This is a genomic window from Pseudorhodobacter wandonensis (assembly GCF_001202035.1).
Taxonomy (GTDB): Bacteria; Pseudomonadota; Alphaproteobacteria; order Rhodobacterales; family Rhodobacteraceae; genus Pseudorhodobacter; species Pseudorhodobacter wandonensis.
Genome location: NZ_LGHT01000042.1, coordinates 56756 through 112054 on the forward strand (window position 1 = coordinate 56756; position 55299 = coordinate 112054).

57 protein-coding genes and 1 riboswitch (1 of these 58 running past the window's edge) are annotated in these 55299 nt (G+C 58.5%); of the genes, 34 read left to right on the top strand and 23 right to left on the bottom strand.

Annotated elements, in window-relative coordinates; genetic code table 11:
* The 3 genes in view from ubiA to AKU79_RS14500 are tightly spaced (at most 57 nt apart) and all read left to right on the top strand, a layout consistent with a single transcriptional unit that may run on beyond the window.
* Nucleotides 1-7, top strand: the 3' end of a protein-coding gene (ubiA, locus tag AKU79_RS14490; protein ID WP_050524303.1) for a 4-hydroxybenzoate octaprenyltransferase. 986 nt of this gene lie to the left of the window's left edge; only the last 7 of its 993 coding nucleotides appear in the window; its start codon lies off the left edge, out of view; the stop codon is at nt 5-7.
* Nucleotides 8-64: 57 nt separating this feature from the next.
* Entirely contained in the window at nt 65-2257 is a 2193-nt protein-coding gene (locus AKU79_RS14495) for an OmpA family protein (RefSeq protein WP_082224055.1), read from the top strand.
* Between the two features lie 54 nt (nt 2258-2311).
* A complete protein-coding gene (locus AKU79_RS14500; RefSeq protein ID WP_050524304.1) occupies nt 2312-2644 on the top strand; it encodes a hypothetical protein in 333 nt (110 codons plus the stop codon).
* A gap of 60 nt (nt 2645-2704) precedes the next feature.
* Here AKU79_RS14500 and AKU79_RS14505 read toward each other — a convergent pair whose 3' ends face one another.
* Nucleotides 2705-3517 (bottom strand): protein-disulfide reductase DsbD domain-containing protein, encoded by an 813-nt coding sequence (locus tag AKU79_RS14505; RefSeq protein ID WP_231580201.1) that lies wholly within the window; start codon nt 3515-3517, stop codon nt 2705-2707.
* Between the two features lie 138 nt (nt 3518-3655).
* Between AKU79_RS14505 and AKU79_RS14510 the strand changes: the two genes are divergently transcribed.
* Nucleotides 3656-4210, top strand: a complete 555-nt coding sequence (locus tag AKU79_RS14510) for a YqgE/AlgH family protein (RefSeq protein WP_050524305.1) — start codon at nt 3656-3658, stop codon at nt 4208-4210.
* Nucleotides 4211-4229: 19 nt separating this feature from the next.
* Here the strand turns inward: AKU79_RS14510 and AKU79_RS14515 are convergent, their stop codons facing one another.
* A complete protein-coding gene (locus AKU79_RS14515; protein WP_082224056.1) occupies nt 4230-5879 on the bottom strand; it encodes a D-alanyl-D-alanine carboxypeptidase family protein in 1650 nt (549 codons plus the stop codon).
* A gap of 283 nt (nt 5880-6162) precedes the next feature.
* Nucleotides 6163-6876, bottom strand: coding sequence for an HAD family hydrolase (locus AKU79_RS14520; RefSeq protein ID WP_050524307.1), 714 nt, complete (start codon nt 6874-6876; stop codon nt 6163-6165).
* 143 nt (nt 6877-7019) lie between these two features.
* Here AKU79_RS14520 and clpS point away from each other — a divergent pair, with 143 nt between their 5' ends.
* The 3 genes from clpS (at nt 7020) to AKU79_RS14535 (ending at nt 9266) form a co-directional block, all read left to right on the top strand.
* Entirely contained in the window at nt 7020-7361 is a 342-nt protein-coding gene (clpS, locus tag AKU79_RS14525) for an ATP-dependent Clp protease adapter ClpS (RefSeq protein WP_050524308.1), read from the top strand.
* Between the two features lie 66 nt (nt 7362-7427).
* Nucleotides 7428-8420, top strand: coding sequence for a class I SAM-dependent methyltransferase (locus AKU79_RS14530; RefSeq protein ID WP_050524309.1), 993 nt, complete (start codon nt 7428-7430; stop codon nt 8418-8420).
* 36 nt (nt 8421-8456) lie between these two features.
* Entirely contained in the window at nt 8457-9266 is an 810-nt protein-coding gene (locus AKU79_RS14535; protein ID WP_050524310.1) for an SDR family NAD(P)-dependent oxidoreductase, read from the top strand.
* Between the two features lie 3 nt (nt 9267-9269).
* Here the strand turns inward: AKU79_RS14535 and AKU79_RS14540 are convergent, their stop codons facing one another.
* Entirely contained in the window at nt 9270-9668 is a 399-nt protein-coding gene (locus AKU79_RS14540) for a hypothetical protein (RefSeq protein ID WP_050524311.1), read from the bottom strand.
* A 92-nt stretch (nt 9669-9760) separates the two neighbouring features.
* Here AKU79_RS14540 and AKU79_RS14545 point away from each other — a divergent pair, with 92 nt between their 5' ends.
* Nucleotides 9761-10009: a DUF167 domain-containing protein gene (locus AKU79_RS14545; protein ID WP_050524312.1), complete on the top strand. Its 249-nt coding sequence runs from the start codon at nt 9761-9763 to the stop codon at nt 10007-10009.
* Here the strand turns inward: AKU79_RS14545 and AKU79_RS14550 are convergent.
* Nucleotides 10006-10260: a hypothetical protein gene (locus AKU79_RS14550; RefSeq protein WP_050524313.1), complete on the bottom strand. Its 255-nt coding sequence runs from the start codon at nt 10258-10260 to the stop codon at nt 10006-10008. The two genes, AKU79_RS14545 and AKU79_RS14550, sit on opposite strands and share 4 nt — an antisense overlap.
* A 123-nt stretch (nt 10261-10383) precedes the next feature.
* On the opposite strand from AKU79_RS14550, the gene AKU79_RS14555 reads away from it, so the two are divergent.
* The 3 genes from AKU79_RS14555 to AKU79_RS14565 all read left to right on the top strand — a co-directional run bounded on the left by AKU79_RS14555 (nt 10384) and on the right by AKU79_RS14565 (nt 12828).
* Nucleotides 10384-11100 (top strand): M48 family metallopeptidase, encoded by a 717-nt coding sequence (locus AKU79_RS14555; protein ID WP_050524314.1) that lies wholly within the window; start codon nt 10384-10386, stop codon nt 11098-11100.
* Between the two features lie 66 nt (nt 11101-11166).
* Nucleotides 11167-12408 carry a DUF2254 domain-containing protein gene (locus AKU79_RS14560; RefSeq protein ID WP_050524315.1) on the top strand — a complete coding sequence of 414 codons (1242 nt, stop codon included), beginning with the start codon at nt 11167-11169 and terminating at the stop codon, nt 12406-12408.
* Between the two features lie 45 nt (nt 12409-12453).
* Nucleotides 12454-12828: a YigZ family protein gene (locus tag AKU79_RS14565; protein WP_050524316.1), complete on the top strand. Its 375-nt coding sequence runs from the start codon at nt 12454-12456 to the stop codon at nt 12826-12828.
* A 114-nt stretch (nt 12829-12942) separates the two neighbouring features.
* Here AKU79_RS14565 and plsY read toward each other — a convergent pair whose 3' ends face one another.
* From plsY to AKU79_RS14590, 5 genes are all read right to left on the bottom strand, one after another.
* The gene (plsY, locus tag AKU79_RS14570; protein WP_050524317.1) at nt 12943-13551 is read right to left on the bottom strand and encodes a glycerol-3-phosphate 1-O-acyltransferase PlsY; all 609 of its coding nucleotides are present in this window, start codon (nt 13549-13551) and stop codon (nt 12943-12945) included.
* Nucleotides 13544-14827 carry a dihydroorotase gene (pyrC, locus tag AKU79_RS14575; protein ID WP_050524318.1) on the bottom strand — a complete coding sequence of 428 codons (1284 nt, stop codon included), beginning with the start codon at nt 14825-14827 and terminating at the stop codon, nt 13544-13546. The genes plsY and pyrC overlap by 8 nt, the downstream gene beginning before the upstream one ends.
* Before the next feature lie 118 nt (nt 14828-14945).
* A complete protein-coding gene (locus AKU79_RS14580; protein WP_050524319.1) occupies nt 14946-15407 on the bottom strand; it encodes a hypothetical protein in 462 nt (153 codons plus the stop codon).
* The gene (locus AKU79_RS14585) at nt 15400-16029 is read right to left on the bottom strand and encodes a hypothetical protein (protein ID WP_050524320.1); all 630 of its coding nucleotides are present in this window, start codon (nt 16027-16029) and stop codon (nt 15400-15402) included. Before AKU79_RS14585 ends, AKU79_RS14580 begins: the two co-directional genes overlap by 8 nt.
* A 1-nt stretch (nt 16030) precedes the next feature.
* Entirely contained in the window at nt 16031-16993 is a 963-nt protein-coding gene (locus AKU79_RS14590) for an aspartate carbamoyltransferase catalytic subunit (RefSeq protein ID WP_050524321.1), read from the bottom strand.
* Nucleotides 16994-17214: 221 nt separating this feature from the next.
* Between AKU79_RS14590 and AKU79_RS14595 the strand changes: the two genes are divergently transcribed.
* From AKU79_RS14595 to AKU79_RS14615, 5 genes are all read left to right on the top strand, one after another.
* Nucleotides 17215-18009 (top strand): uracil-DNA glycosylase, encoded by a 795-nt coding sequence (locus AKU79_RS14595; protein ID WP_050524322.1) that lies wholly within the window; start codon nt 17215-17217, stop codon nt 18007-18009.
* Between the two features lie 2 nt (nt 18010-18011).
* Nucleotides 18012-18635: a LysE family translocator gene (locus AKU79_RS14600; RefSeq protein WP_197087355.1), complete on the top strand. Its 624-nt coding sequence runs from the start codon at nt 18012-18014 to the stop codon at nt 18633-18635.
* Between the two features lie 4 nt (nt 18636-18639).
* Complete coding sequence (gene moaB, locus AKU79_RS14605; RefSeq protein WP_050524324.1) at nt 18640-19182, top strand: molybdenum cofactor biosynthesis protein B; 543 nt, start codon at nt 18640-18642, stop codon at nt 19180-19182.
* Nucleotides 19183-19310: 128 nt separating this feature from the next.
* Nucleotides 19311-20777, top strand: a complete 1467-nt coding sequence (locus AKU79_RS14610; protein ID WP_050524325.1) for an efflux RND transporter periplasmic adaptor subunit — start codon at nt 19311-19313, stop codon at nt 20775-20777.
* A gap of 3 nt (nt 20778-20780) precedes the next feature.
* On the top strand, nt 20781-24188 hold the full coding sequence (locus AKU79_RS14615) for an efflux RND transporter permease subunit (RefSeq protein ID WP_050524326.1): 3408 nt from the start codon (nt 20781-20783) through the stop codon (nt 24186-24188).
* Nucleotides 24189-24232: 44 nt separating this feature from the next.
* Here the strand turns inward: AKU79_RS14615 and AKU79_RS14620 are convergent, their stop codons facing one another.
* Nucleotides 24233-25009 carry an alpha/beta hydrolase gene (locus tag AKU79_RS14620; protein ID WP_050524327.1) on the bottom strand — a complete coding sequence of 259 codons (777 nt, stop codon included), beginning with the start codon at nt 25007-25009 and terminating at the stop codon, nt 24233-24235.
* A 92-nt stretch (nt 25010-25101) separates the two neighbouring features.
* Here AKU79_RS14620 and AKU79_RS14625 point away from each other — a divergent pair, with 92 nt between their 5' ends.
* Nucleotides 25102-26580, top strand: a complete 1479-nt coding sequence (locus AKU79_RS14625; protein WP_050524328.1) for an NAD-dependent succinate-semialdehyde dehydrogenase — start codon at nt 25102-25104, stop codon at nt 26578-26580.
* A 1029-nt stretch (nt 26581-27609) separates the two neighbouring features.
* Here the strand turns inward: AKU79_RS14625 and AKU79_RS14630 are convergent.
* Nucleotides 27610-27807, bottom strand: a complete 198-nt coding sequence (locus AKU79_RS14630; protein WP_050524329.1) for a CsbD family protein — start codon at nt 27805-27807, stop codon at nt 27610-27612.
* 158 nt (nt 27808-27965) lie between these two features.
* Between AKU79_RS14630 and AKU79_RS14635 the strand changes: the two genes are divergently transcribed.
* Nucleotides 27966-28463, top strand: coding sequence for a Dps family protein (locus AKU79_RS14635; protein WP_050524330.1), 498 nt, complete (start codon nt 27966-27968; stop codon nt 28461-28463).
* 83 nt (nt 28464-28546) lie between these two features.
* On the opposite strand, the gene AKU79_RS14640 is transcribed toward AKU79_RS14635, so the two are convergent.
* Together AKU79_RS14640 and AKU79_RS14645 are read right to left on the bottom strand one after the other, a co-directional pair.
* On the bottom strand, nt 28547-28879 hold the full coding sequence (locus tag AKU79_RS14640) for a phage holin family protein (RefSeq protein WP_050524331.1): 333 nt from the start codon (nt 28877-28879) through the stop codon (nt 28547-28549).
* A complete protein-coding gene (locus tag AKU79_RS14645) occupies nt 28879-29202 on the bottom strand; it encodes a DUF883 family protein (protein ID WP_050524332.1) in 324 nt (107 codons plus the stop codon). Before AKU79_RS14645 ends, AKU79_RS14640 begins: the two co-directional genes overlap by 1 nt.
* A 129-nt stretch (nt 29203-29331) precedes the next feature.
* Here AKU79_RS14645 and AKU79_RS14650 point away from each other — a divergent pair, with 129 nt between their 5' ends.
* Nucleotides 29332-30438 (top strand): AI-2E family transporter, encoded by a 1107-nt coding sequence (locus tag AKU79_RS14650; RefSeq protein WP_156209780.1) that lies wholly within the window; start codon nt 29332-29334, stop codon nt 30436-30438.
* Between the two features lie 202 nt (nt 30439-30640).
* Here AKU79_RS14650 and AKU79_RS14655 read toward each other — a convergent pair whose 3' ends face one another.
* Nucleotides 30641-31369 (bottom strand): Crp/Fnr family transcriptional regulator, encoded by a 729-nt coding sequence (locus tag AKU79_RS14655; protein WP_050524334.1) that lies wholly within the window; start codon nt 31367-31369, stop codon nt 30641-30643.
* Nucleotides 31370-31454: 85 nt separating this feature from the next.
* On the opposite strand from AKU79_RS14655, the gene AKU79_RS14660 reads away from it, so the two are divergent.
* Entirely contained in the window at nt 31455-31862 is a 408-nt protein-coding gene (locus AKU79_RS14660; protein WP_050524335.1) for a hypothetical protein, read from the top strand.
* Nucleotides 31863-31883: 21 nt separating this feature from the next.
* Here AKU79_RS14660 and AKU79_RS14665 read toward each other — a convergent pair whose 3' ends face one another.
* The gene (locus AKU79_RS14665; RefSeq protein WP_050524336.1) at nt 31884-32690 is read right to left on the bottom strand and encodes a response regulator; all 807 of its coding nucleotides are present in this window, start codon (nt 32688-32690) and stop codon (nt 31884-31886) included.
* Nucleotides 32691-32734: 44 nt separating this feature from the next.
* Between AKU79_RS14665 and AKU79_RS14670 the strand changes: the two genes are divergently transcribed.
* From AKU79_RS14670 to AKU79_RS14690, 6 genes are all read left to right on the top strand, one after another.
* Complete coding sequence (locus AKU79_RS14670) at nt 32735-32956, top strand: NepR family anti-sigma factor (RefSeq protein WP_050524337.1); 222 nt, start codon at nt 32735-32737, stop codon at nt 32954-32956.
* Nucleotides 32953-33531 (top strand): RNA polymerase sigma factor, encoded by a 579-nt coding sequence (locus tag AKU79_RS14675; RefSeq protein ID WP_050524338.1) that lies wholly within the window; start codon nt 32953-32955, stop codon nt 33529-33531. The genes AKU79_RS14670 and AKU79_RS14675 overlap by 4 nt, the downstream gene beginning before the upstream one ends.
* Complete coding sequence (locus tag AKU79_RS14680) at nt 33531-35315, top strand: histidine kinase dimerization/phosphoacceptor domain -containing protein (RefSeq protein ID WP_050524339.1); 1785 nt, start codon at nt 33531-33533, stop codon at nt 35313-35315. Before AKU79_RS14675 ends, AKU79_RS14680 begins: the two co-directional genes overlap by 1 nt.
* Nucleotides 35312-36916 carry a phospholipase D family protein gene (locus AKU79_RS14685; RefSeq protein ID WP_050524340.1) on the top strand — a complete coding sequence of 535 codons (1605 nt, stop codon included), beginning with the start codon at nt 35312-35314 and terminating at the stop codon, nt 36914-36916. The genes AKU79_RS14680 and AKU79_RS14685 overlap by 4 nt, the downstream gene beginning before the upstream one ends.
* Nucleotides 36917-37008: 92 nt before the next feature.
* Nucleotides 37009-37182: a DUF1328 domain-containing protein gene (locus AKU79_RS19030; protein ID WP_082224057.1), complete on the top strand. Its 174-nt coding sequence runs from the start codon at nt 37009-37011 to the stop codon at nt 37180-37182.
* Nucleotides 37183-37363: 181 nt separating this feature from the next.
* A complete protein-coding gene (locus tag AKU79_RS14690; RefSeq protein WP_050524341.1) occupies nt 37364-38146 on the top strand; it encodes a PRC-barrel domain-containing protein in 783 nt (260 codons plus the stop codon).
* A 320-nt stretch (nt 38147-38466) separates the two neighbouring features.
* Here the strand turns inward: AKU79_RS14690 and AKU79_RS14695 are convergent, their stop codons facing one another.
* Genes AKU79_RS14695 through AKU79_RS14710 form a run of 4 tightly spaced genes read right to left on the bottom strand, consistent with a single transcriptional unit; the run spans nt 38467 to nt 41665 of the window.
* A complete protein-coding gene (locus AKU79_RS14695; protein WP_050524342.1) occupies nt 38467-39522 on the bottom strand; it encodes a FecCD family ABC transporter permease in 1056 nt (351 codons plus the stop codon).
* A gap of 6 nt (nt 39523-39528) precedes the next feature.
* Nucleotides 39529-40464, bottom strand: coding sequence for an ABC transporter substrate-binding protein (locus tag AKU79_RS14700; protein WP_050524343.1), 936 nt, complete (start codon nt 40462-40464; stop codon nt 39529-39531).
* Between the two features lie 14 nt (nt 40465-40478).
* A complete protein-coding gene (locus tag AKU79_RS14705) occupies nt 40479-41261 on the bottom strand; it encodes an ABC transporter ATP-binding protein (protein WP_050524344.1) in 783 nt (260 codons plus the stop codon).
* On the bottom strand, nt 41258-41665 hold the full coding sequence (locus AKU79_RS14710; RefSeq protein ID WP_050524345.1) for a DUF1636 family protein: 408 nt from the start codon (nt 41663-41665) through the stop codon (nt 41258-41260). Before AKU79_RS14710 ends, AKU79_RS14705 begins: the two co-directional genes overlap by 4 nt.
* Before the next feature lie 119 nt (nt 41666-41784).
* A riboswitch (cobalamin riboswitch) is annotated at nt 41785-42000 on the bottom strand.
* A gap of 283 nt (nt 42001-42283) precedes the next feature.
* Here AKU79_RS14710 and AKU79_RS14715 point away from each other — a divergent pair.
* Nucleotides 42284-42880 carry a peptidoglycan-binding domain-containing protein gene (locus AKU79_RS14715; RefSeq protein ID WP_050524346.1) on the top strand — a complete coding sequence of 199 codons (597 nt, stop codon included), beginning with the start codon at nt 42284-42286 and terminating at the stop codon, nt 42878-42880.
* Between the two features lie 74 nt (nt 42881-42954).
* Here AKU79_RS14715 and AKU79_RS14720 read toward each other — a convergent pair whose 3' ends face one another.
* Complete coding sequence (locus AKU79_RS14720) at nt 42955-43161, bottom strand: cold-shock protein (RefSeq protein ID WP_050524347.1); 207 nt, start codon at nt 43159-43161, stop codon at nt 42955-42957.
* Nucleotides 43162-43394: 233 nt separating this feature from the next.
* Here AKU79_RS14720 and AKU79_RS14725 point away from each other — a divergent pair, with 233 nt between their 5' ends.
* Nucleotides 43395-43850: a tellurite resistance TerB family protein gene (locus AKU79_RS14725; RefSeq protein ID WP_050524348.1), complete on the top strand. Its 456-nt coding sequence runs from the start codon at nt 43395-43397 to the stop codon at nt 43848-43850.
* A 245-nt stretch (nt 43851-44095) separates the two neighbouring features.
* Here AKU79_RS14725 and AKU79_RS14730 read toward each other — a convergent pair whose 3' ends face one another.
* Both AKU79_RS14730 and AKU79_RS14735 read right to left on the bottom strand, forming a co-directional pair.
* The gene (locus tag AKU79_RS14730) at nt 44096-46189 is read right to left on the bottom strand and encodes a caspase family protein (RefSeq protein ID WP_156209782.1); all 2094 of its coding nucleotides are present in this window, start codon (nt 46187-46189) and stop codon (nt 44096-44098) included.
* A gap of 15 nt (nt 46190-46204) precedes the next feature.
* On the bottom strand, nt 46205-46831 hold the full coding sequence (locus tag AKU79_RS14735; protein WP_156209785.1) for a hypothetical protein: 627 nt from the start codon (nt 46829-46831) through the stop codon (nt 46205-46207).
* Nucleotides 46832-47077: 246 nt separating this feature from the next.
* Between AKU79_RS14735 and AKU79_RS14740 the strand changes: the two genes are divergently transcribed.
* The 6 genes from AKU79_RS14740 to AKU79_RS14765 all read left to right on the top strand — a co-directional run bounded on the left by AKU79_RS14740 (nt 47078) and on the right by AKU79_RS14765 (nt 55086).
* Nucleotides 47078-48331 carry a trypsin-like peptidase domain-containing protein gene (locus AKU79_RS14740; RefSeq protein ID WP_197087351.1) on the top strand — a complete coding sequence of 418 codons (1254 nt, stop codon included), beginning with the start codon at nt 47078-47080 and terminating at the stop codon, nt 48329-48331.
* A gap of 25 nt (nt 48332-48356) precedes the next feature.
* Nucleotides 48357-49064, top strand: a complete 708-nt coding sequence (locus tag AKU79_RS14745) for a response regulator transcription factor (protein ID WP_050524352.1) — start codon at nt 48357-48359, stop codon at nt 49062-49064.
* Nucleotides 49064-50410: a sensor histidine kinase gene (locus AKU79_RS14750; protein WP_050524353.1), complete on the top strand. Its 1347-nt coding sequence runs from the start codon at nt 49064-49066 to the stop codon at nt 50408-50410. The genes AKU79_RS14745 and AKU79_RS14750 overlap by 1 nt, the downstream gene beginning before the upstream one ends.
* Nucleotides 50322-51887, top strand: a complete 1566-nt coding sequence (locus tag AKU79_RS14755) for a patatin-like phospholipase family protein (RefSeq protein WP_197087352.1) — start codon at nt 50322-50324, stop codon at nt 51885-51887. Before AKU79_RS14750 ends, AKU79_RS14755 begins: the two co-directional genes overlap by 89 nt.
* A gap of 70 nt (nt 51888-51957) precedes the next feature.
* The gene (locus AKU79_RS14760; protein WP_197087353.1) at nt 51958-53937 is read left to right on the top strand and encodes a caspase family protein; all 1980 of its coding nucleotides are present in this window, start codon (nt 51958-51960) and stop codon (nt 53935-53937) included.
* An 81-nt stretch (nt 53938-54018) separates the two neighbouring features.
* Nucleotides 54019-55086, top strand: coding sequence for a serine protease (locus AKU79_RS14765; RefSeq protein ID WP_050524356.1), 1068 nt, complete (start codon nt 54019-54021; stop codon nt 55084-55086).
* Nucleotides 55087-55299: the final 213 nt, after the last annotated feature.

Sequence of the window (55299 nt, forward strand, 5' to 3'; positions counted from 1 at the left end):
GCTTTGATTGCTCCTCTCGTCTCAACGGCCTAAGCATCAATACGCAATGTCAAATAGTGGTCTAATGCAGCTTCGCAAAACAGTTCTTACCGCATCAGCAATTCTCGTCGCGGGCGCGTTGGCGTCTATGGGGGCGTGGTGGTCGGCACTGGCCATTGAAAAGCGCTCGGCCGCAGCCGTCACATCGCAATTGCTTAGCAATGGCATCACCTGGGCCACAGTCGAGGCGAACGGATTGCAACTGCGCCTGAACGGCACCGCCCCGAATGAGGCGGCGCGTTTTCGCGTGGTCAATATGGCGGGCAGCGTGGTTCAGGCCAGCCGTGTGCGTGACCAGCTGGAAGTGACCGCCATGCGCGAAGTTGAGGCGCCGCGTTTTTCGCTGGAAATTTTGCGCAATGATGACGGGATTTCCCTGATCGGCCTTGTGCCGGGCAAAGAGGTTGACCCCGCGCTTTCCGAAAGCGTGGCCAACCTGACCAATGGCCTGCCGATTTCCGACATGCTGGAAAGCGCTGATTACCCGGCGCCGGAAGGCTGGGCTGCGGCGCTGAAATTCGGCCTTGCCGCCCTGCGCATCCTGCCGCGATCAAAAATCTCGATCTCGGCGGAACTGGTTGAAATCACAGCGATTTCACAAAACCCCGAAGAAAAGCGCAAACTTGAGAGCGATCTTGCACGGCTGGCACCTAACAGCCTGCATGTAAGGATGAACATTTCGGCCCCACGCCCCGTGCTGACACCGTTTACCTTGCGCTTTGTGATCGATGAGAATGGTGCCCGTTTCGATGCCTGTTCCGCCGATACCGACAAATCACGCGACCGAATTTTATCGGCAGGTGTGACGGCAGGCGTTGCCGGTAAAACCAATTGCGTCGTCGGGCTGGGTGTACCAACGCCACGTTGGGCCGAGGCTGCAGAAGCCGGTATCCGCGCTGTGGCAGCACTTGGCAAAGGCACGATCACGTTTTCGGATGCCGATGTTTCGCTTTTGGCCTCGGTCGATACCACGCAGGCCGATTTTGACCGTGTTGTCGGCGATTTGCAGGCGCAGCTGCCGCCGGTATTTTCGCTGGATTCGACGCTGCCGCCCAAACCGACGGCCACCAATGCCGGCCCCGCCGAATTTACTGCCACGCTTGACGAATCGGGTAAAGTGCAGCTGCGCGGCCGTTTGTCGGATGAGACATTGCGCATCGCCGCCGACAGCTATGCCCGGTCACAATTCGGCGCCAATAGCGTGTATACCGCGACCCGGCTTGATGCCGAGCTGCCCGATGGTTGGGCGGTACGGGTGCTGACCGGGCTCGAATCACTGGCGCTGTTACACCATGGCACGCTGTTGGTTCGCGCCGATACGGTTGAGGTGGCAGGCGTTACGGGCAAACCCGATGGCCGCGGCCGCATTTCGCAAATCCTGTCGGATAAGCTGGGCCAGGGCAAAACCTTTCGCATCAGCGTCACCTATGACGAGAAATATGACCCGTTGGCCGCCCTGCCAACGCCTGAGGAATGCGTCGCCGATATGAATGCGGCGATGCAGCGTAACAAGATCACATTTGCGCCCGGCTCTGCCGAAATTGACGCCAATGCCGCCGCAACCGTCGATGCCCTAAGCGAGATTCTGGCTGGTTGCCCGCCGCTGGAAATGGAGATTTCGGGCCACACTGACAGTCAAGGTTCTGACAGCGGCAACCGCGCGCTTAGCCAGGCACGTGCCGATGCCCTGTTAACCGCCTTGCAAGGGCGCGGACTGAACGTTGCCGCCTTTATCGCCAAAGGCTATGGCGAGGATGACCCGATCGCCGATAACGGTACCGAAGAAGGACGCGAAGCCAACCGCCGCATTGAGTTCAAGTTGCTAAGCGAGCCTACCCCCGAAACCCAACCTTCGGCCACCGATCTGGTCGCCGCTGCAATGGCCGAGCAGGCCGCCAAGGATGCAGCAGAAAATGCGGCAGGCGGGGCCGGGCCGGAGGCCCCAGCAGACGCAGCAGCAGACCCAGCAGCCGACGCACCAATCGATGCGGCAACGGATGCAAATATTGGCTCGGGTGATGATATGGGCTCTGGTGATGGCAGTGGTGACGGCAGCGGCGATGCTGAACCGTCGAATGCCCCCGCCGATACCGATGCCAGTGCAGCCGCAGCAACCGCAGCGCCTGAACCCGCCACAACCCAGAACCCGACGTCGGATTTTGTGCCAAGCGACCAAGCATGGGGCCGCCCGAAACCAAACCCGAAAGCTGCGCCCTGACCGACCGAATGACCCGGCTTGCGCCAGCACCACTCGCCAATTAAAAGTAAAAATATGAACCGCACAGAATTCATCATCGCCACCACCATCATCCTCTTTGTGGCTTTCATGCTGGGGTGGTTCACGCATTGGCTTTTACACCGTTTTACCCGCGTGACGGGCGGTGATGTGAATGAGGTGGATAACCTTGCCAAATCCCTGCACGAGGCCGAAGAATTGCGCGATCAGGCGATTCTGTATCTGGAACAACGCGAGGCCGAGCTGACCAATCAGGTCAGCCAATCCGAGGCCGAGCTGCGTGCCGCGATGGACGGTCTGCGCGAGGCGCGGCATGAAGCCGAAGAAATGCGCGCCTATATCGAGCGCATGCACAGCGCTGCAGACTAACGCCCGCGCTTGCCGCGCATCACGCCTGTGGTAGGCGGCGCAGTGCTTGTGGAAACGCGATTACGGGGCCGCGCAGCCCTGCAGTTCGACCGCGCGATGTTTGCCCAAAACGGTGATTCGCAATGCGCCGCGCTGAAGGGCAAGCGCCGCCCCTGCCGGACCAACCATATCGACAACCGCCTGCAATGCGCCGCCGCGCCGCGCCACATCGGCAGCCGAGACCCAAACCCCTGGCAGGCCGGTTTCAACCACGACGACCTCATCCCCGCCGGTTGAGGGCATTTGCAAATTTGCCGTCAGTTGCATACCGCCCTTATTGGGCAAGATTTCGCAATTCGCACTGGCCACGCCTGCCTCTTTCGCGGTCGAGGGGCGCGCGCGCAAAGCCCGTTCAATTCTCTCATCCTTGGTCGCAGCAAACGGCAACGCCGCCGCCACATTGAACGAGGCCGGCACGCAAATATCGGAGCAAACCCCAAGATCAACCGCTGCCTTTAGTTCAACCGGCAGTTTGGGGTCCAGCGGCACGATTTCCACAGGCAGCACCAGTTCATGGCTATAGCCGATCGTTTGCATTCCACCGACCGAAAACACCTTGGGCCGTGGCCAATGAATTTCGACGGATTTCACATTGCGCGACCCCGACCAATCAAAGCTGGGTGGAATGCCGTTATCGCCCGGCGCACGCCAATAGGTTTTCCAGCCGTCCTGCAGTTGCAGTTGAAACGCCGCCATCTGGTTGCCGTTGGGCAGTTTCCAACCCTTGCGCAGACTGGCCTGCAATACCTCGGATTGGGCCAGCGCAGGGCCAACCATGGCAAAACACGCAAGCAAACCAATTGCGGATAGAAAGGAGCGGGATTTATACATCATGACTTTCCATAATCTGTCTTGGCCGTGCTGCACAATCACATTGCAGCGATCCTTATGTTATCTGCGACATTCGCGCAAATTGGGCTTGAGGTATCGCACGCCCGGTCCCATGTTATTCTTATGGAAAACAGAGTTGAAATGGATCTCACAGGAAAACTTCTCATCGCCATGCCGGGGATGGAGGACCCGAGGTTTGATGCTTCGGTCATTCTGATTTGCGCCCATTCAAGCAAGGGCGCGATGGGGCTGATCATCAACAAACCAGTGGCTGACCTTGATTTCGAATCCCTGCTGGAACAGCTTGGCATCCCCCATTTGCCCGAAAGCCGCAGCATATCCGTGCATTTCGGCGGGCCGGTTGAACGCGGGCGTGGCTTTGTTCTGCATTCGCCGGACTATCACGCCACAGATGGCACGATGGATATTGCGGGCAGCTTTGGCATGACCGCAACCCAAGACATCCTGCGTGCACTGGGCCGGGGCGAAGGGCCGCAAACCGCGCTTTTGGCGCTTGGCTATGCCGGTTGGGGTGCGGGCCAGTTAGAGGCCGAGATTCTGCGCAATGACTGGCTAACCTCAGACGCCCCTGCCGATCTGATCTTTGGGGCAGAGCCTGCCGGCAAATGGGCGGCAGCGCTGCGCCATATGGGGGTGAACCCGCAGGCGCTGTCAGGGTCTGCCGGCCACGCCTAGGCGTGACGCGTCACCCCGTTCATGGCCCAATCGTGAAACACTGCACGGCACGCGCCTGCAACCGGCGGCAGGCAAGGTCGGCCTGTTCCTGGCTCAGTCCCATGTAATTGGCATCATACCCGCCTTTACGTTCCACCACTTTGCGCAAGCCATCCCGCAGGGTGGCGCTTTCGGCCAGGGCGGTTTGCATCAATGCCCGCTCGGCCGTGCTGCGCGACGGGAAACGCCCGAGGTTTACGCCCCAATGCCGCCCGCCCGAGGTCGATACCCGTGTCACCACCACAGGCGCCGACGGAACGACCTTTTCAGGCTCGGCCGAGGCCATCAGCAGCTTGGCAGGCCGCTTTCGCGGGGTTGCATCGGCAACAACAGCCTCGGCTGGCACTGCCTTGGCGGGTGCCGTATCAGCAGGCATAACATCCGTCAGCTGGAATTCAGGGGCAGCCGCCACAGGTTCTGCCGCAGTTTCCTCCGACGCGGGTTCAACGCCAGAGGCAATTTGCATTGACGTTGGCTCTATATCAACAGGCTCGCGCTCTGCCGAAGCAAGCTCGGCCGGCTTTGGCTCGGGGCGCAGGTCTGCGATAATCGGTGCGGTTTCTTCGGCCACATCCTCGGGCACGTCTTCGGTGACGACTTCGGCAAACACTTCGGGCGCCGCCGGAGGCTCGGTGATCTCTGCCAAAATCCCGGCAATATCGGCTTGCATCGCCTCTACAGCCACAGCTGTCTCGGCCACTTTCTGGTCGCTGACCGGTCGGGGCGCCGGACGCGGAGAGCTTTTCAACGAGGTCACAAGCCGGATCGTTTTGCCTGCACTGCGGCCATCGCCATTGCCCTGCATATCGTCAACACCGCTGTCGGCTACGACCTCGACATCGCCACCCGGCAGGTTTGCAGGCGCGGGTTTGCGCACGGCCACGTTGTTCTTGGCGGTGCCAAAGCCAAGATCCAACAGCTCGGCCATTTTGGCATTGCGTTGTGCGGTTGATGTGCCGCCAAACACGGTTGCGATAATACGCTTGTTGCCCCGCTCGGCCGAAGCCGTCAGGTTGAACCCTGCCGCCGAGGTGTAACCGGTCTTGATTCCGTCCGCGCCTTCATAGGCGTCCAGAAACCGGCGGTTGGTGTTGCGCACCTTGGCCATGCCTGCATCGGTTTCGCGGCGCGAGAAAATATTGTAATATTCGGGAAAGTCGTAAAACAGGCGGCGGCCCAGCGTTGTCATGTCACGTGCGGTCGAAAGGTGGCCAGGGGTCGTCAACCCGTTCGCGTTTTTAAAGGTCGAGTTGCGCATACCCAGCGCCTTGGCCGTGCGGTTCATCCGTTCGGCCCAGCGCGCCTCATTTCCACCCAAAGCGTCGCCAATCGCCGAGGCCGCATCATTTGCCGATTTGACCGCGGCAGCGCGGATCAGATAGCGCAATGCAATCTTTTGCCCGGCCCGCAGCCCCAGTTTCGACGGCGGCTTTGACGCTGCGTTCTTGGACACCGTAATCATCGAGTCCAATGAAATCTCACCCCGTCGAATTGCGTCAAAGGTGATATAAAGTGTCATCATTTTTGTCAGCGAGGCGGGGTGCAAACGCGCGTCTGCGTTCCGCTCGTACAAGGTTTCGCCGCTTCGGGCGTCAATCACAACCGCGGCATAGGGCGCTGCCTGCCCCATGCGGACGGATGAAACGGAAACAACCGTCGCAAATGCGAGCAAAAGAAAAATGCGGGTGAAAAACCCTAATAGCGATGCCACGTCGCTGTTCCTTGTCCTGCCTCATGATGCCCCTGATTTTTTTGTGGGGCTTAAACTGCTGACACAAACGTAACACGACCGCGCGCCGCGCGGGAAGCCCAAAACTTTCTTCATTTATCAATAGCTTTGCCGGTATTCTTAACACCGCGTCGCAACATCTACATCTAGTGTTGCGCCAGCCGATACCCCCTATCCATGGATATTAGCGGGTAGTGCCGATATGCAACGTTGCCAATAAATCAGCCAGACCACCCAAATCGGGCAGGCTGTGAAAGCGCGCGTTGCCGACTGGTGCGTCGGCATGTTCCAACGCCCATGTCAGCCCATGCGGAATATGCACCCCCCAACCGCCCGCAGCGATTACGGGCAGCACATCTGATTTCAGCGAATTGCCAACCATCAGCGCACGATCCGCCCGCCCGCCATGCCGCGCAAACAGCTTTTCATAGGCCGCCGGCGTTTTTTCCGACACAATCTCGACGCCGTGAAACAACTCTCCTAACCCCGATTGCGCCAGCTTGCGCTCTTGGTCCAGCAAATCGCCTTTGGTAATCAGCAATACCTGATGGTCTTTGGCGGCCTCTATCACGGCCTCACGCGCGTTTGGCAGCAATTCGATGGGATGGGCCAGCATCTCGCGCCCTGCAGCCATGATCTCGGCAATCACCGGGGCGGATACGCGGCCCTCGGTTACCTCGATCGCGGTTTCAATCATCGATAGCACAAAACCTTTGATACCATAGCCATAATGCCCGATATTGCGCCGCTCAGCCGCAAGCAACCGGTCGTGCAAATGCTCCGGCGCTGCATGGTCGGCAAGCAGTTCGGTAAACCGCGCCTGCGTCAGCCGAAAGAACGCCTCGTTTTGCCACAGCGTATCATCGGCATCAAAACCAACCGTTAAAATATCCCGCATCCTTTGACCCCCGGCCCCCTAAACTAACCTGCTGCAAAGCTCGGCCACAGCCACCCCTTTGCGCCTAAAGAAAAAACTCTATAATATACAAACAGCGCCCGACAGCCGAATCCCAAGCGCCCAACACAAGACGGAGCATCCCCGTGCCACAACAGCCTTTCACGCTTACTGAAAAGCCAGACGGGAACAGCGGCGACCCGGCTTTGTTAACCAAGCCCAAGCCGAAAACACAACGCCCGCCCATGTATAAGGTTATGCTTTTGAACGATGATTTCACGCCGATGGAATTTGTCGTACATATTCTAGAGCGGTTTTTCGGCCTTAACCATGCCCAAGCGTTTGAGATTATGCTGACTGTCCACAAAAAGGGCCTTGCTGTGGTGGGGGTGTTTTCCTTTGAGATTGCTGAAACCAAAGTGGCGCAGGTGATGGATTTTTCGCGCAGGCATCAGCATCCGTTGCAATGCACCATGGAAAAAGAGTAAAGCTGCACCTCTTGTGGCCCCTAACGCCCCCATACAAAGGATCAAGGCCGTGACCTGCGGCTGCCCATGCGCTCAGAACGTCTGACATTCGCGTTGCGAAACAACCAATTGGCCTTGCCCGACGGCGGTGAAATTCTGGCTTTGCGCCCGCGTGGCGGCGATGATCTGTCGATGCTGCCCAAGGCGCGGCTGACCGTTCAGCAATCCATGCGCCCCGATTATGACGATTTCAGCGCCCGCGGCTATCACGTCGTGGCCAAGCGCCCTGCATCACGTTTCGCCGCAGTTTTGGTTTGCGTGCCCCGCGCCAAGGCCGAGGCCCGTGCCTTACTGGCCGAGGCTGCCGCCGCCACGGGGCCGAATGGTCTTATCATCGTTGACGGCCAGAAAAACGATGGCATCGACAGCCTGCTGCGCGATCTGCGCCAGCGTTTCACCGTTTCAGAACCGGTTTCCAAGGCGCATGGCAAGCTGTTCAGCTTTACGCCCCAAGATGACCTGATGCTGGATTGGGCGGCCAAGCCCCAGATCATCGACGGCGGCTTTCAAACCCTGCCCGGCGTGTTTTCGGCCGATGGGCCAGATGCCGGCTCGGTGTTGCTGGCTGCGGCCCTGCCCGAAAAACTGGGGGCGCGGGTCATCGATCTGGGCGCCGGCTGGGGCTACCTCGCCCGCGCCATCCTTACCCGCCCTTCGGTAAAAGAGCTGCATCTGGTCGAGGCCGAAGAAATTGCGCTGGACTGTGCGCGGATCAACATCACCGACCCGCGCGCGCAGTTTCATTGGGCCGATGCCACCCGTTTCAAACTGGATCGCGGCGTTGATGCGGTGGTCTGCAACCCGCCCTTTCACACCGCCCGCGACCCTGATCCCGCGCTTGGTGCCGCCTTTATTCAATCTGCCGCCCGGCTTTTGGCCCCGCATGGCACGCTTTGGATGGTGGCAAACCGGCACCTGCCCTATGAAAAGACCCTTGCCCCACTGTTTCGCGATGTCGAAGAAATAGGCCGCGATCCGCGTTTTCGCATCACCCGCGCCGCGCGCCCTACCCGCCCCTAACCACTGCCCGCCCCTAACCACTGTAGGAGTATCCCCATGTCGTTTTCCATTTCTGGCAAAACCGCGATCATCACCGGCTCGGCTGCGGGCATCGGCCTTGCGGTGGCACGGCATTTTCTGGCCAAAGGCGCGAATGTCATGTTCGCGGATATGGATGAAACCAAGCTGGGCAGCGAATGTTCGGAAGAGGCCAAGGCCGAAGGGGCTTTGCGCTATTTTGGCGGCGATTTGCGCGAAAAACTAACCATCGCCAACCTGCTTTCGGCCACAATCGACGCCTTTGACCGCGTAGATATTCTGGTCAACGCCAGCCGCCAGATGAGGCCATCTGACCCGCTGAACCCCGATGAAGACGCTGTCGAGGCAATGTGGCAACAAAACCTGATGACCAGCCTGCGCCTGTCACAAATGACGGCCAAGCGCATGATCTCACAGGCGGAAAAGGCCGGCGCGACCGAGGGCAACATCGGCTCGATCATCAACATGTCCTCTATTGCTGCCCGCCGCACGCAGCCCGAGTTGCTCGGCTATTCCATTTCCTGCGCGGCTGTCGAACAAATGACCCGCTCGCTTGCGGTGGCGCTGGCACCCAAACGCATCCGCGTCAACGCCGTCTCTTTCGGCTCTTTGATGAGCGCGAGCTTGCAAGGCGCGTTGAAGGAAAACCCCGATTATCACGATGTGATAACCGCCGCGACGCCGATGGGCCGGATTGCCGGCGCGGATGAGCTGTCGGAAACCGTACAATATCTGGCCTCGGATGCCTCGGGCTTCATGACCGGCCAGATTGTCACGCTGGATGGTGGCCGCGGCGTGATCGACGCTGCAGCGGCCCCGGCGCATTAACATCTATTCCGGATGCGTCGCCTTGCAGCTGGCAATCGCTGGCGCTGCGGCCTTTGCCTGCGCCGCACGTTTCTTTTGCAACTCGGCCAATAGCTGGCTCTCTTCGGCAAGGTTGATCGCGCGCGGTTTGGTCACCGTAAAAGTATACTCTTCCAGGCATAGCTCGGGCGGGCGCGGCGCCTCTCCGGGTTTCGGCGCAGGCCCACGGCGACAGGATTCCCAGCGCACCCCGGTGCGTTCAACCTCTTCAATCGCATAGCCGCGATCAAGGTTGCCCTGCGCCTCGGCAATCAGCCTGTCAACCACCCGCATATCGCGCGTGACGCTGGCGATGCAGCGCTCTTGCGGGGTGCCACAGCCTGCCAATGCTGCCAAAACCGGAATCAGAACCAAGTGTTTCATCGCATCCCCCCAATCACATAGGCCCTGTCTAATAGCTTGCGCAGACGAATAAAAGGCTGCGATACTTGGCTTAAATCAGGACACAGCGCGACATGGCCAAAATCACCCTAAACATTGAACCGGGCACGGAATTTTCGGTTCGCGTCACGCCCAGCGCCTCACGCAATGCCATCACTACCGAAGATGGCGCAATCCGCGTCTATGTCACCACAATCCCCGAGGATGGCAAGGCCACGGCGGCCGTTATCAAGCTGCTGGCCAAATCGCTTGGCGTCGCCAAATCGCGGCTGACCCTGATCCGCGGCACCACCAGCCGCGACAAACAGTTCCGCCTCGATTAATCCGCAGCCCCTTCGGCGCCCTGCCGTATCAGCCGATAGCTGCCCTCGGGCAAATCCAGTGCTGCCAACAGGTCATTCACCTGCACCATCGATAGAGTTATCGTCACCGGCTCGCCGCTGCGCGGGTCAAGCTGCTCTAACGTCACGCAATCTTCAAAGGCCGAGATGGTTACATCTTCGGTCAAGCTTATTGCGCCCTCATCAATCAGGGTCACAACCGTCGCGTCAAATTCGTGCTCTATGGTAAACATAGCCCAGTTTAGGCCCAGCCCTCTGGCTTGGGCAATCCCCCTTGCGCAACAACCCTGTGTGATCGGGGCTTTTCCTTAAGGCCTGATCTGCTAATTAGGTACCCGAATGGGAAAAGGATAAAAATGCGCCAGTTTGTTGCCATTATGCTGTCTTTGTCGCTCGCAGGCTGCGTGGCGCCGGTTGTGCAATCGCCGCAAGAGGCCACGCGCCCCGCGCAGCCTTCGCAAGCCGCGCAAGAGCTTGCCCCCACCCAAGCGGCCCGCAATTTCGTCACCGCCGTCTCTGGCGTCGAGCCTGTGGCCGAACGCATCTGCCGCGAACGCACCCGCGGCATCAATTGTGATTTCCAGATCGCGATTGATGATCGGCAGGGCCAGGCCCCCAATGCCTTTCAAACAGTGGATGATTACGGCCGCCCGATTCTGGCGTTTAACCTTGCCCTCATCGCCAATGCCCAAAACGTCGATGAACTGGCCTTTGTCATGGGGCATGAGGCGGCGCATCACATCGCAGGCCACATCCCCCAACAGCAACAAAGCGCCACCGAAGGCGCGCTGTTGGCAGGGCTTTTGGTGGCCGTTGGCGGCGGCGGCGAGGCGGCGGTACAAAAGGCGCAGCAAATCGGCGCCAGTGTCGGCGCACGCCGCTATTCCAAAGGGTTTGAGCTGGAGGCAGATGCGCTCGGCGCTGAAATCACCGAACGTGCAGGTTTTGACGCCCTGCGCGGCGCCGCCTTTTTTGATCGCCTGCCCGATCCCGGCGATGCCTTTCTTGGCAGCCACCCGCCGAATGCGGCCCGTCGTGCAACTGTGACCAAAGCTGTGGCGGCCCTGCGCTAATCTCTTGCGCGCCACATCCGCAACAGGCAGGCTGGGGCCAAGACCCCAAGGCACAGGCGCATTGATATGATCTCGAAATGGCGGCTCTTTCTAAAAGAACTGTTTGAGCAGCTCTGGTTCGTTGCGGTGCTGTATGCCGCCCTTGCCTTGCTGACCAACGCCGCTGCGGTGGTCATTGGCCCGCTATTGCCGCCGGGTTTGGGCGCTTCGCTTGGTGCCGGATCGGTCTCGGCGGTGCTGACCATCCTTGCCAGCTCGATGCTGTCGGTCGCGACTTTCTCGTTGGGCATCATGGTATCCGCCTTTAGCGGTGCCGCCGCCGCCGTTACCCCGCGGGCCACAGCCCTGCTGAAAACCGACCGCACAACGCAAAGAGTTCTGGCGATTTTTCTGGGCTCGTTCCTGTTCAGCCTGATCGGGATCATCTCGCTCAACACCGGATTGCTGACCGAAAACGACCGTTTCGTGCTGTTTGTCGTGACCATCGCGGTCGTGGCCATTGTGGTCATCGCCATTCTGCGCTGGATCGCCCATCTGACCGTCTTTGGTCTGATGACCAATTCGATCGAAAAGGTCGAGGCCGCAACCAAACGCGCCATAAGCAACCGCATCGACGCCCCCTATCTTGGCGGTCACGGACATATCGGCCCACCGCCGCCCAACGCACATCCGATCACCCAGACCGAGATCGGCTATGTCCGCTATGTCCACATGGACTGGCTGCAAGATGTGGCCAGCGAGCTGGGCTGCCAGATCTACCTCGCCGCCCTGCCCGGCGCTTTCGTCTACCCCGGTACGCCTATCGCCTACCTGTTGGGCGACCAGCCCAAAGATACAGCTGAAATCGCCCGCGCCTTTACCATCAAAAGCACGCGCAGTTTCGAACAAGATCCCCGCTTTGGCCTTGCCGTCCTATCCGAAATCGCCGAGCGCGCGCTGTCGCCCGCCGTAAACGATCCCGGCACCGCGATTGACATCCTGACCCGCGCTGTCAGGCTTTTGGCCCTGCTGGCCGCGCCGCGCGAGGTTGCGCTGGACTACCCCAATGTCTGGGTGCCCGCGCTTACAACTGCTGACATGATGGATGACATCTTTCCCCCGATCGCCCGCGACGGCGCGGCGATTTTCGCCGTCCAGATCCGGTTGCAAAAATCGCTGCTCGCGCTGGCCAAAATCGCCCCGCCGCTTTTCGGCAAACTCGCACGCACCCATTCAACCCTTGCAATGGAACGCTGCATGCCCAAATTGTTACCGCATGAAATCACAGCCCTCAGGGCGGTCGCGGCCCAAATCCAAAACCTCAGCTGACAGGCCAAACTGCGCCCCGTCCGATCAGAACCAAAAAGGCGCCCCATGCTGCAAATCCTGAATGTCATCAGCGACAAAGGCTCGCGCTACGCCGTCTCTGGCGGCCCCGTCCACAGCAGGCACGACATAGACGCTTTCCTCAAATCTCTAAAATCAAACAAGAAATTCGCCAAGGCTACCCATAACAGCTGGGCAGCCATGCTCTCAACTGATGGCCCCCAACGCAATGATGACGGCGAATCGGGTGCCGCCGCCGCAATTCTGCGCATGTTAGAGCGCGAAGGCATCACCGATCATATCATCACCGTCACCCGCTGGTACGGCGGCACCCATCTGGGCGGCGATCGCTTTCGCCACGTCACCACCTGCACCCGTACATACCTTGATGCCTTGGCAAAACAGCCAAACCAAAGGGCATAGCAAACCGCCCCCTGCATCATCTATCTACAAATATCCATGCGGCCTGTCAGCCTGACAAACGCGGGCAAGCCCAAACCTGCCAGCAACGCTTGCATGGCCAAAGCGCGGCTGCCGTCAGCCTTTTTTGCCAATCTTCGGCTCTGTCCCGGCTTTGATCCGCTTGATGTTCTCAGCATGGCGCCAATAGACCAACAGTGTCAGAATGGCACCCAAAACCATCATCTGCCCTTGGCCCAACACCAGCATCCACAGCGTCGAGGACGCCGCAGCGACCAAAGCCGCCAGCGATGAAATCCGCCCGATAAACGCCGCTACCAACCAGCTTGCACAGGTCGCAAGGCCAACTGGCCAGGCCAGCGCCAGCAATGTACCTAGGAACGTGGCCACCCCTTTGCCGCCTTTGAACCCCAACCAAACCGGAAAGATATGCCCCAGGAATGACGCCAAAGCCGCCAATTGCGCCGCGTCATTGCCCACCAAAGCCCGCGCGATCAGCACTGCAATCCCGCCTTTGCCTGCGTCCAGCAGCAAGGTTGCCAAGGCCGCAGGCTTGTTGCCTGTCCGCAGCACATTTGTCGCACCAATATTGCCCGACCCGATCTTGCGCAGATCGCCAAGGCCCAGCGCCCGCGTAATCACCAAACCAAACGGCACCGACCCCAGCAAATAGGCCAGAACCGCCACCAAAACCAACGCCAGCGGGGCAGATGTTATCTCAGGCATGTGCATTTCCCTCCCCGAAAACCTGACGTCCGGCAACAAAGGTCGCGATCACACGCCCTTCCATCCGCTGCCCGTCAAACGGTGTGTTCTTTGATTTCGACTGTAGTTTGCTGCGATCCAGCATGAAAGGCGCATCAGGATCAAACAGCACCAGATCGGCCGGCGCGCCCTCGGCCATCCGGCCTTGCGGTAAACCAAGCCGTTTCGCCGGATTCAGCGCCATAGCGCGGAACAACCCCGGCAAATCCATTGCGCCCGCATGGTACAACCGCATGGCAGCAGGCAAGAAAGTCTCAAGCGCGATCGCCCCCGCCGCCGCCTCTTCAAACGGCAGGCGTTTGCTTTCCTCATCGGCAGGTGTGTGCATCGAACAGATGATGTCAATCAGCCCCGAGGCGACAGCCTCAACCACCGCCAAACGATCCTCTTCGGGCCGCAGTGGCGGGGTGAATTTGAAAAAGCTGCGATAGTCGCCAACATCCAGATCATTCAACGTCAGATGGTGGATAGACACCCCTGCCGTCACGTCCAGCCCGTTGCGCTTGGCCCGCGTCAAGGCTGGCAGAGACCGCGCACAGGTGATCTGGTCGGCGTGATAGCGCACACCTGTCATCTCGACCATGCCCAGATCACGGTCCAATCCGATGCGCTCGGCCATCGGATGCACCCCCGGCAGCCCCAAAAGGGATGCGAACTTGCCGCTGGTCACTGCGGCACCTTTCGACAGGCCGGGGTCTTGCGGATGCCCGATCACCAGCGCCCCCAGACTGCGCGCATAGGTCAACGCACGGCCCAAAACCTTGGTATCGGTGACCACATGGTCAACATCGGTAAAGGCCAGCGCACCCGCATCCAACATAAAGCTGATCTCGACCATCTCGCGCCCTTCGCGCCCTTTGGTCAGGGCCGCCATGTGATGGATGCGCACAGGCGCCTCGGCCGCGCGACGGGTCACGAATTCCAGCACCTCGGGCGTGTCAATCGCAGGCTTGGTATCGGGGCGCGCGACAATCGTGGTCACGCCCCCCGCCGCCGCTGCAAGCCCCGCTGAACGAAAGCTCTCGCGGTGGCGTTCGCCGGGTTCACCGATCTTGACACCGATATCGACGATACCGGGCGCCACGCATTTGCCGCCGCAATCAATGACTTGCGCGCCTTTTGGCGCAGCCGCTGCCCCGATCGCCGCGATTATCCCGCCATCAAGGATCAGGTTGCCAATCGTCTCGGTGCCTGCCTCGGGGTCGATGATACGGGCGTTTTGGAGAAAAATAGTCATAAGGGCCTACCAGTGCGCTGTGTCGGCTGCCACCGACAGAAAAAGTAAGAAGGTATTTGTGCCAAGATGAAGCCGGAAGCCAGTGCAAGACCTGGGCCAAAGCAAGAGGCGTTCAATTTCATGCGCCCTGCCCGCTGCGTGCGGCATCTATTGCGGCAACCACGGCCGCGGTATCGGCCATATATTTCATCAGATACTTGTCGCCTGACCGCGTGACAACCTGCACATCACCAAGGAATGGCCGTGCCAGCTTTATCTGCGCCAGCGAGATTTCGCGCCCGCCCGGACCTTGCAAACGTTGGTTCGTCAGCCGCCAATCCGCCACCAGCGCCTCGGACGCCAAATACCAGCCGCGCGCGCCCATGGCCGCCGCCGCCGCTACTGGCCCGACCCAAGGTGTCGGATTGCCGATCACCGCCAAAACAACACCTGCGATCATGCCGCCCAAGACCGCCATGATCGCATGGCTGCGCCAATAGCTGCCCTTATCGGCAAGCCACTCGGCAAGCATCACCTCATCTGGGCGAAGCGGCGCCATGACGGCGGCCCCCAAAACCGTGTCGCGTGGTAGTTCAGGCATTGTCCCCTCCCTCGGTTTCGGCCTGCGCAATCTGCACTTTGCGCATCATAGCATAGACCGCGCGCGCATTTGCAATCTGTTCAAAGCCAATGGCCTGCGTGGTTTGCGTCGCCCCGCCGATCCGCGTTCGGCTACGACGCATCTGCGGCACATGTCGCGGCATCGAAAGTACTTTGCTAGCAAACCAGACCGCCCCCAAATCGCTATCCTCCAACGTTAGCCGGGTGTCTGGCCCAATCGGGTACCGCGCGAGGCTGCGTTTGCCCTTGGCATCAACCCCAATATAGGCCGCGCGATTGGTCAGCGTATAGTAACTGTTGCGCCGCAGCCGTGCCTCCGCCCAAAACCGCCCCAAGAGCATATAGACGCCAGCCCCCAAAAACGGCAGTCCGAACAATGGAAACACGATATGCACCACTTGCCCAACCGCATCCCCCATCCCGCCGGTAATGGAAAAGGCCATCCCCACCCAAAACAGCGAAAACCCTGTGAAAAACACGGCGAAAAGCGTCTGCACAGACCAGAAACTGCTAAAATCCAGCCTGCCATCAGGCGCACCCTGCCAGAGAATCTCTTCCCCTTCGTCCAGAACCCCTTCCCAACCGGTTTGCGCCGCCTTCACCTTAGACCATAACCCCTGTCGCTTTGGCCCCACGCTCCGCCCGCAAGTTGCGCGCCAAAAGGTCCATACAGGCCATGCGCACCGCCACGCCCATTTCCACCTGCTCCTGAATGACACTGCGGTTGATGTCATCGGCAATCTCGCCGTCGATTTCGACGCCACGGTTCATCGGGCCGGGGTGCATGACAATCGCATCGGGTTTCGCATGCGACAGCTTTTCGGCATCCAGCCCGTAACGGTGGTAATACTCGCGCTCCGACGGAATAAACCCGCCGTCCATCCGCTCTTTTTGCAGCCGCAGCATCATGACCACATCGGCGCCTTCCAGCCCCTTGCGCATGTCGTCAAACACTTCACAGCCAAACTCGGCCACACCCGCAGGCATCAGGGTCGGTGGCGCGACCAGCCGCACGCGGTTTTCCATCTTGCCCAGCAAAATCAGGTTCGACCGCGCGACACGGCTATGCGCCACATCGCCACAAATCGCGACGGTCAGCCGCTGTATCCGCCCCTTGGCACGGCGGATGGTCAGCGCATCCAGCAAGGCCTGCGTCGGGTGCTCATGCCGCCCGTCACCCGCATTCAGCACCGCACAATTCACCTTTTCCGCCAGCAGGTTCACCGCCCCCGACGCGCCATGCCGCACCACCAGCAAATCAGGGTGCATCGCGTTCAGCGTCAGCGCCGTATCAATCAGCGTCTCGCCCTTTTTCACACTCGATTGCGCCACCGACATGTTCATCACATCCGCGCCCAAGCGCTTGCCCGCCAATTCGAAACTCGCCTGCGTACGGGTCGAGTTTTCAAAGAACATGTTGATCTGCGTCATCCCCGCCAAGGCATCCGATTTCTTGATCGAGCGGCGGTTCAGATCGACATATTTATCCGCCAAATCCAGAACGGCCTTGATCTCATCGGGGGCAAGATGCTGGATCCCCAGCAAATGACGTGCGCGAAAACTCATGTGCATCTCCCCTTGGCGTAGCTGCCTCGCTTATGGCAAAGCGGCGCGCAAGGGGCAACTCCCCAGTTCATCTTGGCCCAAATACCTGCGCGCGCAGCGCACGCCGCGGCACGCGGCGCCGGGCCCAACGGGATGCGGGGCCGCAAGGCCCCAAAGACGGGCGGGAGAGCCACCTCAAACGCCACCTTGCCCCGCCTGTTACCCCGCCATACTCTGCAAAAATGGGAATCAACACGCATATCGCAGATTACGATTGGAACGCCGCCCTCGCCGCCTTGGCGTGGCAAGTCGAACTGGGCGTGACCGAGGTGATGAACGAGTCCGCGATTGACCGCTACGACCTGCCCGAAAAGCAAGAACCCGTCCTTGCCAAAGCCAAACCCGCAGCGCCCGTCATCCATGAGGCGCCCAAGGTTGACAAAACGCTCGCCGCCCAAACCGCCGCCGATGCATGTGCCGATCTGGCCGCCCTGCGCACGGCGCTTGGCACCTTTGACCATTGCGATCTGAAAAAAGGCGCGCGCAATCTGGTTTTTGCCGAAGGGAACCCCGAGGCACCTTTGCTGATTGTAGGTGAGGCCCCGAACCGCGACGACGATATTGAGGCCCGCCCCTTTGCAGGCCGAACCGGCCAGTTGCTCGATAAAATGCTTGCCGCCATCGGCTTTGCCCGCAACAGCGACAGCCCCGCCACATCCGCCTATCTTATTCCCGCTGTGCCTTGGCGCCCGCCAGCCGATCACGTGCCGTCAGATGACGAAATTGCGATGATGCGCCCGTTCCTGCTGCGCCATATCGCGCTTGCCAAACCGCGCGTGATCATTGTGATGGGCAACACCGCTTGCGCATCCTTGCTGGATCAAAGCGGCGTTTTGCGCCTGCGCGGCACTTGGGCGCTGGCGCAAAACATCCCTGTCATGCCGATGGCCCACCCCGCATATCTGCTGAAAAACCACGCGGCCAAGCGGGACGCATGGGCCGATTTGCTTGCCGTCCAAGCCAGGTTGAAATCTTGATGCTGGTTGACCCGCTCACCCTGCTTGCTTTTGCGCCCGCGGCACTTGCGCTTAATCTGACCCCCGGCGCAGATATGATGTTCAGCTTGGGCCAAGGGTTACGATCGGGCCCGCACGCAGCAGTCGCGGCCGCAGGGGGCATCACGGCGGGCGGATTGGTGCATGTTACGCTGGCGGGTCTTGGGCTTGGCGCGGTGGTCGCGGCCCATCCCGGCCTGTTTGATGCAATCCGCTGGGTCGGGGTCGGCTATCTGCTATGGCTCGCCGTGCAGTCCTTGCGGCAAACCAGCCTCAACCGCTCATCCGCCCCTGCCCTATCGGTGCAACAGGCGTTTCGCGATGGCGCTTTGGTCAACCTGACCAACCCCAAGATCATTCTTTTCACCCTCGCCTTCATTCCGCAATTCGTAGACCCCACGCGCGGCACGGTGCTGGCGCAATTTCTGATTTTCGGCGCGGTCCTCGGGCTTGGCGGCATGGCGGTCAATTCAACCGTCGGCATCTTTGCCTCATCGCTTGGCCGCCACCTTGCCACGTCGCCCCGCTTTGCCCAAACCCTCGGGCGGGTAAGTGCAGGCATCTTTGCCGCACTTGCGCTCCGCCTCGCCCTTTTGCCAAAGGCCTGAAACCATGTCCCGCATCGATGAAACCAAACCCTTCCTGCCAGTCCGCATCGCGGTGCTGACTGTGTCTGACACCCGGCAAAGCGCCGATGACAAATCCGGCGACACGCTTGTCGCGCGGATAACGGATGCAGGCCATACCCTTGCCGCCCGCAGCATCATCCGCGATGAACGCGCCGAGATTGCGAGCCAGCTACGCGATTGGTGCGCCGATCCCGATATCGACGTGATCCTGTCTACCGGCGGCACCGGCCTGACCGGCCGCGATGTAACGGTAGAGGCGCACCGCGATGTGTATGAAAAAGAGATCGAAGCTTTCGCCACCGTTTTCACCATCGTCTCGATGCAGAAAATCGGCACCTCGGCGGTGCAAAGCCGCGCCACCGGCGGCGTGGCCAATGGCACCTACCTGTTCGCCCTGCCCGGCAGCCCCGGTGCCTGCCGCGATGCCTGGGATGAAATTCTGAAATGGCAGCTCGACTACCGCCACCGCCCCTGCAACTTTGTCGAAATCATGCCGCGCCTAGATGAGCATCTTCGCCGCAAATAGCGCAAAAAAAGTGCAACGCGCGCGACGGAAAGTCATTTTACCGGCGTAAAACCGGATAAGCCCAAGTTACGGCATCCAAAAGCCCGCCTTAGGCGTATACTACCCAAGACCCAAGCCGAGGTGAGCATATGCGATTTTTCAGACGGTCCCTTACCGGGCTCATGCTTTTGGCACTTACGCTGGCCTTGCTTGCGATGGCAGGCCAAACCATTCGCGCGGCGTTTGAGGCAAAGCTGGCAGGCAATCGCCCCGGCCAACCGGCCAATGAACGCGTGTTTTCCGCCAATGTGATGCGGGCCGAGGCTACGGCCTTTACCCCCGTCCTTACCGCCTTTGGCGAGGTGCGCGCCCGCCGCACGCTGGAATTGCGCGCGCCCAGCGCCGGTACAGTGATCGAACTTGGTGCAGGGGTCGAAGACGGCGCAAGCGTTACCGCAGGCCAGTTGTTGCTGCGCCTTGACCCGGCCGATGCCACCACCGCCCGCGATCTGGCCCAGTCTGATATGACCCGCGCCGAGGCCGAGTTGCGCGATGCCAAGGCCGCGCTTTTGTTGGCCCGCGATGATGTGGCCGCCGCCCAAACGCAGGCCAACCTGCGCAAACAGGCGCTTGACCGCCAGAATGATTTGCAGGCCCGCAAGGTTGGCTCGGCCTCGGCCGTTGAAACCGCAGCACTTGCCGCCTCGGCCGCTGATCAGGCTGTGCTGTCCCGCCGTTCGGCCCTTGCCACCGCCGAGGCCCGCGTGACCCAGGCCGAAACCGCCCTGTCACGTCAGGCAATCACACTGGCCGAGGCCGAACGCGCCCTGCGCGACACCGAGCTTTTCGCCGAATTTGATGGCGTTCTCAGTGATTTCAACACCACGCAAGGCCGCATCCTCGGCAGCAATGAACGCCTTGGCGACTTGATCGATCCGGACGCACTCGAAACAGCCTTTCGCATCTCAACCGCCCAATTCTCGCGTCTGATTGATGCCAGTGGCAACCTGATCCCTGCCGATGTTACCGCCGCGCTTGAGGTGTCAGAGGCCGAACTGATTGCCACCGGCCATTTGTCCCGCGTCGGTGCTGCCGTAGGCGCAGGGCAAACCGGTCGCCTGCTCTATGCCACTTTGACCGCCGCCCCCGGCTTTCGCCCCGGCGATTTTGTGACCATCCGCGTGTCGGAACCTGCGCTGCCTTCGGCGATTGCCTTGCCTGCCACCGCCTATAATGCCGATGGCACTGTGCTGGTGCTGGGGGCCGATGACCGGTTGGAAAGCCTGTCGGTGCAGCTGTTGCGCCGTCAGGGTGACGATGTGATTCTGGCCAGTGACGGGTTGCAAGGCCGTGACGTGGTGCGTGAAATCTCACCCCTGCTGGGGCCCGGCATCAAGGTCAACCCCGTCCGCCCCAACGCCGCCTCGCAAACCACCCCCAAAGCCGAGCCCGAGATGGTCGCGCTAACCCCCGAACGCCGCGCCGCACTGATTGCCTTTGTCGAAGCCAATGACCGCATGCCCGCCGATGCCAAAACCCGCATTCTTGCGCAACTGGCCGAAGAAGCCGTCCCCGCCCAAGTGATAAAACGGCTGGAAAGCCGGATGGGGGGCTAAGGCATGGCACGGCAGCTTCCACGCGCAAAGGGTCTCTTGTCCTATTTCGCCCGCCACAACACGTTGTCCAACCTGTTGCTTGTGGTGATGATCGTTGCAGGGATCGCCGCTGCCAGCCGCATTCGCGCGCAGTTCTTCCCCGATGTGATCGTATCAGAGGTCACAATTACCACCGCATGGGATGGCGCAGGCGCCGAAGACGTTGACCACGCGATTGTGCAAGTGTTGGAACCGGCCTTGCTGACAGTCGATGGCGTCACCGACGCCACCTCGCTTGCGTCCGAGGGCTCGGCCCGGATTACGCTGGAATTTGAACCCGGCACCGACCTGTCACAGGCCGCTGAAGATGTGCAATCAGCGATTGATGCGCTGAACACCTTGCCAGCTGATGCCGATGATCCGGTGGTCAAACGCGGGGCGTGGCGTGATCGGGTTACCGATGTGGTGATCTCGGGGCCGGTTGGCGTGGCGCAACTGGGCCGCTTTGCCGATGAATTTGTCACACGGCTGTTTGACATCGGCATCACCCGCACCACGATCTCGGGTTTTGCCGACCCGCAGATCATGGTCGAGGTGCCCTCGGTCAACCTGATCCGCCATGATGTGACGATGGCCGAAATAGCCGGCGCGATTGCCTCTGAAACCCAATCAGCCCCCGCAGGCGATGTTGGCGGCGGGGCCTCGCGCGTGCGCACAGGGCAAGAGGCCCGCACGCCCGCGCAAATCCGCGCCATTGTGCTGCGCCAATCGACCGGCGGCACCACCCTGACAGTGGGCGACGTGGCAACTGTGCGCAGTGAACCTGCCGACCGTGGCCGCGCCACCTATGTCGGGCCTGACCCCGCAATAACCGTGCGAATTGACCGCAACGACACCGGCGATGCCATCCGCATGCAAAGCAATGTGCAGGCGGCGGTTGATAAAATGGCGCCGCTGTTGCCGCCCTCTGTGAACATAGAACTGGTGCGCGCCCGTGCCGAATCTATCTCGGCGCGGCTGGAATTGCTGCTTGATAACGCCGCGATGGGGCTGGGCCTTGTTGTGCTGTTGCTGTTTTTGTTCCTGAATGCCCGCACAGCGCTGTGGGTGGCGGCCGGTATTCCGGTCTCGCTATTGGCGGCGATTGGCATGATGTATGCCTTTGGCCTGACGCTGAACATGATCTCGCTATTTGCCCTGATCATCACGCTTGGCATCGTCGTTGATGATGCCATCGTCGTGGGCGAACACGCCGATTTTCGGGCCCGCCACCTTGGCGAAGGTGCGGCCGAGGCATCCGAAAATGCCGCCACCCGCATGGCGATGCCGGTAATCGCATCAACCCTGACCACGGTTATCGCCTTTGGCGGTCTCATCACCATTGGCGGGCGGTTTGGCACGCTGATTGCCGATATTCCCTTTACCGTCATCACGGTTTTGCTGGCCAGCCTTGTGGAATGCTTTTTGATTCTGCCGAACCACATGGCCCACGCCCTTCGCGCGGCACGGGTTGAACATTGGTATGACTGGCCCTCACGCCAGATGAACAAAGGCCTCGCGTGGTTTATCCGCGTTGCTATCCGCCCCTTTACCGCGCTGGTTATCCGCGCCCGCGCCGCCACAATCGCGCTTTCTATTCTGCTGCTGGCGACCCAAGCCGCGCTGTTCATCAGTGGCGATTTGAAATTCCGCTTTTTCAACTCGCCCGAGCAGGCCTCGGTCAACGGCAACTTTTCCATGCTGCCTTCGGCCACGCGCGATGACACTTTGGCGATGATGCGCGAATTGCAACGCGCCGGTGATGCGGTGATCGCGCGTTACACGGCCGAATATGGCCGCTCGCCCACGACCTATGTCATGGCCGAACTTGGTGGCGGATCAGGGCGCGGATTGTCCAGCGCCGACACCAAAGACGCCGACCTGCTGGGCGGTATCTCGATGGAACTGATCGACCCAGATGACCGCAGCTATTCCTCATCGGCCTTTGTCGCCGACCTGCAAGATGAGGTGCGCCCCCATCCGCTGCTGGAAGAGCTGAGCTTTCGCGGTGGCCGCTTTGGCCCCGGTGGCGATGCGCTGTCGGTCGATATTTCGGGCGCCGATGCCCCCACCTTGAAGGCCGCCGCCGAGGCGCTGAAAACCGCGATGGCACCTTTCCCCGAGGTGTCGGCGCTGGAAGACAGCCTTGCCTATGACAAAGAAGAGCTGATCCTGTCATTGACGCCCCAAGGCCAGGCCCTTGGCTTTTCGATCGAATCCTTGGGCAACACCCTGCGCGAACGCCTGAACGGCATCGAGGCCGCAACCTTCCCTGACGGTCCCCGCTCGGCCACCATCCGCGTGGAACTGCCGCAATCGGAACTGACCGCCGACTTTCTGGAAAGCACGCTGTTGCGGGCAGGTGCCGGCGTCTATGTGCCACTGGGCGATATTGTGACGGTCGAACGGCGGTCCGGCTTTTCAACCATCCGGCGCGAGAACGGGCTGCGCATTGTCACCGTTTCGGGCGATATTGCCGAGGATGACCCTGCCCGCGCCGCCGAGGTGCAACGTGCCCTGACCGAAGACATTTTGCCAAAACTGGAGCAAGATTTCGGCGTCACCACCCATCAATCGGGCCTTGCCGAGCAACAGCGCGACTTTCTGGGCGATGCGATGCTGGGCCTGATCTTTTGCCTTTTGGGTATTTATATGGTGCTGGCTTGGGTATTCGCCAGTTGGACACGGCCCGTGGTGGTGATGGCGGTCATCCCGTTTGGCCTGATCGGCGCGATTTACGGGCATGACCTGTGGGGCGTGCCCCTATCGATGTTTTCGATTGTCGGCATGATCGGGATGACAGGGATCATTATCAACGATTCCATCGTTCTGGTGTCCACCATTGATGAATATTCCGAAAAGCGCGGGCTTTATCCTGCGATCATCGACGCCGTGGCTGATCGCTTGCGCCCGGTGTTCCTGACCACCGCCACCACCGTTATGGGCCTTGCACCATTGCTGTATGAGCGGTCTTCGCAAGCCGAGTTTTTGCGCCCCACCGTTATCACGCTGGTCTACGGGCTTGGGTTTGGCTTTATCCTGGTGCTGGTGCTGGTGCCCGCAATTCTGGCCATTCAGGCCGATATTGGCCGCCAGTTCCACGCCTTGCAAAGGGGTATGCGCTGGAACAGACATGGCACGTCAGCCGCTGCGCGCAGGTCGCGGGCGGTATTGACGGGGGCTGCAGTTGTACTTGCCGTCTGGTTTGCGCTGACGCTTGGCTGGGTGCTGGCGACGGGCAGCCTGTTTGCGCCGCTGGCGGGGCTGCTGCAAATGGGCCCGATGGCGGCGGCATTCATGCTGTTTATGGCTGGGGTCGTTGGCGTTGTGTTGCTGGCCTATGTTTTGGGGCTGCTACTGTTCCGGATGGGCAAAACACCGCAAAGCGGCTAGTGCCGCTGGCCTTCGGCGAGGATATTTTCACCAAAGAGAAAGCATCAGAGCCCGCCTGTGAGTACCTCAACCAGTGGCGAGCTTGGGTCTTCGAGCGCGTCGATAACGTCGAAATGATGCTCGCCGGGGCTGACAGTCCACGGGCAATCCCATGCTTCGGACAAGAGCCGCGCTTGCCACAGGAAACTTGGGCGCTCTTGCCCGCCGACCCAGATATGCGCCTGCACACCTGCCCGCAAAGCCAAACGCGCCGGCGATTCGGCAGCGATTTCAGCCGCGTCCAGATGCAGCACCTCTTGCATTCTGGTTAACGCGATCTGCTCAAGATCGGACAGTGGCGAGATCGGCACCACCCGCACGACTTGCGGCAAGTTCAGATCGGCGCACCCCATCCGCGCGGCAAGATGCCCGCCGGCCGAATGGCCTGTCACCACCACCGGCCCTGCGACCTGCTTTGCAATCACACCGATCGCGGCGACCATTTCAGCCGTCATATCCGCAATCCGCGCCTTGGGTGCCAAGGTATAGGACGGCATCGCACAGGCCCAACCCTGCGCCAAGACGCCTGCCGCCAGATGCGACCACTGGCTGCGATCAAACTCTATCCAATAGCCACCGTGGATAAAGGTCACACAACCGCGCGCTGTACCCTCGGGTAGGAACAGATCAAACTGCTGCCTTGCGCCTTTGCCATAGGCCACTGTTTGCGCCCGCGCACCCAAACCTGCGCGAAATGCCGCAGCTTTGGTCTGCCACCGCGGCAAAAACTCATTCGCCCCAGCGATAAACGCGCCATTGGCATAGGCAAGATCCATGTCCATATCTTCTCCTGTTCGATGTGCAAGATTGCTGGGAACTGGACATCCCCGCTTTCGCATGATTTGCATATGCCAAACCAAAATGGGAGGCTTCAATGCTTGATACCGTAACCGACCTGCGCGCGATGCTAAAAGACCCCAGCTTGCTGGTAAGCAAAGCTTATGTTGCCGGCGAGTGGATCGACGCCGATGATGGCGCGACATTCGACGTAACGAACCCTGCGCGCAACGATGTAATTTGCACCGTTCCAAACCTTGGCCGCGCCGAGACCGCCCGCGCCATTGCCGCTGCCGAAGTGGCAATGAAGGACTGGGCCGGCCGCACTGCCAAAGAGCGCGCCAATACCCTGCGCGCCTGGTACAATCTGATGATGGCCAACCAGGACGACCTTGGGGCCATTTTGACCGCCGAAATGGGCAAGCCTCTGGCCGAGGCCAAAGGCGAAGTGGCCTATGGCGCCAGCTTTATCGAATGGTTCGCCGAAGAGGCCAAGCGCGTTTATGGCGAAACCATCCCCGGCCATATGAAAGACAAGCGCATCACCGTGCTGAAACAGCCGATCGGGGTTGTCGGGTCTATCACGCCGTGGAATTTTCCGAACGCGATGATCACCCGCAAATGTGGCCCTGCACTGGCTGCCGGCTGTGGCTTTGTGGCCCGCCCTGCGGCAGAAACGCCGCTATCGGCACTGGCGCTGGCGGTATTGGCGGAACGCGCAGGCCTGCCCAAAGGCATCTTTTCGGTCATCACCTCGAAAAAATCGTCGGACATCGGCAAAGAGTTCTGCGAAAACCACGCGGTGCGCAAGCTTACCTTTACCGGATCGACCGAGGTGGGCCGCATCCTGCTGCGCCAAGCCGCCGATCAGGTGATGAAATGCTCGATGGAGCTGGGCGGCAATGCGCCGTTTATCGTGTTTGACGATGCCGATCTGGATGCCGCAGTGCAAGGCGCCATGGCGTCGAAATTCCGCAACAACGGCCAGACCTGCGTTTGTGCGAACCGCATCTATGTGCAGGCGGGCGTCTATGATGCCTTTGCCGCTAAACTAAGCGCGGCTTTGGCCAAAACCAAAGTCGGCGATGGCCTGACCGAAGCAGTTGAATTTGGCCCGCTGGTCAACGTGGCCGCGGTGGAAAAGGTCGAAGAACATATCGCCGATGCCATTGCCAAAGGCGGCAAGGTGATCGCAGGCGGCAAACGCCACGCGCTGGGCGGATCGTATTTTGAACCGACCATCGTGACCGGTGTGACGCAAGATATGGTTGTCGCCAAAGAGGAAACCTTTGGCCCGATGGCGCCTTTGTTCAAATTCGACACCGAAGAAGAGGTGGTCGGTTACGCCAATGACACGATCTTTGGCCTTGCCGCCTATTTCTATGCCCAAAACATCGGCCGCGTGACCCGCGTACAAGAGGGGCTGGAATATGGTATCGTCGGCGTAAACACTGGCATCATTTCCACCGAAGTCGCGCCTTTTGGCGGTGTCAAACAATCCGGCCTTGGCCGCGAAGGCAGCCATCACGGGATGGAGGACTATCTGGAAATGAAATACATCTGCCTGTCGGTCTAGATTTTACGATAAAACAATACGTTAGATCACACATCGGCTTGTTGGAACACTATTGGGGCGCTTATTGGCACAGTTGACGCCAACAAGCGCCCCATTTCTTTCTCGACCAAAGGCTGGTCGGCTCGAACGGCATCCCTTGCCACCCTTGTATCGCGGAAAGCTATCGATCCCGAGGCGGCTCTGTTTGTAAAGATACACTCAAGAGGCCTGATTGCCCCAGAAAGCGCAGCCCTTCTCCTTAGTGCAGGATTTGTTGCGACAGCGCGGCAGCTCTATCAGGCACTGATGATGGCGCCGCCAAAGCTCATCGAAGGCAGCCAATCAAGGCGGCGCACCATTGCAGGACGACACCGTTTTGGCCCAAGCGGCATGTGCACGATGCCGATCTCAACCTCTCAAAAAACACATTGTCGTCGGGGAATAACACGACATGCTTTATCGCAGGTTTTCGCCAATACCGGATATGATTTCAGATCAGTTTGTCCTGATCCGCGGTGCATCTACTGTAAAGGCAGCGAAATGCCTTGGCTAAATGCAAATATCGGGCAAGTTAAAAAGAAATTGGGCGGGAAATGTTTGAAAAATCCCCACAACAGATTGCAACATTACTGTCAATTCCGGCAAAGATCTGAATAACGCCGCCTTAAACCACTTGGCCTAAAAACAGCGCGGACTTTTGACGCAGCGCCAAAACCGCCGGAATAAATATTAAATCTGCATCGGGTTGCCGAAAGCTGGCTCTATTAAACGGGGTCCAGTTTTTTAAAAAGGATACAGCACAAATTTACTGAATCAAGACAAACCCTTTTCTGGCAATGGCTAGCATGGATTGATTGTATCTGATTGGCTGTCCACCCATCCGGTCAGGCCGCAAGCTTAAGGGAAAGGGCCAAAAACGTCCTGCCATTGCAGCAGAATCTTTTTCTGTCATGCGTAAAAAAAGGAAAAGTTTGCGGGGGCAGTAAACTTGATCGCGGTCATACCCCCGCCCACCACGCTTTGGAACAAATTGCCAAAGCAGTTATCAACTTACATCCGGTCAATCCAGGATTGCACTTCGTCCTTGGCGGCCTCTTTGGTCTTTCCATAGCGCTTTTGGATCAGCCCTTCTAGCTGCTCTCGCTCGCCCGCAGCTTGCTCAAGCTCATCATCGGTAAGATCGCCCCATTCTTCACGCGCTTTACCTTTGGCGATTTTCCATTGACCTTTTACTTGATCCCAATTCATGATTTTCCTCCTGTTTGTTCATCGTGACTGCTGGTTAAACGCCCCCGATACGATTTGGTTCCGATACCTGCGGAATAACCTTTGCGCGCAAGTGCAGATGTTATTTTACGGAACCAAATCTGTCGCAAAAGGTTGGCCTTACTTAAAAGGAGGCTAAAATGTCCGAACTCAAAACCAAACCATCACCTGTTTCTGTAAAAACCGGAGTCGCCGATGCAAGGTCGGCAGCCAAAGGCTTGGCAGCGGCACTTGCTGATACCTATAGTCTGTTGATCAAGACCCATGCTGTACATTGGAATGTAGAAGGACCAATGTTCTTTGCCGTGCACAACCTGACCGAGGCGCAATATGGCGATTTATTCGCTGCGGCAGATGTTATTGCAGAACGTATCCGCGCTCTGGGCCATTTGACGGCAACATCGCCGGGTGAATTGCTGGCAGATTCTGTTGTTTCCGACATCAAAGCGCCCAAGGATGCGCCCGCGCTTTGCGAAAGTCTAGCCACAGACCATAGCAAGGTCGCCAAACGCTTGCATGATGTGATTGAAGCGGCAGAAGAAGCCCGCGATCCGGTTACGGCCGATCTAGCCACAGCACGGGCCGCGTTTCATGAAAAAGCGGCCTGGATGCTACGCGCCTTGGCAAAAACGTCCTGAACGAACATAGCAAAGAAAATCGCGCGGCTGAATTGCCGCGCGATGCTATATTTCCATAAATCAGGCGTGAAATAAAAACGCGATCAATGCGGGCGTTTTGCGTTTCGGCCCTGATCCAATCCTTGCAAAAAGGAAATCAGTACAAGTTGCATCGGGCTTAACCCGTTCAACGCGTCCTGCTCCTTGGCCTCGTTATGATGCGGCCGCGACAGCCCGATTGCGAGCGTGATGGCCGCCGCACCAAAATAAACCGACCCAATGACAACCGCCGCAAAAAGCGGGGTTTGCTGGGCGCTTAGATAAATCCACGCGGCAGCCGTGAAAAAGCCAGCCCCAACGATCGTCAAGGCTGCGCTTGCTGTCACCAGACCGGCCTTGCGTGCCGTATCGGCGACCTTATGTTGAATGCCAAACATCACCGACGCGACGTTAGAATGCCAACCAAAAAACCTAGCCCCGCTGCAATGCCTACGGCAGACGCCGGGTTTTCGCGGATCTTTTCCTCTGCCTCGGAATAGGCAACTTTTGCGGTCGCTTTGGCGGCATTGGCCGCTGTTGCGCCAGTGTCGGCCAGGTCTGCAGCTTTATTTGCCACAAGCGATTTGATCTGACCTGACTGAGCTTTTCCATATTCCGAAACAATAGCCGTCAGATTGGCAATATCCTCACGCAGCACCGCGACCTGCTTGGACAGATCAGTGTTCAGTTCTGCAATGTTGCTTTTTTCAGCTTGCGCCATGGGAATTCTCCTTGGAAACGGTTGTTACACCGAACAAACGCGCCATCAGCGGAATAGTTCCCTCGCATAGCCCGAATAACTTATGCCAGCAGGGATGGAACCATCTTGCCCAATGTGACGTTTCATCCTGTGGCCCGACTATCGGGTTTTGCACAACGGGGGACGAATGTGGATGATCTGGGGTCTATCAAGCGCTCATTGATGCTGTTGGCAGTGATTGCATCGTTTTGCGCACTCTACCTTGCACGTGATCTATTTCTGCCGATTGCGGCGGCAGTCTTGCTGGCGCTTACCCTAAGCCCGGTTGTGCGGACGCTATCCCGCTTTGGCCTGCCTGCCCCCTTATCGGCTTTCATTCTGATTACCAGCACCGGAACAATTCTGATCATCGCGGCCTATTTGCTAAGCGGGCCATTGACCGACCTCATCTCGCAAGCCCCGCGCATGGGAACAGAGCTGCGCTATAAACTTGCTGGCTTGCTGGAAGCGATGCGCCTGATCCAGGAAGCCAGCAAGCATGTCGAGGAACTGAGTGGGAGTGGAACCCAAACCCCGAAAGTGACTATCGAGCAGCCGGGGCTGGTGGTTTTTGCAGCAGGCACCACGGCCACCATCATATCGCTTTCAGCGGTGGCCTTGGTTTTGGCATTCTTCCTGCTGGCCTCGGGCGATTTATTTTACATCAAATTGGTTGAATCGGTGCCGACCTTTTCGGACAAGCGGCGTGCGGTCGGTATTGTGCGGGCGGTTGAACGGCAGATGTCACATTACCTTTTGACGGTCATGCTGATCAACGCTGTGCTTGGCTTTTGCCTCGGACTTGCAATGTACGCGATGGGCATGCCCAACCCGTTGCTTTGGGGCGCTCTGGGATTTGCCTTGAACTTCGTGCCCTTTATCGGCGCAATCGTGGGCACGCTCGCCGTGGCAGCCGTCGGGGTTCTGACGTTTGAGCCGCTGCTCTCTGGCCTATTGCCCGCCGCCCTCTATCTGGCGATTACAACGCTTGAGGGCCACTTGATAACCCCAACGATTGTTGGCCGAAGGTTGGAACTGAACACTGTTTCGGTTTTGCTGGCACTGATTGTCTGGAGCTGGCTGTGGTCTATTCCGGGTGCATTGATGGCGGTGCCATTCCTTGTGCTGTTAAAGGTTATTTCCGATAATACCAAAGGGCTTCAAACACTTGGCAACTTCTTGGGAACACATACCCTTCGGGATAAGGTGGTCACGTGATGCAATCCTTGCATGGCGTGCTTTTTTTCGTGTTCCAGATGGAACCAACAAAACTCTCAGGCGTTCGGTAAGTGATCAATGACAATTTATTCCCTCGTCTGATCCGCAACACAGCTTCCGCTTTCCCTCGGGATGCTAAGATGTTGCGATTTGCCGCCGGTGAAAATCCACAGATACCGACATCACCGGCGGCATACCTACCCTACATCAGCGGCCTGCGGTCCAAGGGTTCGGGTTCCACCCCGGCCAGGGCCGCAAGTTTGGCGCGATCGGGAATAGACAGTTTCCCGTCAACCCAAGCGGCCAGCCCCATATCACGCAGACGCGCAATCGTCTTATTTGTGTGCACCAACGAAAGGCCCAACGCATCCGCCAGATCTTGTTGGCGAAAGGGCAGTGGCACATGATGGGCGTCGCCCAGCCCCACCGCACGCAATCGGCGATGAAGGCGCAAATAGGCCCACGCTATGCGCTGGCTGGCGTCGCGCTGCCCCAAGGTCGCAATGGTTTCGCCCAAGAAATGCTCCTCGACTGCGGCGATCCATGTCAAATCATAGGCACGGTCCGGATGGGCCTTAAACATATTCCAAATATCGGCGCGGTTAAAAACGCACAGCACCATGTTTGTCGTAGCCTCGACCGAGTGCTTCATCTCGCCCATGATCGCAGATTGCATTCCGGTCAGATCCCCAGGAAGCAAGAAATTGATAACCTGCCGTCCACCATCTTCCAGCGTTTTGTATCGCACCCCCATTCCTGACAGAACGGTAAACAGCTGGGGGCTGTTTGACCCTTCCAAAAGCAAGGTGGTACCGGGTTCAACGACCATTTCCCCGGTTTTAAAGCTGATCATAAAGGCCAGCTCTGCCTCGGTCATCGGGATAAAATAGTCGCATTTGCGCAATGGGCAGTTTTTGCAGGAAACGGGCATTGAATACCTTTTGCTATGTCACAGTTTAATGCGGTACTGGCCGACACCGGTCAAAACCCTACTTTTGGTTTGTGAGGCTTGGCATATGATTGATACCCCTTTGTGCAACCATCCTGCTCTATTTCTGATCGTGATAGAAGATCTGCTCATCCGCGAGGATTTGCGGCAAGCGATAGTCGAGTCGGTGCCTTTTGCCGAGGTCCGCATAGCCGATGATGCTGCAGCAGCCGATGCAATTGCCCAAAATGCTGGTTCGGGCCTAACCGCATTCGTGTCGGCGGACCCTGCGCTATTTGCGGCCTCGCCCTTGGCGCAAACTTTGCAATCTGTCGGGGCAAACGTTATCCTCACCGAGGCATGGGACGCGTCTGACCCAGTGCCGAGAGGGTGGGACTTTTTGCCCGCTCCATTCACGTCACAAGATATTCATGCAATCCTTAACCGCGCCCCGACAGATGTCGCTGAACGCCGCACCCAGCGGTTGCCCCAATAAGGTACGGCGTTCAAATTGTGATCAGGCGTGCAAGGTTTCCGTACTGGAAAAGAACATGGCCTGGCTGACCGCCGACCGCACCTGCTCTTCGGAATAGGGTTTAGTGATGAGGAAGGCCGGTTCTGGCCGTTCGCCCGTCAGCAGGCGTTCCGGAAAGGCGGTGATGAAAATCACGGGGATCGCATCAAACCGCGCCAGAATATCGTTCACCGCGTCAATGCCCGAAGATTTGTCGGCCAATTGAATATCGGCCAAAATCAGATCGGGTTTCTCACGACTTGCCAATGCGGCAGCCTCGGTACGGGTGGCGGCAATGCCCGTTACATCATGCCCCATTTCCTGCACGATGGCCGCAATATCCATCGCGATAATCGCTTCATCCTCGATAATCATCACACGGCCGGACATGGTTGACTTCATCTCATGCAGCGCCTTCTCGTGCAGCCCTGCAACTGACTCTATGTCAATGCCCATGATCCCGGCAATCTCGGCCTCGGTGAACCCTTCGATAGACCGTAACAACAGTACTTCACGCGACCCGGGGGTGAGTGTGATCATATGCGCCTGGGCTATGGCCGAAAAGCGACTGTCCGGATCACCCAATGGCGCACCGGCGCTGGACCAAACCACATGGAACGCATGGAAAAGGCCTGTTTTGACATTTTCACCCGCATTTAAAACGGCCGAATCCGCAAGCACCGCCTCTAGGGTGGCGGCAGCATAGCGATCCCCGGTTTCCTGGCTTCCGGTCAACGCGCGGGCATAGCGGCGCAGATAAGGAAGGTTTGCACCGATCTGGGCTGCAAGGTCATTGGAGGCGTCGGTCAATTTTTTTCTCCGTGTTGTCAGGTTTCTTGGGAACCAAACGTTGAATGGCGCGTTTGGTTCCCAGTAAGATGGCGGCAGGTAAAAAAAATATGTATGGTGAAATGGCAAACGATACCCCCAAGGACAAGATCAAGCAGCAAATTGAGGAAAACCTCAAGCGTGTCTACGATGACGCGTTGAATGAGCCGGTGCCGGATCGGTTTCTGAGCTTGCTAGAGCAATTGCGCAAACAAGATTCCAAAAACGGTGGGGGCACGACATCATGACGAAAGACGCCACGCCCTCATCCCATGACCCGCGCGACACGCTTCCCGACCATTTACCTGCCCTGCGGGCCTTTGCCATTTCGCTGACCCGCAATCCAAGTACGGCCGATGATCTGGTGCAAGATACCATCGTAAAGGCCTGGACCCGGTTTGACAGCTACACCCAGGGCACAAACCTTCAGGCCTGGCTGTTCACCATTTTGCGGAACACCTATTTTTCGTCGCTGCGCAAACACCGGCGTGAGGTGGCAGACCCCGATGGCATTCACGCCGGCGGGTTGTTTGTAAAACCCGACCATGATGGCAAGCTGGCTTTCAACGATTTTCAGCACGCCTTTGACCAGCTTTCGCCAGAACACCGCGAGGTGCTTATCCTTGTTGGCGCCTCGGGTTATTCGGTCGAAGAGGCTGCTGACATGATCGGCGTTGCCGCAGGCACTGTAAAAAGCCGCACCAGCCGCGCCCGTAAACGACTCGCCGAATTGATGGGCTTGGCCGAAGATGAAGATGCCCTGCCCGCAGGCGATACCGCAAGCCTGGCGATGATGGGCCAGTCGGGCGTGCAGGCTGCGTGATGTGGCGCACCCGTTTGGCAGAACTTGCTGACAGCCCCAATCGCTGGTGGGCGCGGGTAAATGCCCGTTTTGCGCTGGTATTGTCACTGGCACTGTTGCCGCTACTGGTCATCTCGCTGGTGCAAACCCGCAATCTGCAAGACGAAGCGCAAGGCCGGGCACAGCAGGCGATGTTGGGTGCAACTTTGCGCGCGACCACCGGCGAAATCGGTGTGATCCGCTTTGCCCAGGGCGCTGTTGCCGCCCTTGCCAATTCCGCGGCTATTGTCGGAACCCCCGCTTCCTGCAGATCTGCAATGCGTCTGACGGCAACGCAAGTTCCCGCTGCCTCTCTCGTGGCATTCGTCCCCACATCGGGTTTGATGACCTGTTCCTCCGATGGCAGCAGCTTTGACTACTCCGCACCCTCGACATCGGCGCAATTTCAAAAATTGATCTCCGCCAAGGACCCTATGTTCATTGTTGTCCGATGGGCTCCGGTATCCGGCTCTTCGGTGCTTTTGGTCACGCATCCGGTTTACAATCAGGACCGGAATTATATTGGCTATGTCTCGATTGCGTTGCCGCATAAAAAGCTCGATAGTGTGAACAAGGCGCTTGATACTTCGATCACGGGGCTTGAACTTCCCGCGCAGTTTTGGACCTTCAATGCCGCGGGCGAAGTACTAACCGCGAATATGGGCCTTGATGAGGTTGAGCAGTACCTACCAAGCAGACACCCGCTAACCTCTTTCGTCAAAAGCACTGCCACCGTTTTTAGTGACGCATCAAGCGCGGGCGAGGAACGAAGCTATGCAATGGTGCCCATCATTCAGGGTGAATTATATTTGATGAGCAGTTGGGACACGCGCGCTGGCCGTATGGCAGCACGCAACGACCTGTCGCCGTATCTGCTGCCCATCCTGATGTGGGCGCTTGGCATGATCGTGGCGGCTTGGGCTGCCGAATGGCTGGTGTCGCGCCATGTTCGGGTGCTGACGCGTGCAATTGGACTTTTTGCCAAGGGCGACCGCAGTCTGGATTTCGTGAATCTGTCCGAGGCCCCGTATGAATTGCGTAAGGCAGGAAGCGCTTTTGCCAGTATGGCAGACGGCGTTATGCGCGGCGAGGCCAGTCTGGAAGATACCATTCACCAAAAAGACGTGTTGCTGCGCGAGGTGCATCACCGCGTCAAAAACAACCTGCAACTGATAGCCTCGATCATGAACATCCAAATGCGCAAGGCTGTCGCCCCGGAATCCCGCGCCCTGCTCAAAAGTCTGCAAGAACGGATCATGAGCTTGGCCACCATCCATCGCGGCCTGTACCAGACCTCTGGCATGGTTGATGTGCGCGCCGATGAATTGCTGCGCGATATTGTGCGGCAGATTGTGAACATCGGCAGCAGTGCCGACCGCAAATTTGATGTAGGGGTCGCGGTTGATGAGCTGTATCTGACACCTGACCAAGCCGTACCCCTGTCGTTGTTGCTGACCGAAGCGATGGCCAATGCAATGAAATATGCAGGCAGCGGGCCCGATGGTAAGATTCACATCAAAGTCCGGTTGGCTCGAACAGACAGTGAAACCGGCGTGATTGAGGTGGAAAACAGCCTTGCCTCTGGTGTTGAGGCAAGGGCGCGCAGCGAAGCGGTCGATGGCACGGGCCTTGGCGATCAGTTGCTGACCGCCTTTTCACAGCAGTTGGGTGGCAAACTGGAACGCACCTTGTCAGAGGATTTTTATCGACTGTCCGTGCGTTTCAACATCCGCAACCTGACCACCGCCGAAGATCGCGACACATGACAGACATCGGCGCGCGGATTGCCCAAGTGCTGCCCGGCGCTGCGCAAAACTGCGACGTAACGGTCCATTTAGCCGCAGCCGAGGCCTATCCTGCGCTGGAAGAGGCGTTCCTGAACGCCGAGACAGAGATTTGGGCCAGTTTTCTGGTGTTTGACTTGCAAACGCGGCTGCGGTCCAAAGCGGCACAGACCATAGGGGAAACATGGTTCGACCTTTTGGTCCATGTGCTGCGGCGCGGCGTTTTGGTGAATTTTGTGATCAGCGATGTCGATCCCATTGGCCGCCCCGAAATGCACCGAGACGCCACCCGAAGCTTGCGCCGGTTTTGTGCCGCGGCCGAGATTGCAGGCCCAAAGGCGCGACTAAAGGTTGCAGCGGCGCGGCATCCGGCCTGTACCGGCGCTGGCGTTCGCCTGCTGATCTGGCCCTATATCCAGAAAAAACTGCGCGCGCAGGCAAAGCTGCTAAACAATATGCCGCCTGCGCACCGATCGGCCGCACTTCGTGATTTGCCTGGGCTTGTACCCTATTTGCGCGCCCGTCCAGATGGCAGTCTTGCACCCCGCCTCCGGGTTTTACCCTCTCTGTTTCCAGCCGTACATCATCAAAAAATGGCCGTGATCGACCGGCGTTTGCTGTATATCGGCGGGCTTGATCTGGATGAAAGCCGCTATGACACGCCAGAGCATCAAAGACCCGGATCGCAAACCTGGCATGATTTGCAATTGATGATGACCGGCCCGGCCGTGGCCGAGGCGCAAACCCATCTCGAAGAATTCCGCGCGGTTGCCAATGGCGACACGCCGCCCAGCCCGCATCGCCACATGTTGACCACGATTTCAAGCAAACGCGCATTTGATACCTTTTGCTTTGGGCCAAAGCGCTGCGTTTTCCAAATTCGCACCGCCCACACTGCATTGGCGCAACAAGCCACGCAGTTGATTTATCTGGAAACGCAGTATTTCCGGGACCGCCGCTTTGCCAAAGATCTGGCAGCGCGTGCCAAAGCCGAACCAAACCTGACGATGATCCTGATTTTGCCCGCTGCTCCGGATGACGTGGCCTTTGAAGGCAATCGCAGCCCGGATGCCCGCTTTGGTGAATTTACGCAGGCCCGTTCTTTGAAAATCATCCGCCGTGCCTTTGGCCCGCGGCTGTTTGTCGGCTCACCTGCCCAAAGCCGCCGGGCACCCGCACCGGACGAACGCAAACCAAACTCCGAACGTCGTGACCAGCTTATGAACGCGCCTTTGGTCTATGTTCATGCCAAGGTTTCTATCTTTGATGATGCCGCTGCAATCGTCTCCTCGGCCAATCTGAACGGGCGCAGTTTTTTCTGGGATACCGAGTCAGGCGTGTCTGTATCCGCCCCTTGTGACGTCGAGTCTCTACGTCGCCGCGTCATGGCCCATTGGTTGCCCAAATCCGCAGGCCCGGCCGCCTATGCCTTACCAACGGCCGCTGCCGCTTGGGAAAAAATTGCACGCCAAAACGCCCGCATGCCACCAGAAGCACGGAAAGGGTTTTTGCTGCCGCATGATTTTGCTGCCGCCGAGGCCTTTGGCCACGACCTTCCCTTTGTACCTGACGAGATGGTCTGACCCGCAAGGGAACCAATTGCCAGCACCGCGCGTTCAATCTGCATGACATGAATGGGTGATCGGCAATCACCAAAATCGCAAAGGAGTTCATTATGCTTGGCTGGGCCGTAACATTTCTTATCATCGCACTGATCGCTGCTGTGCTTGGGTTTGGGGGCATCGCAGGTGCGTCCGCAGGCATCGCACAGATCTTGTTCTTTATTTTTATCGTCCTGTTTGTTGTCGCCATGGTTGTGCGCGCACTTAAAGGCCGCCCTCCGGTCTGACACCACATCAGTCCAAACAAAGGCCACGCCCGGATTTGCTCCGGCGTGGCCTTTTCCATTTCAAAAACAGCCATTCCGATAAACTTTTTTTTGGCAAAATTTCGGAACCGAAATAGCCCTGACTGTGTTGTGTTACCGAGGGCGAAACGCCCCAACCATATGACTAAAAAGGAAAAAAACCATGCGTAAGTTTTTACTTTCAACCGCTGTCGTATCGCTATTGGCCACACCTGTCTTGGCCCAAGATACAATGTTTCGTTCCGAAGCGTCTGTTGGCGCAGTTCACGCATCCGACCTTATTGGGGCCCGCATCTACATCTCTGATCTAGAGATTAACGCCAACGGCTATAATGGCGTTCAGAAAGATTGGGAAGATATCGGCGAGATCAACGACGTTATCCTGTCGCGTGACGGCAAGGTCGAATCTGTGCTGGTCGATATTGGCGGATTTCTCGGCATAGGCGAACGTCAAGCCGCCATCGACATGGCCTCGCTGCGCTTTGTGTCGGATGATGCCACCGGGGATGATCCGGATGACTGGTTCGTGGTGATGAAGGGCAACCGTGCGCTTGTGGAAACCGCCCCGGAATGGCCGATGATGCCACGGATGACCAATGGCACCAAAGAGATGGTCACAGCGCCAGCCAATAGCATGACGTCACCGCGCGAAGGCTATGCCGCTGTCGAAGTGACAGATATCACCTCCGAGGCGCTGACAGGGGCAACTGTTTATGATGCCACCGATGCCGATATTGGCGAAATCTCGAACCTTGTCTTGACCACAGATGGCAAGATCGAAGGTGTTATTGTTGATGTCGGCGGTTTCCTTGGCATGGGCGAAAAGCCAGTCAAGGTAGATATGGCTGAACTTCAGGTGTTGCGCCGGAATGATGGTGGCGATCTAAGGGTCTTTGTGCCGATGACCAAAGAAAACCTGGAAGCCATGCCTACCTACAAAAACTGATCACCCGAAAATCTGTTTGGGTTATAGGCCCGCGCTACAAGCGCGGGCCTTTGCTATAGTCAGAAAGTAAGCAGACTTACCGGCAAAACTTGCCTCTGTCGCCGACAGGTGGTCCTGCTTTTCGGACAGGTTTGCGGCTTATGCTGGGTCATGGTCTGGTTTCCTGCCGCTTGGTTCACCTGTGTTGCCTCAAAATATGCGGCGGCTGGCGTCCTTGTATAACGCGCCGTATCCGGTCGCGTGGCATCAACAACGCGCCAAGGCTGGCAGCATCACCTCAGAAACTCACACACCATCACAGTGATCAACGGCACCAATCCTCACTTGATCCGCTGCCGCAGCAACCAGACAAAGAACAACCCGCCGATCAACCCAGTGACAATTCCGATCGGCATGTCATCCGGCGCCATAATCGTTCGTGCGATGATGTCTGCCCAAACAAGAAATACCGCCCCGCACAAAGCCGAGATCGGCAACAGGCGACGATAATCGCCGCCCACCATAAGCCGCACAATATGTGGAATCATCAGGCCAACAAAGCCGATTATACCCGAGAACGCGACCATAACCCCTGTGATCAACGCGCCGACAAAAAAGACGGTCAACCTGAAACGCGCAACCGGAATGCCCAATGTGGTTGCTGTCTCATCCCCGACAGTCATCGCATTCAGGGTGCCGGATTTCAGCCACAGATAGGCCCCGCACCCCGCCAAAACTGTCGCCGGATAGATAAGCTGATCCCACTGCGCCAACCCAAGCCCGCCCAGCATCCAGAACACCACAGTGTGCGTTGCGCGTGGATCACCAAGAAAGATCAGCACATTCGCCGCTGACATCACGATGAAAGACACAGCAACCCCTGCCAAGATCAACCTGTCGGCACTGGTGGCAGATGCAAATTGTGACACGGCAAGAACCAAAAGGCTGGCACCAAGCGCCCCTAAAAACGCCAGCAACGGTACGGTCAAAAGGCCAATAAACAGCCCCGTGTGCAACAAGGCCAATATGGCACCAAACGCACCGCCCGCCGAAATACCCAAAAGATGCGGGTCGGCCAAAGGATTTCGCGTCACAGCCTGAAGGCTCGCGCCAACCATAGCCAAGCCGGCACCAACAAAACTGGCAAGAATGGCCCGTGGAAACCGTATATTCCAAACGATAGATTCACGCCCGTCGGACCAATCCATCAAAACAGTATGCGGGGCAATCTTATTGATCAGAATGCCCCAAACAGTGCCCAAAGGTATCGCCACAGCGCCGACACTTACAGCAATCGACAGCGACCCCAAAAGAACCGCAATGCCTGCAAGACCAACGGCCCAGAGGATTGCAGGTTTACGGGTGGGCGCTGTTGTCGATTGCTGAGGTATCGTCATGGCGTGTCAGTTGGCCCGAAAGCCGGCCGCAAGCGTCTTGATCGCGTCAATGTTGCGCGGCCCGGGGGTCGCCTCGACGTAATCAAGCACCACGAACCGATCATTGCGCACGGCATCAACATTCGCAAACGCCGGGTTAGACATCATGAGGGCGCGCTTTTGCTCGGCAGTAACCTCGCCATAGTTCACAATAACGATGACCTCGGGATTGCGTTCGACCACCGCCTCCCATCCAACCGTCGCCCAGCTTTTTTCCAGATCATTCATGATGTTTGTGCCGCCGGCGGCCTCGATCAACGCGTTCGGCATCGCGTAGCGGCCCGCTGTGAACGGGGCATCTTCGCCGCTGTCATAGACAAACACACGTGGCGCTGCCGCCAAAGCGGGAAGGGTTGCGAGGAAACTCGAAAGCTCGGCTTCATAGCCTTTGATCAAACCTTCGGCCCGTTCCGACACGCCAAAGATCGCGCCCAGATTGCGCAGGTCGTTATACATGTCATCCATTGATGCCGCAGCTTTTTTGCTGATGTGAATACAGCTTTCTGTCAGTTCATAGACTTTGATGCCAAACGGTTCCAACGTCTCGGGTGTAACCTCGCCCCCGACTTTCATGCCATAATTCCAGCCTGCAAAGAAAAAGTCGGCACCGGCCCCGATCAACACCTCTTTGGATGGGTATTTCGACGACAGTTCCGGCAATGCCTCGATGCCTTTGGTCATTTTTTCGTCCAGCGTCTTCCAGCCGGAAACACCGGTATAGCCGACCATGCGATCTGTAAGACCCAGCACCAGCATCATTTCCGTCAGGTTCACGTCATTGGAAACCGCGGCCTTTGGCGGGGCGTCGAACGTAACCTCACGATTGCAACTTTTCACAGTAGTTTCGGCTGTCGCTGTGCTTGCCAGCAACATGGCAAATAGGGTTGCCAATGTCAGTTTCATTGAGGTCGTCCTTATCAAAGTGGAAGCGTGAAGGAAAAATGCGACGCCCCGCTCGGGGCAAGCTGTTCGCGCCGCGCCTGAACGCGAAACGTATCAGACACAAGCCTGTCGGTCAGAAGCGAATGCGGCGGCCCGAAGCCTTGGGGATACCCGTCTTTCAGGATCAGCACGTCATCGCAGATACCCGCCGCCATGTTCAGGTCGTGCAGCGACACAACAATCGTCAGACCCAAGTTTTGGATCAATGACATGACTTCAAGCTGGTGGCGCACATCAAGGTGGTTGGTTGGCTCATCAAGAATCAGAACCTGCGGTTCCTGCGCCAAGGCCCGCGCCACCATCACACGCTGGCGCTCTCCTCCTGACAGGGTGCCAAAGTCACGGTTCGCCAAAACATGCAGGCCAAGAAAGTCCAAAACCTGATCAACGACCCTCTCATCGCCTGCGCCCAAATTTGCAAAACCCGACCGATGGGGGGTTCGCCCCAAACGGACAGTTTCACGCACGGTCAGGCCGAATGCGAACGCCTGCTCTTGCAAGACAGCCGCGATTCGCCGCGCTGCATCACGGGCAGGCATTGCCCAGATGTCCTGCCCATCAACCCGCACATGCCCTGTCTTGGGCTTTTGAAACCGATAAAGCAGCCGCAGCAGCGTCGATTTCCCGGCACCATTGGGGCCAACCACGCCAAGCACACGACCCGCAGCAAGATTGAATGTCGTGGCATGCAGCACCGGCTTGGACGAGTTGGTCGGGTTCCAACTTACGCCCTTCACCTCTAGATCAGCCGCCCTCATGATGCGCGAACATCACAGGTTTCCATTGCGATAATCGCAGAAGGCACCCGAGCAAGAGTGGACGTACGCAGCTTTCCAGGCCGCTCGAATGACGACGACCAACCATCATGCAAATAGGCATATTGCTTTGCAAAGGTCACCAGATCGTCAATGTCTTCATTCGGATCTATATCGCCAAACAGATAAGTGGCTTTTTGACTGCCGTGATAGGCAACGGTGCATGGCCGGTCACAGCCCGCCATACAGGCCACGCCCGACACTTCGAAATCCTCGGAAAGGGCATCACCCGCCGCCGTGATCGCCGCCCTTAGCGCGTCAATCAACTCATACCCCGGACGACACTCGGTGCCTTTGTGTTTGCACGACGTGCAAATGGTAATTCTGTGGTTTTTCTGCATGGTCATTTCGCCCTCCGCGATAATGCGGGGCGCAGGGCAGATATGCTTTGAAGCACGGGAATTTCCGCGTCGCCATCATAACCTCCGAACCAGACCCCCCGTCTGGGTTGAGTTGCATTGACGACACCATTGTGCCGTTGATGGCAGGTCTCCTGACTTGCGGATCAGCGTTCCCCCGAACCTTCCCAAGCCATAGGCTCAGTGGTCTTCTCGGGGTCACTCACCGCTCACAGTTGCGGGGGCAGCTACGGATTTGGCGCCTGTTGGCTCCTCCTCACCGTATTCCCTTTTCATCCCGACCGCATGTTCGGCGGCCGGAAACCATCAAACGTATCACTGAAAGATTTGGGCCCATCCGTCAAGCCACCACGACCGATTTAACACATGGTCAAACGCGCCAGATTGCACCCCCCAACAGGTTTGACGCCACGCGACAGCATTTCCTGCCACCGTGGCGCGGTGTGCGCAAAAACCGCCAGCTACGCAAAAAACCTATGAATTTAAGGCTTTTTTAAAGCTGTTATCGCATAACAAGCTTGCGTTTTTGCCTAACACGGGGTCTGGCCGCATGGTTTCCCCATCACCCGACACCACGGGACATTCTTAACAAAGGGGAAACCGAACATGCTGCTTAAATCCAGATCCATCGCCGCCGCCACAGCAATCTCTATGACCTTGGTTGCCGCCGTGCCAGCCCACGCCTGGGGGCGGAGCGAGCAAAACGCCTTGAAAACGATTGTTGCCGCTTTGGCAGTCGGCGCGATCATCTATCAGGGGCAAAAAAGCAAAGCCGCCCCTGCACCGCAACCCGCCCCCAAACCGGTCTATCGCCAACCAGCCCCGCAACAGCCCGTATACCAACAGCCCGTATACCAGCCGCCTGTATACCGGCAGCCCACCTATAACGAACCGCGCTACCAACAGCCCACCTATCAACAGCCGCAGCATGAAACCGGCCGCGTAATTGGCCAAACCACGACCTATGGCTCGGGCGTCAATGCCACCACGGCGGCGCAGGTGTTCAATTCCTACTCGCCCTATCAGCGCATCGCGATCCAGCGCAAACTGACCGAGTTCGGCTATTACTCCGGTGCGCTCGATGGCACCTTTGGTCCGCGCACACATCAGGCGGTTTATGAATTTGCCCGCGTCGCCGGTAAACAAGACGCGCTGGGCGATGCGCGGGGGGCTTCGCAGGTTTATAACGCCTTGCTAGGCTAGGGCATCGTTCGGGCATAAAAAAATGGGGGCGGCCGACTTGCGGCCACCCCCACTTTGGTCACGTGATTGGCAGATTATGCCAATACGAGGTTCACAGCCGACTCGCGGCCATCACGGCCTGCTTCGATGTCGAACGTCACTGCTTGACCGTCGTCAAGCTGACGGATACCAGCGCGTTCCAACGCCGAGATGTGTACAAACACATCACGCGCGCCGCCTGCTGGTGCGATAAACCCAAAACCTTTGGTTGCGTTAAACCATTTCACGGTGCCAGTGGCCATCGTGTATACTCCTAAAGTTTCACCACCCACGTTTTGCGGCGGTCCGGCTCTGTCAGATCAAGATCGAAAGACTGAAGCCGTAAGGGAAACAGAAGTCGAAAAAGAAAGCGTCGCAGAGACCACATAGCCAGAACCTGCCTAAATAGCAAGGGTGGGGCCTTGCAACCATTCTGCTTGCAGCAGGATACAGCGCGATCTAGCCTGCCCTGAACCATTCCCGAAAGGCGGCTCCTATGTTTACACGCATCTTGCAGCTCTTTTCCCCCGGTCATCATTACCGCACCCCCCTGCCCGAGGCCGATGCAAAACACGCCCTCGGGGCGCTTTTGGTGCGGGTGGCGCAGGCCGATCACGCCTATCTTTTCCAAGAGGTCGAACAAATCGACCGCATCCTAGCCAAACGTTTTGGCCTGAACCTGCTTGACGCTGCCAAACTGCGGGCCAGTTGCGAAAGGCTGCTTGAAACCATACCCGAGACCGACAAACTGCTGGCCGTTTTGCATGATGCCATTGACCTGCCCGAGCGCGAGGCCACCCTGCTTGCAATTTGGCAGGTGATATATTCTGACGGCATGATCCATGCGGCCGAAGATGAAATCGTCTCCTTGGTTCAGCAAACCCTTGGCGTTTCCCCCGAGGTCTGCGCCCGCCTGCGCAGCGAGGCTTTGGCCGCCCTCAAAGACGCCTGACATGGGGGCGCAGGGTACAAGGCGTTCCCAACAGGTTAAGAACGGGTTAATTTTTCGGCGCAAGTTGTTTTAAATCAACGACTTGAATAAACGTCCGCGCGCGTACCGCACCGGCCGCCCGCAGCCCGAACCCCACCCCCCCCCTAATCCTGCACCGCAAGGCACCGTTTCTGGCGGCGGAACAGGAGGTATTTAGACCAAGATGAAGCCCACCAGAATCGCCTGATCGGCAGGCTTTGCCAAAGTTAAAATGCAGGCACAGTATCAAGTTCGAACTGCAGCATCATCGGTGCCGGACCTGAGGCATCTTCTTCCACAAGCGGCGCGGCGGCGCGGGTGGTTTGGCCAAAGCCTGCCTCAAACAAGGCCGCTGTCAGGCCCTGCCGGGCGGGCTGGCTGGCATCACGTGTGGTTTCCACCGCGTCTTGCGCCAGAAAGCCGAGGTTTTCGACAGCCGTTTGTGGCTGCGCCGGCGTCATCACCATAACGATCCGATCACGGCCATAGGCAGCGTCAGTGATCCGCAGCAGGCCTTGTTTCAGGCGATCACCGGGCTGCATCCGGCCTGCGAACATATGGGTGATCGAATAGTCTGAGCCGACATAAAGCACGTTCAGGTCAACCGGAAAATCATTGTCGTTCACCGCCTCGACATGCACCTCATCATCGGGGATCAGGCGTGGCACGCCAGAGCTGGGCAAAGGGTGCAGGGTTTTGTCTTGCTTGGTGCGGGTCATCAGACCCACCTCGACCTTAAGGTCACCCGCATCAACGGCCGCCCCCAACTTCATCAGGTTGATCGCTTTGGCCATTTGCACCAGCGTATCGGCCAGCACCGTACCCAGAGTTGCCGCGTCTTTGTCACCGGTTGACACCGATGGCGTGGTGTCAAGATTGCCCGAGAGGCCGGTTGCAGGCAGTACCCATAGCGCATCGGGGCGCGGGCTATCGGGCAACACAGCAAGGCGCAGATCGGCCTCCTCCCCCGCTGGAACAAAGATCAGGCGCGGGCCGCTTTCAACTTTCAACTGGTCCATAGCCGCGGCAAGTGCAGTGGCCGGCGCAGACCCGGATTCGGGCAACGCAACGGTCAAGGTGAAATCAATATCTGACGATATTTTGCGCAGGGTAAGGCCCGCAGGCAAGGTTTGGGGCAACATTTTTCCGCTATATTCGACAGGGGTAGCAGTGGCGGTAAAGGTATCGACAGAGGTGACCTTAACATAGCCAAGGGCTGCTTCGATTTTATCAGCCGCGCTGACCAATACCGCCAGAATCGCCCCGTCACGCAGACCGTGCAAAGTACCTGCGGTCAGCGTCAAACCAGCGTCGGTTTTTGTTGCAGGCCATTGAGCCACGCGCGGACCCGCCTCGCCGGAAAAGACGATATGATCTAGATCGCCTTCAAACATCGGGGTCGATTGCGCCAGGTTTTCGACCGAATATTTGCGCAGCACTTCTTGCCCGATCTGGGCATAGCTGGCCTGCGGAAATTCGGCCAAGGTTTCCATCAGGGCATAGGTAAACACACCTTGGGCCACACGGTCCGGCTTGCCTTTGGGCAGGCGTTTCTCGGGGGTGACCTCATCGGTTTGGGCGGCGAAGAACGCCACCAGAGAGCCGCCCTTGCCGCTACTTGTCACAGGTGCCTGCGCTTGGTCGCGCGGGTTGGCGGGGGGCATGGCGCGGGTTTGGGCGGCGTCCATTTCGGCGGCTGGCACGCCCAGCGCCTCGGGGGCCAGTTGGCGCGTACGGACCTCTTCATCGCCCGAAGGCGCGGAACGGGTGGCGGTACCGGAATGGCAGGCATCAAACACCACCCAAACATCGGCGCCCTTTGCGCGCAGCCCATCCAGCATTTGGCCGATTTCATCATCGACCAAAGCATTTTCAACCGTGCCAGTGGTATCAGACCACGGGCCAATATCGACGGGCAAGAACATCTCATCCAGACCGTCCAGTTCATCCTCGGGGTTCAGGGCGGGGGCTTGGGTGCCGTGGCCGGAAAAATGCAAGTAGACAAAGTCGCCGGGCTGCACTTTGGCAGTAAGGTCGGCAAAAGCGGTGCGAATTGCGCCAAGCGTCGGGCGGGTTGCGCCCTCAACCCCATCCGACAAAATGGCCACATTCTGCGCCTCAAACGGCACGGGCGCTGCTGTTTTCAGGTAGGTTGCAACCAGTTTGACGTCATTCGACGGGCCTTTCAGCCAATATTGCGGGGCAAGACTGGCATAATCATTCGCCCCGATCAGCAAGGCATAGTTTTCGCGCGCAAAGGCTGTGGTTGAAAGGCCCATCAAGGATGCCGCAGCGACACCAATCAAATATGACTTTTTCAAAATCTTCCCCCCCCCTTAATTCGTCATCAAGGCATAGCTAGTTGCTGCGCTGCCCTTATTTTCGACCAATAGCACATAGCCGCCGCTTTCGGCCGGCCGCCACCCGCAATAGGCTATGTGCGACACGTCACTGTCCGCACAGACGAGGCGGCCTTGCGAGTCTTTGATGGTCAGGTTCAGATCAACTGCCGATTTTGCCTCGACATAAACCTCGGCATATTCGCCACCTTTGAAATCAATCCGCGGATAGGTATCGGTGCGTCCACTGGCCAGTTTGCCGATGTTGTAGACGGGACCGGTGACGACGCCTTTGGTCGCGTCAACACGGGCATCCTCGATCAGGCCCAGCAACGCGTCATCACCTGCGGCAAAGGTTTCAGCGACGGCCAACATATCGGCCCAGCCCAGCAGCCCGTCTTCGGCGCTCTCGCCATTCAGGGCGCTGCGATCTGTTTGGACCGGGTTGGTTTGTTTACGCAGCTTGGCGGCTGCAAGAACCAAAATCGGGTCTTTGGCAGCCTCGCCCGCCGCGAAAAGCCGTGATGACAGCTCTATAGTCTTAATCGGGCTGATCGGATCTGCTTGAAGGGGGAATGCCAGAAGAGATGCTGCCGAAATGACACAAAAAATACTGCGCTTCATAAAATAATTCCTTCCCAAAGGACCATCACTTGGCAAAGGATAGAAAGCTGATGCCTTGACGTAAACCGTTGTTTTTTGTGTGACGGCCTTTGTCATGTGTACCTGATGGGCACTGCTGTTAGCCTGCTGGAAAGGATAGAGGAAAAGGCAAAACATATGTTTGGAAAGCAAAGTCATTTTAAGCGACGTGCAGATTTCATACGCCAGATTGCCCAGCTTCTTGGTGCTTTGGTGCTGTTGACGGCTATGGCCGCGACAAGCCCTGACAAGGCCGCCGCATCGCCGGTTTCCGCAGCTGGCAGCGTGGTGGTTTTGCGCAGCCTTGACACCAAAGACCGGTTTTTAGGATCGGGCTTTGTCTGGCAAACCGATGCTTTGGTGGTGACCAATGCGCATGTTGTTGGCAGCGCCGACAGCGTTCGCATTATCGATGCGGCGGGGGGCGAGCATGCAGGCGAGGTGATTGGCCGTGACCCTGTGCGCGATGTGGCGGTGATTTCGGTGACAGGGCTGGCGGCGCCTGCCTTGCCGCTTGGCCCCGCGCCTGCCGCAGGTGATGATGTGTGGGCCGTGGGCGCGCCGCTGGAACTGGGTCTGACCCTGACGCGCGGCATTATCTCGGCGCAGGCACGGCAGGTTGAGGCCGCTGTGCCGATCCGCTTTTTGCAGCATGACGCCGCGGTTAACCCCGGCTCGTCTGGCGGGCCCTTGCTGGATGCTCAGGGGCGGTTGATCGGGATGAACAGCCGCATCGCTGATGGCTCGCGCTTTTATGTCGGCATTTCCTATGCCATCGCAGCGCAGGATTTGGCGCGAATAGTCAGCGGCCTGATTGATGAAACGCTGATCCCTTTTCCCAAGCTGGGCCTGCAACTGCGCCCCGTCAACCGCGAGATTGCGGCGGCCTTGGGGATTGAGCCCACAGGCCTGTTGGTTGACCGGGTGCAGGTGGGTGAACAGGCCGAAGATGCAGGGCTGCAAGCAGGCGATATCTTGGTAGCAGCACAAGGGGCGCAACTGGCCAGAATGGGCGATCTTGCCTTTGCGATTGAGGCTGCGTTGCCAAGCCAAAGCATGGCTTTGACGGTGTTGCGCCACGGGAAAGAGATTGTGCTGAACCTGTCATTCCAACCTGTTGCGGCCAGTGCCCTTGCCCTGCGCGGAATAGAGGGCGCGGGTGGCCTGAACCGCATTTCTTCCTACCGGTTCGAAGGGCTTGGCCTGTTATTGGATGATAATGCGCTGGTTACGTCTGTGACCGAAAACAGCCCGGCGCTGTTTGCAGGCATCATTCGCGGCGATAGGCTGTTGGCAGTTAACGGCCATGCCCTGTCAGGTGCCGATTTGCGCAAACTGGAAATCACCGCGTCCACGCTTATTCTATTGCAACGCGCAGGCGGTGCTACGCTGCACGTTATTTTGAACCCCTGGGATAGCGGCGAAGGCATCCGCCCCGTGGGTGGCGCAAATGTACTTGACCCGAGTATCGTCGTTTTTTGATCTTATATTTAGAATGAGCCCGATTATGGACCCGAAATCCCGAATTTTGATTGTCGAAGATGATGACCAGACCGCCGCAGATGTTGCCGCTATTGTCGAAGGGCTAGGTTGCGCGCCAGTTATTCGCAGCACGCTGGCCGATGGAATAGCAGAGGCCGCTGGCCAATATTCAGTAATTGTGTTTGACCGGATGCTGCCCGGCGGGGACAGTATTGATGCGATTGCCAAGCTGCGGGCCCAGGGTTCTACAGCATTGATTTTGGTGCTGTCGGCACTTGGTCGGGCGGCGAACAGGGTTGAGGGGTTGGAAAAAGGCGCCGATGATTATCTGGCCAAACCGTTTGAGGCGGATGAGCTGCGCGCGCGGCTGCGGGCCCTGTTGCGCCGCGCCACAATGCAAGTGCTGGACAATGATCTGATGGCCTTTGGCGATTTGGAAATCCGGCTCAAGGCGCGGACGGTGCATATTGCACGTGCACATGTTTCAGTCAGCCCGCGCGAATTTGACCTGATTACTTATATGGCCCGCAATGCGGGTCAGGTGGTCACACGGATGCAGTTGTTGGAACAGGTGTGGAAGCTGCATTTCGACCCCGGCACAAATGTCGTTGACGTGCATGTCGGCCGCTTGCGCCGCAAGCTTGAAGAGGTCGCCGGTCGCCCTGTTATTCAAACCGCGCGCGGCGAAGGTTATGTGTTTGCGCCGCTGCCCGCCGCAGGGACAAAGGCGTAATGCGCCGCCCCTTGGCACGGACAACATTCCGGCTGGCCGCTGTGGTTGCATTGACCGTAACGGCCCTGTCTTTGGTTGGCATGGGCTTGCAGTACCGGCTGGTTGAAAACCGCCTGCGTGTGGCACAAACTGCCCTGCTGGCTGCCGATCTGGACGGGCTGGGTGCGTTGTATGACCAGCGCCGGATTATCGCTTTGCGCCAAGCCATAGACTATCGCGCCGCTGCGGCTACTGGTGGTGAGATGCTGCTGCTGCAAGATCGCAACGGCACGGTACTGGCGGGCACCCGCGCCGATTGGCCTGCTGGCTTGCCGGTGCTGGGCGAAGGTTTTACCGCTGATTCAGCACAGATTTTCACAGATGAGGGCCAGCGTTGGCTGGGTGTGGGGCGGGTTTTACCGGGGGGCTTTCCACTGCTTGCCGCGCGCTCGCTTGCGCCGATGGAGCAAACCTTGGCCGCATTGCGCCGCACTATTCTGGGGCTGGTTTTGGGCATGTTGGCAGTGGGTGGTGTGGTCGGCTGGATCGCCGCGCGTGGCATAATGGGCCGCATCACCCGCATCAACGCGCTGGCCGATAAGGTGGCTGCCGGGGCGTTGGATGCCCGCCTGACCGGCCCTCGTGCGGCCGATGAATTCGGCCTGCTGGAAACCCATGTCCATGCCATGCTTGACCGCATCGAGGCCCTGAACCGCGCGACGCATCGCCTGTCCGACACCATCGCGCATGAACTGCGCACCCCCCTAAACCGCATGGCACAAAAGCTGTCTCGCCTGCAGGGGCAAGAAGATTTGGTCGATGACCTGCGCGACGAGATGCGCAAGGCGACCAAGGTCTTTGATGCGCTTTTGGATATTTCGCGGGCCGAGGCCGATCAAGGCTCGGGCGGGGGCTTGGTTCCGCTTGACCTGTCGCTGCTGTGTTCCGAGATGGCCGAGCTTTATGAAGCCTTGACCGAAGACAAGGGCCTGACCCTGACCCAAAGCATCGCACCTGCGCAAAACATTTTGGGCGACCGCACGCTGATCGGGCAAATGTTGGCGAACCTGCTGGAAAACGCAGTTAAATACTGTGCGCCCGGCGACAGCATATATTTTACGTTAACCGCCACCGATGCTGGCCCTTGCCTGACAATCCGCGACACTGGCCCCGGCCTGCCGGATGAAATAAAATCTGAAATATTTGAGAGGTTTACCCGCGCCGAGCGTGACAAATCGCTACCCGGCCACGGGCTGGGGCTTGCGCTTGTACGGGCGATTGCGACACGCCACGGCGCCCGCCTATCCACGCCACCCGTGGAAAAAGGGTTTGTACTGCAAATCGACTGGCCTAAGCTGGCGCTGTAACCAGCCAAAGGGCCGTCCGATTCTGAAACCGCTGTATATTGCCTTAGCCACCCTGCTTGCTGGTTGCGCCGCGTTTAACACGCCGCTGAATACCGCATTGCTGACGGGTCAGAACCAGCCGCTGGTCGAGGTGACAGATGCGACGATTGGCGATGGCGAGGTTTATGTCGGGCTTGCATTTTCGGGCGGTGGCATGCGGGCCTCGGCCTTTGCCTATGGCATGACCGAAGCCCTGCGCGAAACCGGCATTTCGGCTGAGACGCCAAATGGCTTGCTTGATCATGTCCGTTTGGTTTCGGGGGTGTCAGGCGGGTCGGTCACGGCAGCGCAGCTTGGGCTTTGGGGGCCAAGCGGGTTGCAAGGCTATCGCGAGCGGTATTTGTTGACCAATGCCGAGACATACATGGCCAATTCGCTGCTGAACCCGCTGACCGTAATTCGCGGGCTTTCAGGCGGGGCGAACGGGCGCACGACCTTTGGTCGCTATATCGACGAGGTGCTGTTCAAAGGCGCCACCTTTGGCGATTTGCGCAAGCGGTCACGCATCAAAACCTGGATCAACGCGACCGATATTGCCAATTCGACGCCGTTTGTGTTTACGCCGGAAACCTTTGACGCGCTGTGTTCTGACCTGTCGCGCTTTCCGATTTCTGAGGCGGTTGCAGCCTCGGCCGCCTTTCCGCTGGTGTTTTCGCCGGTCGTGTTGGAGGTGCACCAAAGCAAATGCAAGTATCAAGAGCCTGACTGGCTGACCGCCGCCCGTTTCAACCCCGAGGCTACGGCAGTGATGCGCGCCCATGCCCGTGCGCTGGAAAGCTATGCCGACCCCGAAAAGGTGAAGTTTGTTAAATTGTTGGATGGCGGTGTGACCGACAACTATGGCACCACCGCGCTGGCTGTGGAACGCGCCCGCGCCGCTGTGCCCTATGCGCCGATGAGCGCCGAAGAGGCCGTGCGCCTGAAACGGTTGTTGGTCTTGGTGGCCGATGCCGGTGTGCAGGCCGATTACAGTTGGACGCAATCGGTAAAGGGGCCAAGCGGATTGGGCCTTGGGGCCGCCATTGCCAGCGCCTCGATTTCTTCGGCCACACGGTCGGGCTATGACGCGATGCGTGGCGAGATACGGCGCTGGCAAGAGGATCTGATCGAATGGCGCTGCGCCCTGCCCGCGGCCGAGGTGCGGCGGTTGCGTGGAAAATCAGGTGCTTGGGACTGTGCTGATGTAAAGCTGTTTGTCGGCATGGCAAATTTTGATGGTGTCGATGCGCCCATGCGAAAGGCGCTGAACAAAGTGCCGACGCGCCTGCGCCTAAGCGCGGATGAGGTGGATCTGGTTATCGAGGCCGGTCGTATCGCCACGAAAAATGCGCCCGAGTTTAACGGCTTTGTCCAATCCCTTGACGGCAATGATGTGGATGCCCGCATCAAGGCCGGCATCGCAATCGGGGGGCGTCGGGTGGTGCCGGTTGGCCAATAGGTTGATGACAAGTGCCGTCACCCGGCACATGCGGGCTTGCGACACCTCAAACCTTTGCTATCGTTGGTCTATGCGCCATTTTACCCAACCTTTACTCCTATCTCTTGGCCTTTTGGCCGTCAGCCCCGCTTCGGCCGAGGTGCGCGCCTTGTTGGTGGGGGTTAGCGATTATGAATTTCTGGATGCCGATCTGAAAGGACCGGTGTTTGACGTGGCCCTGATGGCGCAAACCCTCACCGCGCGCGGGGTTTCACCCGACCAGATCACCATGCTTAGCAGTGCCGCCGATGCCACAGCCCTGCCCCGCAGAGCCGAGATATTGGCCGCAATGGACCGGCTGGCCACGATTTCGGGGCCAGAGGATACGGTTGTGTTTTACTTTTCGGGCCACGGCTCGCAAGCGCCTGATACCAGCGGCGACGAACAGGGCGGCGCCGATGAGATATTGTTGCCGATGGATGCCAAAGGCTGGCAAGGCGCTGAAGCGCAGGTCGAAAACGCCTTGCTGGATGATGAGCTGGCAGCCTGGGCCAAGCGCGTTACCGCCACGGGGGCCAAATTGGTTGGTATCATTGATGCCTGCCATTCCGGCACTGGGTTCAGGGCGGTTTCGGGCATTGGCACCGCGCGGGTTTTGCCCCCCGAAATGCTGGGCATTCCCGATGATCTGCCCGCCCCAGCCCTTACCCAAGGCGATGATATAACGGGTGATTTCGCTTTTCTCTATTCCTCGCAACCTGATCAGCGATCGTTTGAGTATCCGCTGGGTTCGGGTGCCGATCAGCGCTGGTACGGCGCGTTCACGCTGGCCCTGACGCAAAGCCTGGTGGACGCCCCGCAGGCCAGTTGGCGGCAGGTTTTGGCCACCACACGCGACCGGATGACCCAAGGTACCGCCCGTCAGGAACCCGATGGCGAAGGAACCTTGCTGGACGCGCCGGTTTTTGGGGCGGGCGCGACAACACGGCGGTATTCCGTGCAAGACAGCCAAGTGCAGGCAGGTTTGCTGCAAGGCCTAACCGCAGGCAGCACTGTCACGCTTTTCGCCCAACCCGCCGAAGGGGATGCCTTGGCCGAGGCGCGGCTGACCAATGTTGCTGCACAAAGCGCTGAGCTTGATCTCGTCGCCCCCCTGCCAACCGGCGCCGCTTGGGCCGAACTGACCCTTCCCGCCCCCCCTGCGCCATTGCGGCTTGCGCCTGTGGTTCGGGCCGACACGGGCGACTACAGCGAACACGAGGCCGCTATTGCGATGCTTGTTGCCGAAGGCACCGTAACGGTTGACGCGCAATCGCCGGATTTCATTCCCATTCTGACAGGTAACACGCTTGCGCTCGCCAATCCCGATGGCGTGCTTGACCCGCTCGGCCATCTTTCCACCCCCCGCGTAGCCCCTCGTGCTGGCGAAGATGCCTCTGCGGCCACGCTGCGCCTGCTGGAAAACGCAGCCCATGCAACGCGGATGCGCTCGGTCCTGGCCGGGCTTAGCGCGGGGCGCGGGCTGTCGCTGGGCGGTCAAGCCGTTACCATGGCAATAGAACGCACAGCAGGTAGCCGCGCAGGCAATGACTGTGCGCGCAGTGGCAGTGCTGCACCTTTTGCCCCCCAGACCGGCGTTTTTGCCTGTGACGCCTTGTGGCTGACGCTGGCCAATACGTCGGGCCGGGTGCAGGACGTGACTGTGCTGTATCTTGCGGCCGATTTTACGCTCACTCCGCTGTGGCCGGTGCGGGGCCTGTCGAACCGCCTCGCCTTGGGCGAGACCGCCCGCGTGGGCCTGCAAATCACCCATGACGACCCGACTGCTTTTGCCGCAGAAGAGATTTTGGTCATCGCCTTATCACCCGAGGTGGATGAACCCCGCGCAGATTTGTCCTCGTTGGCTACCCCCGATGCGCTGCGGGCGGCAGGCAGCGCGGGCAGCGCATTGGCCAGCATCACCCAATTGATGAACTCGACGGATGCGGGGCGGACCCGCGGATTTTCACTAAAGCGCCCCAGCCTGAGCTTGCTGCGCCAATCTGTTTTGCTGAAACCGGACCCGACCTGACGCCCAGCCCACCTGAAACACGGCCCCCTTGAAACACCGCCCCGACTTGGCCAATCTGCCTACATTATTAAGGAGTAAATTATGAATAACACGCTTGCCCTGACCACCGCGCTTTGCGCAGCTATGCTTGGCACGGTTGCCTCGGGCCAAACCATTCCTGATTTTTCAAAAACCGAGGTGGATCCGGCCACGTCTTCGCCCTTTGCCTTTGCCGAAAGCGGGTTAAAGGCCAAACGCGCCAAGGCCGCCGAAAGCGATGGCAGCGGCGCACGTGTGATTGGTGGCGAGGTGGCAGATCTGGGCGAGTACCCATGGCAAGTTGGACTGATGATCAACGCCGCCGCCCCTGGCCCTGACGGTCATTTCTGCGGCGGTTCCATGTTGTTGGACCAATGGGTCCTGACAGCTGCGCATTGTGTGCATATGTCTGATAAAAATGGCGTTTTCCGCGATATCAATCCTCAGGCCGTCTCTATCTTGGTCGGCACCAACAACCTTGCCGATGGTTCGGGTGACATGGTGCCGATAGCGGCTGTTTTCACCCATCCGGACTATGTCGGCACCGAATTTGACAATGATATTGCGCTGATCAAACTGGCCCGCAAACCGACCGTTGCCTATAAAACCATCAACGTCCCCGATGCCGAATTTGGCGACTACCTCGATCAACCCGGCGTGCAAACCATCGTTAGCGGATGGGGCTTGACCGAGGGCGGCGCGCATCCCGAAGCCCTGCGCGAGGTGCAGATCCAGATGATGGATCGCAATCTTTGCAACCAATCCATGCTTGAATCCCGCGCTGAAGAGGCGGCCAAAGGCTTTGGCTATGCGGTAAAGGTGTTCGGCCTGTCGGACGAGGCTGCCTATTCTGCCTGGGATGCGATGATTGCAGGGGTAAAACCACCGATGTCTGAAAACATGCTATGCTCGGGCACATTCGAGGGTGGCAAAACTGCGTGCTCAGGCGATAGCGGCGGGCCTTTGGTTGTAGCTTTGAACGACGGCAGCTTTATTCAGGCAGGTATTGTCAGCTGGGGGCTTTCGGGCATCGGCGGCAAAGGCTGCAATGAGTCAGCGCCATTTTCTGCCTACACGCGCATTTCCAACTATTTGCCTTGGCTGAATGCAACAATAAATGCCAACCCGTGAATGTACAAAAACTGCTAAATAGCTCCAAGCCTTTGGGGCTATTTTGACTTTTCACCGGCACGGCCATTTGGGGCACCCGCGTTTGTTCCGAATGGTCACTAAGGTCAAAGCGCTGCCTGATCAGCTCAGATCTTTGCCAATCGGGAATCAGCAATGTAACTGCAGGTAACCCTACCATATGGCATGCGCTGACGACCCGCTTGCATCTGGCAC

What these genes read in the sequence shown, in the direction of transcription:
- AKU79_RS14760 (WP_197087353.1), top strand. Translation starts at nt 51,958, where the DNA reads ATGCGCCATTTTACCCAACCTTTACTCCTATCTCTTGGCCTTTTGGCC.
- AKU79_RS14735 (WP_156209785.1), bottom strand. Translation starts at nt 46,831, where the DNA reads ATGAAGCGCAGTATTTTTTGTGTCATTTCGGCAGCATCTCTTCTGGCA.
- AKU79_RS14750 (WP_050524353.1), top strand. Translation starts at nt 49,064, where the DNA reads ATGCGCCGCCCCTTGGCACGGACAACATTCCGGCTGGCCGCTGTGGTT.
- AKU79_RS14515 (WP_082224056.1), bottom strand. Translation starts at nt 5,879, where the DNA reads ATGGGGCAGGCAGCGCCCTATGCCGCGGTTGTGATTGACGCCCGAAGC.
- AKU79_RS14540 (WP_050524311.1), bottom strand. Translation starts at nt 9,668, where the DNA reads ATGAAACACTTGGTTCTGATTCCGGTTTTGGCAGCATTGGCAGGCTGT.
- AKU79_RS14715 (WP_050524346.1), top strand. Translation starts at nt 42,284, where the DNA reads ATGCTGCTTAAATCCAGATCCATCGCCGCCGCCACAGCAATCTCTATG.
- AKU79_RS14655 (WP_050524334.1), bottom strand. Translation starts at nt 31,369, where the DNA reads ATGCCCGTTTCCTGCAAAAACTGCCCATTGCGCAAATGCGACTATTTT.
- AKU79_RS14725 (WP_050524348.1), top strand. Translation starts at nt 43,395, where the DNA reads ATGTTTACACGCATCTTGCAGCTCTTTTCCCCCGGTCATCATTACCGC.
- AKU79_RS14670 (WP_050524337.1), top strand. Translation starts at nt 32,735, where the DNA reads ATGGCGCGTTTGGTTCCCAGTAAGATGGCGGCAGGTAAAAAAAATATG.
- AKU79_RS14680 (WP_050524339.1), top strand. Translation starts at nt 33,531, where the DNA reads ATGTGGCGCACCCGTTTGGCAGAACTTGCTGACAGCCCCAATCGCTGG.
- AKU79_RS14565 (WP_050524316.1), top strand. Translation starts at nt 12,454, where the DNA reads ATGCTGCAAATCCTGAATGTCATCAGCGACAAAGGCTCGCGCTACGCC.
- AKU79_RS19030 (WP_082224057.1), top strand. Translation starts at nt 37,009, where the DNA reads ATGCTTGGCTGGGCCGTAACATTTCTTATCATCGCACTGATCGCTGCT.
- AKU79_RS14675 (WP_050524338.1), top strand. Translation starts at nt 32,953, where the DNA reads ATGACGAAAGACGCCACGCCCTCATCCCATGACCCGCGCGACACGCTT.
- AKU79_RS14740 (WP_197087351.1), top strand. Translation starts at nt 47,078, where the DNA reads ATGGCCGCGACAAGCCCTGACAAGGCCGCCGCATCGCCGGTTTCCGCA.
- pyrC (WP_050524318.1), bottom strand. Translation starts at nt 14,827, where the DNA reads ATGACTATTTTTCTCCAAAACGCCCGTATCATCGACCCCGAGGCAGGC.
- AKU79_RS14535 (WP_050524310.1), top strand. Translation starts at nt 8,457, where the DNA reads ATGTCGTTTTCCATTTCTGGCAAAACCGCGATCATCACCGGCTCGGCT.
- AKU79_RS14745 (WP_050524352.1), top strand. Translation starts at nt 48,357, where the DNA reads ATGGACCCGAAATCCCGAATTTTGATTGTCGAAGATGATGACCAGACC.
- AKU79_RS14660 (WP_050524335.1), top strand. Translation starts at nt 31,455, where the DNA reads ATGATTGATACCCCTTTGTGCAACCATCCTGCTCTATTTCTGATCGTG.
- AKU79_RS14550 (WP_050524313.1), bottom strand. Translation starts at nt 10,260, where the DNA reads ATGTTTACCATAGAGCACGAATTTGACGCGACGGTTGTGACCCTGATT.
- AKU79_RS14590 (WP_050524321.1), bottom strand. Translation starts at nt 16,993, where the DNA reads ATGAGTTTTCGCGCACGTCATTTGCTGGGGATCCAGCATCTTGCCCCC.
- plsY (WP_050524317.1), bottom strand. Translation starts at nt 13,551, where the DNA reads ATGCCTGAGATAACATCTGCCCCGCTGGCGTTGGTTTTGGTGGCGGTT.
- AKU79_RS14700 (WP_050524343.1), bottom strand. Translation starts at nt 40,464, where the DNA reads ATGAAACTGACATTGGCAACCCTATTTGCCATGTTGCTGGCAAGCACA.
- AKU79_RS14645 (WP_050524332.1), bottom strand. Translation starts at nt 29,202, where the DNA reads ATGGCGCAAGCTGAAAAAAGCAACATTGCAGAACTGAACACTGATCTG.
- moaB (WP_050524324.1), top strand. Translation starts at nt 18,640, where the DNA reads ATGTCCCGCATCGATGAAACCAAACCCTTCCTGCCAGTCCGCATCGCG.
- AKU79_RS14720 (WP_050524347.1), bottom strand. Translation starts at nt 43,161, where the DNA reads ATGGCCACTGGCACCGTGAAATGGTTTAACGCAACCAAAGGTTTTGGG.
- AKU79_RS14530 (WP_050524309.1), top strand. Translation starts at nt 7,428, where the DNA reads ATGCGCTCAGAACGTCTGACATTCGCGTTGCGAAACAACCAATTGGCC.
- AKU79_RS14500 (WP_050524304.1), top strand. Translation starts at nt 2,312, where the DNA reads ATGAACCGCACAGAATTCATCATCGCCACCACCATCATCCTCTTTGTG.
- AKU79_RS14595 (WP_050524322.1), top strand. Translation starts at nt 17,215, where the DNA reads ATGGGAATCAACACGCATATCGCAGATTACGATTGGAACGCCGCCCTC.
- AKU79_RS14555 (WP_050524314.1), top strand. Translation starts at nt 10,384, where the DNA reads ATGCGCCAGTTTGTTGCCATTATGCTGTCTTTGTCGCTCGCAGGCTGC.
- AKU79_RS14505 (WP_231580201.1), bottom strand. Translation starts at nt 3,517, where the DNA reads ATGATGTATAAATCCCGCTCCTTTCTATCCGCAATTGGTTTGCTTGCG.
- AKU79_RS14560 (WP_050524315.1), top strand. Translation starts at nt 11,167, where the DNA reads ATGATCTCGAAATGGCGGCTCTTTCTAAAAGAACTGTTTGAGCAGCTC.
- AKU79_RS14695 (WP_050524342.1), bottom strand. Translation starts at nt 39,522, where the DNA reads ATGACGATACCTCAGCAATCGACAACAGCGCCCACCCGTAAACCTGCA.
- AKU79_RS14630 (WP_050524329.1), bottom strand. Translation starts at nt 27,807, where the DNA reads ATGAATTGGGATCAAGTAAAAGGTCAATGGAAAATCGCCAAAGGTAAA.
- AKU79_RS14635 (WP_050524330.1), top strand. Translation starts at nt 27,966, where the DNA reads ATGTCCGAACTCAAAACCAAACCATCACCTGTTTCTGTAAAAACCGGA.
- AKU79_RS14765 (WP_050524356.1), top strand. Translation starts at nt 54,019, where the DNA reads ATGAATAACACGCTTGCCCTGACCACCGCGCTTTGCGCAGCTATGCTT.
- AKU79_RS14545 (WP_050524312.1), top strand. Translation starts at nt 9,761, where the DNA reads ATGGCCAAAATCACCCTAAACATTGAACCGGGCACGGAATTTTCGGTT.
- AKU79_RS14705 (WP_050524344.1), bottom strand. Translation starts at nt 41,261, where the DNA reads ATGAGGGCGGCTGATCTAGAGGTGAAGGGCGTAAGTTGGAACCCGACC.
- AKU79_RS14685 (WP_050524340.1), top strand. Translation starts at nt 35,312, where the DNA reads ATGACAGACATCGGCGCGCGGATTGCCCAAGTGCTGCCCGGCGCTGCG.
- AKU79_RS14625 (WP_050524328.1), top strand. Translation starts at nt 25,102, where the DNA reads ATGCTTGATACCGTAACCGACCTGCGCGCGATGCTAAAAGACCCCAGC.
- AKU79_RS14580 (WP_050524319.1), bottom strand. Translation starts at nt 15,407, where the DNA reads ATGCCTGAACTACCACGCGACACGGTTTTGGGGGCCGCCGTCATGGCG.
- AKU79_RS14610 (WP_050524325.1), top strand. Translation starts at nt 19,311, where the DNA reads ATGCGATTTTTCAGACGGTCCCTTACCGGGCTCATGCTTTTGGCACTT.
- AKU79_RS14495 (WP_082224055.1), top strand. Translation starts at nt 65, where the DNA reads ATGCAGCTTCGCAAAACAGTTCTTACCGCATCAGCAATTCTCGTCGCG.
- AKU79_RS14690 (WP_050524341.1), top strand. Translation starts at nt 37,364, where the DNA reads ATGCGTAAGTTTTTACTTTCAACCGCTGTCGTATCGCTATTGGCCACA.
- AKU79_RS14510 (WP_050524305.1), top strand. Translation starts at nt 3,656, where the DNA reads ATGGATCTCACAGGAAAACTTCTCATCGCCATGCCGGGGATGGAGGAC.
- AKU79_RS14620 (WP_050524327.1), bottom strand. Translation starts at nt 25,009, where the DNA reads ATGGACATGGATCTTGCCTATGCCAATGGCGCGTTTATCGCTGGGGCG.
- AKU79_RS14640 (WP_050524331.1), bottom strand. Translation starts at nt 28,879, where the DNA reads ATGTTTGGCATTCAACATAAGGTCGCCGATACGGCACGCAAGGCCGGT.
- AKU79_RS14615 (WP_050524326.1), top strand. Translation starts at nt 20,781, where the DNA reads ATGGCACGGCAGCTTCCACGCGCAAAGGGTCTCTTGTCCTATTTCGCC.
- AKU79_RS14520 (WP_050524307.1), bottom strand. Translation starts at nt 6,876, where the DNA reads ATGCGGGATATTTTAACGGTTGGTTTTGATGCCGATGATACGCTGTGG.
- AKU79_RS14710 (WP_050524345.1), bottom strand. Translation starts at nt 41,665, where the DNA reads ATGACCATGCAGAAAAACCACAGAATTACCATTTGCACGTCGTGCAAA.